46 protein-coding genes, 2 tRNA genes and 3 pseudogenes (1 of these 51 only partly in view) are annotated in these 57671 nt (G+C 38.8%); 29 read left to right on the top strand and 22 right to left on the bottom strand.

What is annotated here, in order from left to right; all coding sequences use genetic code 11:
- Positions 1-1370 carry the 5' portion of a phosphoenolpyruvate--protein phosphotransferase gene (ptsP, locus tag H4J54_RS05005; protein WP_182189831.1) on the bottom strand. The gene continues 907 nt to the left of window position 1, outside the view, so the window shows 1370 of its 2277 coding nt (coding positions 1-1370); it begins with the start codon at positions 1368-1370; the stop codon falls past the left edge of the window.
- Positions 1371-1579: 209 nt separating this feature from the next.
- Positions 1580-2086, bottom strand: coding sequence for an RNA pyrophosphohydrolase (rppH, locus tag H4J54_RS05010; RefSeq protein ID WP_182189832.1), 507 nt, complete (start codon positions 2084-2086; stop codon positions 1580-1582).
- Between the two features lie 216 nt (positions 2087-2302).
- Between rppH and mutH the strand changes: the two genes are divergently transcribed.
- Both mutH and H4J54_RS05020 read left to right on the top strand, forming a co-directional pair.
- Positions 2303-2980, top strand: coding sequence for a DNA mismatch repair endonuclease MutH (mutH, locus tag H4J54_RS05015; RefSeq protein ID WP_182189833.1), 678 nt, complete (start codon positions 2303-2305; stop codon positions 2978-2980).
- Positions 2981-3122: 142 nt separating this feature from the next.
- Complete coding sequence (locus H4J54_RS05020; protein WP_182189834.1) at positions 3123-4568, top strand: sensor domain-containing diguanylate cyclase; 1446 nt, start codon at positions 3123-3125, stop codon at positions 4566-4568.
- A 142-nt stretch (positions 4569-4710) separates the two neighbouring features.
- Here H4J54_RS05020 and H4J54_RS05025 read toward each other — a convergent pair whose 3' ends face one another.
- The 6 genes from H4J54_RS05025 to H4J54_RS05050 form a co-directional block, all read right to left on the bottom strand.
- Complete coding sequence (locus H4J54_RS05025; protein ID WP_182189835.1) at positions 4711-5601, bottom strand: D-hexose-6-phosphate mutarotase; 891 nt, start codon at positions 5599-5601, stop codon at positions 4711-4713.
- 427 nt (positions 5602-6028) lie between these two features.
- Positions 6029-7288: an amidohydrolase family protein gene (locus H4J54_RS05030; RefSeq protein ID WP_182189836.1), complete on the bottom strand. Its 1260-nt coding sequence runs from the start codon at positions 7286-7288 to the stop codon at positions 6029-6031.
- A gap of 1 nt (position 7289) precedes the next feature.
- Complete coding sequence (locus H4J54_RS05035) at positions 7290-8681, bottom strand: amidohydrolase (protein WP_182189837.1); 1392 nt, start codon at positions 8679-8681, stop codon at positions 7290-7292.
- A gap of 295 nt (positions 8682-8976) precedes the next feature.
- Complete coding sequence (locus H4J54_RS05040; protein WP_182189838.1) at positions 8977-9285, bottom strand: DUF1289 domain-containing protein; 309 nt, start codon at positions 9283-9285, stop codon at positions 8977-8979.
- A gap of 92 nt (positions 9286-9377) precedes the next feature.
- Complete coding sequence (locus H4J54_RS05045) at positions 9378-10934, bottom strand: SulP family inorganic anion transporter (RefSeq protein WP_182189839.1); 1557 nt, start codon at positions 10932-10934, stop codon at positions 9378-9380.
- 288 nt (positions 10935-11222) lie between these two features.
- Positions 11223-11894, bottom strand: coding sequence for a GntR family transcriptional regulator (locus H4J54_RS05050; RefSeq protein WP_182189840.1), 672 nt, complete (start codon positions 11892-11894; stop codon positions 11223-11225).
- A 324-nt stretch (positions 11895-12218) separates the two neighbouring features.
- On the opposite strand from H4J54_RS05050, the gene H4J54_RS05055 reads away from it, so the two are divergent.
- From H4J54_RS05055 to H4J54_RS05080, 6 genes are all read left to right on the top strand, one after another.
- Positions 12219-13958, top strand: coding sequence for a Na+/H+ antiporter NhaC family protein (locus H4J54_RS05055; protein ID WP_182189841.1), 1740 nt, complete (start codon positions 12219-12221; stop codon positions 13956-13958).
- 496 nt (positions 13959-14454) lie between these two features.
- Positions 14455-15192 (top strand): DUF1538 domain-containing protein, encoded by a 738-nt coding sequence (locus H4J54_RS05060; protein ID WP_182136551.1) that lies wholly within the window; start codon positions 14455-14457, stop codon positions 15190-15192.
- Between the two features lie 42 nt (positions 15193-15234).
- Positions 15235-16005 (top strand): DUF1538 domain-containing protein, encoded by a 771-nt coding sequence (locus H4J54_RS05065; protein ID WP_182136552.1) that lies wholly within the window; start codon positions 15235-15237, stop codon positions 16003-16005.
- Complete coding sequence (locus H4J54_RS05070) at positions 16005-16355, top strand: P-II family nitrogen regulator (protein ID WP_182136553.1); 351 nt, start codon at positions 16005-16007, stop codon at positions 16353-16355. Before H4J54_RS05065 ends, H4J54_RS05070 begins: the two co-directional genes overlap by 1 nt.
- Positions 16352-16753, top strand: a complete 402-nt coding sequence (locus H4J54_RS05075) for a CBS domain-containing protein (protein WP_182189842.1) — start codon at positions 16352-16354, stop codon at positions 16751-16753. The genes H4J54_RS05070 and H4J54_RS05075 overlap by 4 nt, the downstream gene beginning before the upstream one ends.
- Positions 16754-17132: 379 nt before the next feature.
- Positions 17133-17609: a methylated-DNA--[protein]-cysteine S-methyltransferase gene (locus H4J54_RS05080; protein WP_182189843.1), complete on the top strand. Its 477-nt coding sequence runs from the start codon at positions 17133-17135 to the stop codon at positions 17607-17609.
- A gap of 14 nt (positions 17610-17623) precedes the next feature.
- Here H4J54_RS05080 and H4J54_RS05085 read toward each other — a convergent pair whose 3' ends face one another.
- Positions 17624-18280 carry a GNAT family N-acetyltransferase gene (locus H4J54_RS05085; RefSeq protein ID WP_182189844.1) on the bottom strand — a complete coding sequence of 219 codons (657 nt, stop codon included), beginning with the start codon at positions 18278-18280 and terminating at the stop codon, positions 17624-17626.
- Positions 18281-18821: 541 nt separating this feature from the next.
- On the opposite strand from H4J54_RS05085, the gene H4J54_RS05090 reads away from it, so the two are divergent.
- Positions 18822-19166 carry a hypothetical protein gene (locus H4J54_RS05090; protein ID WP_182189845.1) on the top strand — a complete coding sequence of 115 codons (345 nt, stop codon included), beginning with the start codon at positions 18822-18824 and terminating at the stop codon, positions 19164-19166.
- A 279-nt stretch (positions 19167-19445) separates the two neighbouring features.
- Here the strand turns inward: H4J54_RS05090 and trmB are convergent, their stop codons facing one another.
- A complete protein-coding gene (trmB, locus tag H4J54_RS05095) occupies positions 19446-20171 on the bottom strand; it encodes a tRNA (guanosine(46)-N7)-methyltransferase TrmB (RefSeq protein WP_182189846.1) in 726 nt (241 codons plus the stop codon).
- A 157-nt stretch (positions 20172-20328) separates the two neighbouring features.
- Positions 20329-20667, bottom strand: coding sequence for a YggL family protein (locus H4J54_RS05100; protein ID WP_182189847.1), 339 nt, complete (start codon positions 20665-20667; stop codon positions 20329-20331).
- Positions 20668-20964: 297 nt separating this feature from the next.
- On the opposite strand from H4J54_RS05100, the gene mutY reads away from it, so the two are divergent.
- From mutY to H4J54_RS19380, 8 genes and pseudogenes are all read left to right on the top strand, one after another.
- Positions 20965-22047: an A/G-specific adenine glycosylase gene (gene mutY, locus H4J54_RS05105; RefSeq protein ID WP_182189848.1), complete on the top strand. Its 1083-nt coding sequence runs from the start codon at positions 20965-20967 to the stop codon at positions 22045-22047.
- 46 nt (positions 22048-22093) lie between these two features.
- Positions 22094-22366, top strand: a complete 273-nt coding sequence (locus H4J54_RS05110; RefSeq protein WP_182189849.1) for an oxidative damage protection protein — start codon at positions 22094-22096, stop codon at positions 22364-22366.
- A gap of 488 nt (positions 22367-22854) precedes the next feature.
- Positions 22855-22930 (top strand) — tRNA-Phe (locus H4J54_RS05115).
- Positions 22931-23044: 114 nt separating this feature from the next.
- Positions 23045-23120, top strand: a tRNA-Thr gene (locus H4J54_RS05120).
- Between the two features lie 785 nt (positions 23121-23905).
- Entirely contained in the window at positions 23906-24505 is a 600-nt protein-coding gene (locus H4J54_RS05125) for a hypothetical protein (RefSeq protein ID WP_182189850.1), read from the top strand.
- Between the two features lie 69 nt (positions 24506-24574).
- The gene (locus H4J54_RS05130; RefSeq protein ID WP_182189851.1) at positions 24575-25618 is read left to right on the top strand and encodes a sensor histidine kinase; all 1044 of its coding nucleotides are present in this window, start codon (positions 24575-24577) and stop codon (positions 25616-25618) included.
- Positions 25611-26336: a LytTR family DNA-binding domain-containing protein gene (locus H4J54_RS05135; protein WP_259367169.1), complete on the top strand. Its 726-nt coding sequence runs from the start codon at positions 25611-25613 to the stop codon at positions 26334-26336. Before H4J54_RS05130 ends, H4J54_RS05135 begins: the two co-directional genes overlap by 8 nt.
- Before the next feature lie 212 nt (positions 26337-26548).
- Positions 26549-26818 (top strand): annotated as a pseudogene (locus H4J54_RS19380) (transposase); the annotation flags it as partial.
- Between the two features lie 87 nt (positions 26819-26905).
- On the opposite strand, the gene H4J54_RS05145 reads toward H4J54_RS19380, so the two are convergent.
- Both H4J54_RS05145 and H4J54_RS05150 read right to left on the bottom strand, forming a co-directional pair.
- Positions 26906-27334 (bottom strand): hypothetical protein, encoded by a 429-nt coding sequence (locus H4J54_RS05145; RefSeq protein WP_182189854.1) that lies wholly within the window; start codon positions 27332-27334, stop codon positions 26906-26908.
- Between the two features lie 1368 nt (positions 27335-28702).
- Positions 28703-29368 (bottom strand): PEP-CTERM sorting domain-containing protein, encoded by a 666-nt coding sequence (locus tag H4J54_RS05150; protein ID WP_182189855.1) that lies wholly within the window; start codon positions 29366-29368, stop codon positions 28703-28705.
- A 1020-nt stretch (positions 29369-30388) separates the two neighbouring features.
- On the opposite strand from H4J54_RS05150, the gene H4J54_RS05155 reads away from it, so the two are divergent.
- Positions 30389-31915, top strand: coding sequence for a carbon-nitrogen hydrolase family protein (locus H4J54_RS05155; RefSeq protein WP_182189856.1), 1527 nt, complete (start codon positions 30389-30391; stop codon positions 31913-31915).
- A gap of 379 nt (positions 31916-32294) precedes the next feature.
- Here H4J54_RS05155 and H4J54_RS05160 read toward each other — a convergent pair whose 3' ends face one another.
- Positions 32295-33155, bottom strand: a complete 861-nt coding sequence (locus tag H4J54_RS05160) for an EamA family transporter (RefSeq protein WP_182189857.1) — start codon at positions 33153-33155, stop codon at positions 32295-32297.
- A 132-nt stretch (positions 33156-33287) separates the two neighbouring features.
- Positions 33288-35195, bottom strand: coding sequence for a TonB-dependent siderophore receptor (locus tag H4J54_RS05165; protein WP_182189858.1), 1908 nt, complete (start codon positions 35193-35195; stop codon positions 33288-33290).
- Between the two features lie 451 nt (positions 35196-35646).
- Here H4J54_RS05165 and H4J54_RS05170 point away from each other — a divergent pair, with 451 nt between their 5' ends.
- Positions 35647-36156 carry a peptide-methionine (S)-S-oxide reductase gene (locus H4J54_RS05170; RefSeq protein WP_310650183.1) on the top strand — a complete coding sequence of 170 codons (510 nt, stop codon included), beginning with the start codon at positions 35647-35649 and terminating at the stop codon, positions 36154-36156.
- A 582-nt stretch (positions 36157-36738) separates the two neighbouring features.
- Here the strand turns inward: H4J54_RS05170 and H4J54_RS19385 are convergent.
- The 7 genes and pseudogenes from H4J54_RS19385 to speA form a co-directional block, all read right to left on the bottom strand.
- On the bottom strand, positions 36739-37407 hold the full coding sequence (locus H4J54_RS19385) for a PEP-CTERM sorting domain-containing protein (protein WP_259367168.1): 669 nt from the start codon (positions 37405-37407) through the stop codon (positions 36739-36741).
- A 597-nt stretch (positions 37408-38004) separates the two neighbouring features.
- Positions 38005-38985: pseudogene (locus tag H4J54_RS05180) on the bottom strand (transposase).
- 91 nt (positions 38986-39076) lie between these two features.
- A pseudogene (locus tag H4J54_RS05185) lies at positions 39077-39235 on the bottom strand (transposase); the annotation flags it as partial.
- A 162-nt stretch (positions 39236-39397) separates the two neighbouring features.
- Positions 39398-39691, bottom strand: a complete 294-nt coding sequence (locus H4J54_RS05190; RefSeq protein WP_182189859.1) for a type II toxin-antitoxin system RelE/ParE family toxin — start codon at positions 39689-39691, stop codon at positions 39398-39400.
- Positions 39691-39930 (bottom strand): type II toxin-antitoxin system ParD family antitoxin, encoded by a 240-nt coding sequence (locus H4J54_RS05195; protein WP_182189860.1) that lies wholly within the window; start codon positions 39928-39930, stop codon positions 39691-39693. The genes H4J54_RS05190 and H4J54_RS05195 overlap by 1 nt, the downstream gene beginning before the upstream one ends.
- 142 nt (positions 39931-40072) lie before the next feature.
- Entirely contained in the window at positions 40073-40999 is a 927-nt protein-coding gene (speB, locus tag H4J54_RS05200) for an agmatinase (RefSeq protein ID WP_182189861.1), read from the bottom strand.
- A gap of 12 nt (positions 41000-41011) precedes the next feature.
- Entirely contained in the window at positions 41012-42922 is a 1911-nt protein-coding gene (gene speA / locus H4J54_RS05205) for a biosynthetic arginine decarboxylase (protein WP_182189862.1), read from the bottom strand.
- A gap of 373 nt (positions 42923-43295) precedes the next feature.
- On the opposite strand from speA, the gene H4J54_RS05210 reads away from it, so the two are divergent.
- The 10 genes from H4J54_RS05210 to nirD all read left to right on the top strand — a co-directional run bounded on the left by H4J54_RS05210 (position 43296) and on the right by nirD (position 57131).
- Positions 43296-43808, top strand: coding sequence for a fasciclin domain-containing protein (locus H4J54_RS05210; protein WP_182135009.1), 513 nt, complete (start codon positions 43296-43298; stop codon positions 43806-43808).
- A gap of 463 nt (positions 43809-44271) precedes the next feature.
- Positions 44272-45609, top strand: a complete 1338-nt coding sequence (gene astB / locus H4J54_RS05215) for an N-succinylarginine dihydrolase (protein ID WP_182189863.1) — start codon at positions 44272-44274, stop codon at positions 45607-45609.
- Between the two features lie 897 nt (positions 45610-46506).
- Positions 46507-47262 carry a LamG-like jellyroll fold domain-containing protein gene (locus tag H4J54_RS05220; RefSeq protein WP_182189864.1) on the top strand — a complete coding sequence of 252 codons (756 nt, stop codon included), beginning with the start codon at positions 46507-46509 and terminating at the stop codon, positions 47260-47262.
- Between the two features lie 197 nt (positions 47263-47459).
- Positions 47460-48440, top strand: coding sequence for a transposase (locus H4J54_RS05225; protein ID WP_182189865.1), 981 nt, complete (start codon positions 47460-47462; stop codon positions 48438-48440).
- Positions 48441-48971: 531 nt separating this feature from the next.
- Entirely contained in the window at positions 48972-49187 is a 216-nt protein-coding gene (locus H4J54_RS19765; protein ID WP_182190132.1) for a peptidase C39 family protein, read from the top strand.
- Positions 49188-49309: 122 nt separating this feature from the next.
- A complete protein-coding gene (locus tag H4J54_RS05235; RefSeq protein WP_182189866.1) occupies positions 49310-49522 on the top strand; it encodes a hypothetical protein in 213 nt (70 codons plus the stop codon).
- Positions 49523-50534: 1012 nt separating this feature from the next.
- Complete coding sequence (locus tag H4J54_RS05240) at positions 50535-52007, top strand: NarK family nitrate/nitrite MFS transporter (protein ID WP_182189867.1); 1473 nt, start codon at positions 50535-50537, stop codon at positions 52005-52007.
- A gap of 6 nt (positions 52008-52013) precedes the next feature.
- A complete protein-coding gene (locus H4J54_RS05245; RefSeq protein WP_182189868.1) occupies positions 52014-53786 on the top strand; it encodes a bifunctional protein-serine/threonine kinase/phosphatase in 1773 nt (590 codons plus the stop codon).
- A 436-nt stretch (positions 53787-54222) separates the two neighbouring features.
- Positions 54223-56766, top strand: a complete 2544-nt coding sequence (gene nirB, locus H4J54_RS05250) for a nitrite reductase large subunit NirB (RefSeq protein ID WP_182189869.1) — start codon at positions 54223-54225, stop codon at positions 56764-56766.
- Positions 56767-56795: 29 nt separating this feature from the next.
- Positions 56796-57131: a nitrite reductase small subunit NirD gene (gene nirD, locus H4J54_RS05255; RefSeq protein ID WP_182189870.1), complete on the top strand. Its 336-nt coding sequence runs from the start codon at positions 56796-56798 to the stop codon at positions 57129-57131.
- The last annotated feature ends 540 nt before the right edge of the window (positions 57132-57671 follow it).

Below are 57671 nucleotides of genomic sequence, written 5' to 3' on the forward strand. Positions count from 1 at the left end.
TTTTGTGAGTATTCAAACCCTGCCGATAAACCAGCATTAATCAACAAGCTGACATGATGACCATCTTGGGTCGATGCCGGTAAATGTTCTTCCTCTTTTACTTGCGCGTATAATTTATTTTCTGCCGCTACAATATGTCGATACTCATTAATCAGGGCATCTGCGGGAGTAACATACAGCTGGCAAGCATAACCGTCTAAAATAGCCTGTTTTTTATGCAGCTGACGAATAGCAAGATAATCAACGCCCATAATCGCTGGAATATTCAACGCTTTCGCTAAAATAGCCGTATGAGAATTATTTGAGCCTGTGATTGAAACAATGCCCAACAGCCCAAGATGTTGGTATTCAGCGAGCATGGCTGCACTAACATCTTCTGCAACCAGTATAAATTGCTCAGGTAATTGCTGATCCTGTTCTGCCAAGTTTTGAATATTATTTAATAATCGATTACCTAAATCTTTAATATCGTAGGCACGCTCTCGCAAGTACTCATCTTCCAAGCTTTCAAACTGCATAACATAGCTATCAACAACCAATTTCAAAGCACTTTGTGCATTCCAAGCCAGTTTAATTTTAGCAATAACTTCAGCTTTAAAATTATCACTTTCAAGCAACTGCTTATAAACATCAAAAATATCGAGACTGTTATCTGAAATTATCGCTTTTAATTTTTCACTCATTTGAGAAAACTCAGCAAATGTGCGACTTGCTGCATCATCAAAAATCATGAGTTGCTGCTGATTATCACTGACTTTGTTAAGCGCTATTTTAGATAAATCAGCTTTAGGGTGCACCACAATCATTTCACCAATAGCCACTCCTGGTGAGCCGCCTATACCAGCAAGGTTTTTAGCCATATTTTGGCTATAACTTAATTCAATCATACCTTGCGCTTCAACACTGGCTAATGCGGTGGCAAGCTGCGCCGATAACGTGACCAAAAATGCTTCTTCATTTTCGTTAAAAAAACGTGCCTGTTCTTGTTGTACGGTTAATATACCCAAGACTTTGCGCTGATGAATAATTGGCGTACCTAAAAAAGCTTTAAAATGCTCTTCTTCGACTTCTGGCGCATGAATAAAATCTGGATGTTGCTGAGCGTTGGCAATATTAATCGGCTCTTCACGTTGCCCGACTAAACCCACCAGTCCTTCAGTAAAACCGATACAAGTTCGGCCAAAAGCATTTTTGGCTAGACCATTAGAGGCCATTAAAATGAAATGCTGCTTTTCGTGATCCGCTAAATATACTGAGCAACATTGGGTGGAGAGTGCGTTTTTAACCTGACTAACTAAACGTAATAACGCTTGGTCAAGCTCTGAAGCCTGACTAAACTCTAGAACAATTCGACGCAAAATAGTAAGCATTACCATCCCTTTAGATAAGTTGTTTTGGACTCTTCAATGCTACAGAGATACAAAGCCGCGTGATTGAAGTAACCGATGCTAATTTAACAGCTATTAATGAAGTCTGTTATGTCATCCATAATCATAACTAATTCAATAATTTTAAACTAAATAGCTCACCGAAGTGAGCTATTTTACAAGACATAATAATAATCTAGGCTGAACAATAATCAAGCACGACGTCGACGACGCTCTTGACGATGACTAGGCATTGCCGCTAAAGCAAATTCTTTCATCACCTTGCGATAAACCTCGCGTTTAAATGACACAACTTGCCTAACTGGATACCAGTAAGAAACCCAACGCCAATCGTCAAACTCAGGATGATTTGAATGCAATAAATCAACCGCTGATTCTGGAGCGGTCAATTGCAATAAAAACCACTTCTGCTTTTGACCAATACATACGGGTAAACTTTCGTGCCTAATTAATCTTTTTGGTAATTTATATCTTAACCAATTCTTAGTGGTCGCTACAATTTTAACATGTTCAGGTTTTAAACCGACTTCTTCATCTAATTCCCGGTACATAGTTTGCTCTGCAGATTCACCCTCATCAACGCCACCTTGTGGATATTGCCAAGAATGCTGACCAAAACGCCTTGCCCAAAATACTTGTCCTCTGTCATTGATTATTACTATGCCAACGTTGGCTCGATAGCCTTCGGCATCTATCAAAGGAACTCCTGACAGCATTTAATAATGCTTTGATTCTTCCACATTCTGCACTTTTGGGCAAACACTTATTAACACAAAGCACCACAATATGCCGGTATTAACCCTTGTTTGTTCATAACATTTCACATGTTTAACATGTAACAAAAAATAATTGCCTTGCTCAAAGACTCAAAACTGAATGATAATGGGCTAAACAACCTTGATACAGAGCCAGCCTTGAATAGCAATAAAAGCCCTAAAAACGAAGCAGAGTTACTCATACGAGCACAAAACCTTGCTGGTATGTCGCTAGGGGAAATTGCAAAATTGATTAAGGTTGCAGTACCTAAAGACCTAAAGCGTGATAAAGGCTGGATAGGCTTATTGCTAGAGCAAGTATTAGGCGCTAGTGCCGGCTCTCGACCAGAGCCCGACTTTCCACATTTAGGCATTGAGCTAAAATCATTACCTATTAATTATCAAGGTAAGCCCTTAGAAACTACCTTTGTCTGCGTTGCCCCATTAACAGGTTTAGTTGGCGCCCAATGGCAAACAAGTCATATTCGTAATAAAATCGCGCGGGTGTTGTGGGTACCTGTTATCTCTGAACGTAACATAGCAATCGCTGATCGTATTGTTGGCACAGCTTTTATTTGGTCGCCTTCACCAGAAGAAGAACACCTGCTCGCCCTCGACTGGCAAGAACTCACTGATATGATAGTGCTAGGGGATGTAGAAAATATTCATGGTAAGCATGGGCAAGTTTTGCAATTGCGGCCAAAAGCGGCAAATAGCCAGGCGAAAACCCAAGCATTTAATCGCCTGGGTCAACCCTTTATGACCTTACCTCGTGGCTTCTATTTAAAAACGAGCTTTACACAGGCGCTACTAAATAAGTACTTACGTATTAACTAGCTATTTCATTAGGTATTCATTAGCCATAAGCTCATCGCTAACATGATTGAAATACTCAGTTAATTGTAAAAATTCGTAGCTAAAATTGACTAACCACGTTATAAACACTCAAACATTGACACTAGGTATTATTATCTCCCCAATGAAGTTCGGTAATAAATTTGATCGCTACATAGCTGTAATATTTTTCGTTACAATCGCTACCGCTATTGTCACCTCTTATTTCACCTTAAAAGACGTTATTAATAAGCACAATAAACAAGTGCAAAGTGCTATAACGCCACTATTTTCTTTAGTCGCTAGTGAAATACTTCGCCCTTTAAATGTGGCAAACTTTATGGCGAATAATCATTTTATTATTGATTATGCCAATCAAGAAAAAATAGAAAAAGACTACTTAGCTTCTTATCTAGAAAAAATTGCCAAGTCATATCATATGGTGGCATTTATTGCCTTGGAAAAACATAACTTGATGCTCGACTCTAATGGTCGAGAATCCATGTTAAACAGTAACAAAACTGAATGGTATAGTCGCCTCAAAGAATTACCAGGCGAGCAATTTACTGACATAGGTAATTCTGAAGATCCACATTTATACTTTGATAATAAAATTCGCAATATCGACGGTGAGTTTATCGGCTTTACCGGCGTAGCCATTGACCTAAATTATTTTTCCAGTAAATTTCAAGAATACAGTGATCGCTTCGGTTTTGAATTATTCTTTGTTGATAGTAATAATATTATTACCTTATCTTCCAATAAAATTTTGGAATCAAAAAGCCATCATCGCCAAAATTTAATCACGCGATTAAATGATTTGCCTTGGCACCAATCGCTACTTAAACATAATGCCACAGATATAAACTTAAGCTCAGATCTCATCTATACCACTGATGAAGGTTTGCTAATTTCTCAAATGCCGATAAAAGAGCTTAATTGGCGCATGTTTATTGTCTCGCCGCCGGCTGATCAGCAAAGCGAATATTGGGAAATATTTATCGGACGCTTTCTGCTATTCTTCCTGGTCGCCATGCTTTTTTATATGATGCTTTTATCTAGTATAAATTATTTAAAATCACGATTAATTAAGCAGGCAGAAACTGACCATCTAACCCAACTGCCGAACCGCAGCCATATTCATTGGCGCTTTAATCATATTGTTAAAACCAATGAAAACCTTTGCCTAGTGTTAGCTGACATTGACAATTTCAAAAATATTAATGACAGCTACGGACATTTAATTGGTGATGATGTATTGCGAATTATTGCTGAGCAATTATCCCAAACCATACGAAAGGTTGACGTGGTAGGTCGCTGGGGCGGCGAAGAGTTTGTGATGTTGTTACCTGAAACAACCGCCAAACAAGCACATATTATTGTTGAACGCATTAGGAAAAATATCGCTGATATTTCTTTTCCTATATCAACGACTGGCAGTTCATTTACCACCACAATTAGCTTCGGTATTTGTGAATTACCGGTGAAAAATAAAACCATCAAAGATTATATTGAAAGTGCCGATAAAGCGTTATACCAAGCTAAAAGTAATGGCAGAAATGAAAGTGTTATCTTTACTAACACAACTTAAACTAGGGTTAGATAAATCCTTTAATAACAATGCCTTACATAATAAAACATCAAGTGTAGTGGTTTAAAAAACACGGTTCAAAACATCAGCTTGAGTGCATCACACAGCGATATGATAGTGTAAAAAAAAGGTGTAGAAAAAGCTATCCTATCGCCTTTAATTTAATGATTTGGCTGATGCTGACACTCGTTTGACTAGCTATTGCTTGCCAGTGAGTATTTGCGGCTTCTAGGCAAATAAATTCATTTTCACCGTCAGCATGTAAATCAGCCATAGTTTTAGCCTCTTCGCCCGGATTCCATACTACCCACTGCTGACAACCTTGGCTCGATACTTCAATCTCTCGTTGCCACTTATGGTCAACAATAACCATGCGCTTGTTGCTGTGATAGATACGGTCAGTTGGGCCGAGACAATTTTTTAACCCTGATTGTTGGCCATTGCTGCCACTGAGTTTGTCATCATATAGCAGATCATTTAACGCTGGAATTTGTGTCTCCTGTGCATTGCCAACACAAAAATAGCTATGTAATGCACCGGTATATGCTAGCGTTTGCTCAGATAAATTTTTCATGGTTAAGGTTTGTACAAACGACTCATCAAACACCAGTGTTTGTGTTAATTCAAAAGCGCTCGGCCAATGGGGTGAAAGTTGCTCGCCGGTGAGTGATAATGTTATTTCAACGCCAGACACTAGCAGTTTAATATCAGCGATTTGCCATTGGCTTTGCCTAGCAAAGCCATGATTACTGACTTTATGTAACTCACCATTAGGTAATTTCACCTCTCCACCAAACCATGGCCAGCATAGTGGCACACCACCGCGAATGGCTTTGCCTGAATGATAGTGACTAGTCTCACTCAACCAAAACACCGGTTTTTGGCCCTGAGGTTGCCAACTTAGCACTTGGCCACCATACAAGCTTACCGAGCCTTGACCCTTTTGGTGAACAAACCGTAGCGCTTGTAGGCCTTTTGCCAACTCATACAACTCAATATGACCAAATTCATTTTCTAACAATACTTCTAGCATTTTTTATCTCTAAAATTTATATGTCTGTGGTTTATATGCCTGTGGTTTACATATCTATGGTTTACATGTTCGCCATTTACTTGGCTATAGCCTATATTTCTGTACTACTTGCACAGGGAAAGTGTCAGTTAACTCAAAACTGACGGCATAAAGACCCAACTACAACTGATCATTAGCTATTGAAACTCACTAACTGATACCAGTAATAAGCAAAAAAATTTATTATCGTAATGTAAATAATGGGTATTTTAGACAATTAAAAAGATGGATGAAAGCGTTAAAGTATTCCAATCGACTTTCAATGGCTTAGTTCAGTAGTGCAGTTCAACTGTTCAGTCGTTCAGTTCAGTTCAGTAGTAAAGCGTAAATTACACAAAAAAAAGCCACGTATTAACGCGGCTTTGATAGTTCACATTATATACTCAAATTACTTTAGGTAAGCTTTCGGCATATCGCTTGGCGTTGTATAGCGATCGCGCAACGCATCTTGGCGGCTTTGAGTCGAATATTCTTGCCCATCAATCCACATCTGACTAACCTTGGTGCTTAATTCAAATGGATCAGCACTCCATAAAACTAAATCAGCTGTTTTCCCAACCGCAATGGTACCACTGTCAAGATTAAAGGCCTTGGCAACATTAGCGGTTACCGACGCAAGAGCATTGTCACGTGATAAGCCATTGGCTATAGCATTGCCGACATGAAAGCGCAATTGATAAAGGTTGTGCGTATCACCATTTACGGTCAAGGCCACACTCACCCCTGCTTGCGTTAACTTAGCCGCATTTTCAAGTGACGCATGTAAAGCATCAAAACTGCCCGGTAAGTTATCTAACGCTGTCATCACAACAGGTACTTTAGCATCAGCAATTTTATCCGCAATTAATACGGCATCCGCTGCGCCCACTAGCACTAAATCTAGTGAAAATTGCTCTTTCATTTTTAATAAAGCCAAAAGATCAGTGGCACGGTCAGCATAAGCGACCAAGGCTTTTTCACCTGCGAGTAGGGCATTAATGACTTGCGCTTCACGACTTGGCTCTTTTGCTTCTTTTTCATCTTTCGCGTTTTTAGTTTTCTTGTTTGCTTTCGCTAATTCCTTAACCGCATCTTCAAATTTAAATTGTAGATTTTGTAAGCTTAATGCGCGCGAACCTTTACTTTTCGCGCCTAAGTCAATCACCACACTATTGTTATTCATCCGAACACTATCAAACTCTCCAGACAGGTCGGCAACAAAAGTTTGGCCTTTAAACATATCGTCACCGCCGCGAGGCGCAACAACATTACTAGTAATGCCACCTTTACGGCTATAAGGAATAACCGTAGAACGTGGGTTAAAGGCTAAACTTGCATCAAAGGTAATATTAGCTTTTTTATCGCTAGCGTCACGACTACGTGAAACCGCACTCACTTCTACTAAGCCTAATTGGTTCATTGAGCCAATTAAACCTGGAGTTAAAATTTTTCCTTTCGCGTCAATAATGCTATCAGCGTTAATTGTCTCAGGATTAATAGCAATCACTTTGCCATCTTCAACGACTACTGTGGCATTCTCAAGTACACCTTGCTCTGTTACCGTGTGTACTGTGGCATGAGTAATAGCAAAGCTTTGTGCAAAACTTGCGCTTGAACTCGCTAGTGCCAAAGCAATTAGCGATGATTTAAATAATGTTAACTGTTTCATTTTATTCACCTTCTCTTTGACCCAACATGAAATCACTTTTCGCTTGGTATTTTTCATCAAAGCGGTCATATACTTTTGCACCGTCAACAAATACCTGTTCGGCTTGTGCATAAACACTAAATGGATTTTGATTCCAAATTACTACATCAGCATTTTTACCCATTTCTAAGCTGCCGGTTTTATCCGCTAAACCCAAAGATTGTGCTGCATTTGCCGTGATCCAGGTTATCGCCAATTCTGGCGCTATATCAAAACCGTTTTCGTTGGCACGATACATAACCTTACCCGCTTCTTGGTTCAAACGTTGGATGGTACTAGCCGAGTCAGAATGTACTATTGCGCAAGAATTTTTTACAGCATCAACAATAGCTGCATTTTCGTGCACCATATCATAGGCTTCCATTTTAAAACCCCACCAATCTGGCCACATTGCTGCGCAGTTGCCATTTTCAGCCAGCGTATCCGCTATTTTATAAGCTTCAATAGCGTGATGAAAAGTACCTGACTGATAATTAAACTCTTTACCTAGATCTATCATCATCGCCATTTCTTCAGCTTTATAACAATGGTTATGAATTAAAATATCACCATCGAGTACACCTTTTAAGGTATCTAACTCAATATCACGCTTAGGGGCGGCAGGGTTTTTACCGGCAGCATAATCAGCGTCATATTTCTCCCACGCACGTTTGTATTCGGTTGCTTCTGCCCAAGCCATGCGGTAACCGGCCATATTACCCATACGCGTAGAAGGTAATTCTTTACGCACACCGTAAACCCGCTTAGGGTTCTCACCACAGGCCATTTTTAAGCCATAAGGTGCCGCTGGAAATTTCATACCTTGCATAGTCTCACTAGGTACATTGCGTAATGTAACACCGCGACCACCAAATAAATTGGCTGAACCTGGTAAAATTTGTAAGGTGGTAATGCCGCCAGCGCGCGCTTTTTGAAAGCCAGGGTCTTGTGGCCAAACGCTGTGCTCAGCCCATACTTCAGAAGTATTAGGCGAACTCATTTCATTCCCGTCAGAATGTGACTCAACCGAGGGGCTTGGATATACCCCTAAGTGTGAATGTACATCGATAATACCTGGGGTTATCCATTTGCCATTAGCGTCAATTTCAACCGCGCCCTCGGCAGATAAGTTGTTACCAATTTTATTAATTTTACCGTCTATCATTAAGACATCGGCATTTTCCATACGGCTACCTGTACCCGTTAATACCGTCGCGTTTTTAATCAGCGTAGTTTGTAACGGTAATACTTTATAGGTGCTTGGGTATGGGTTTTTATTAATAACAACTTTTTCGTCTTGCTGTTCGCTTTGCAAACAACCGGTCAAGGCAACAGAAAGTGCTGCCATCACTAACGATGGTAGAAATTTTTGCATAAATGTATCCTGTTTTGCTCCACACAGCATAGAAAAACATTATGTTATTCAGCCGAGTTTGTATGAGCTTATTATAATTGGGTCTAAGTGATTTAACGTAAATATGAGGTTAATACCAATCTCACTAATTACCTGATCATTTTTACTAGTGAAAATAACCAACTACTGCGCGTTAGCACAATATTAATAACTAGAATATGATGAATTGTCTTCGACAACAAGTCAGACATATGGGGGAGTTGAGCAATTGCGTTGAACTGCCAACTATCTGCGATAAATGGGCGCTAGTGGCTATTTAAAGCTCAAAATCGCTAAAGTCATCATCGCTGCTGTTGTTGTCAATCTGAGACTGGCTTGGGGGTTCAAATAGCGAGGTTTGCTTATTTTCAACAGTCACTTCAGCTACTTTAATTTTTGCTGGCTTGGTTTTACGATTTTTACGCTGCTGGCAACGTTTTATGACTTTTTGACGCTGATTGGCATCTAATGAAAGCCAATTTAAGCGTTCGTCCCGGGTACGAAAACAGCCCAAACATTGGCCTTTGTCATCAGACTGACAAACACCAATACAAGGGCTAGGGACATCAAAAAATTCTAACTGCATCTCATGATACTTTATGTAATATCCATTAAATTAAATTTGGCCATTGGGCAGATACCATTAAGTATCTACCCAATATAAACCTAAATGCTCATTTAACCCAGTTTGTCAGTAGCGATAAAATACTCAGGATCTTCAATCACGTTGATTTCTACTAAGCTACCGGCTTTAGTTAACAGTTGCGTACATTCTTTACTTAAATGTCTTAAATGCATTTGCTTGCCGTGACTAATATAACGATCGGCTAACGTATCAATGGCTTCAATGGCTGAATGGTCAGCAACACGTGAGTCTTTAAAATCAACAATAACGTCGTCACTATCACCTTGTAAGTCAAATTGCTCTAAAAAGCCAGAAACTGAACCGAAAAATAACGGCCCAGAAACGTCATAAACCGTTGAACCTTTGTCATTTATTGAACGATTAACAACGACATGCTTGGCGTGTTCCCAAGCAAATACTAAGGCGGAAACAATAACACCCACCACAACGGCTATCGCTAAATCAGTGGCAACAGTTACCCCAGACACTAAGATAATAATGAAAGCATCGGCTTTTGGCACTTTGCCTAAAATACGAATACTCGACCATTCAAAGGTACCAATGACGACAATAAACATAACACCAACAAGCGCTGCTAGTGGAATTTGTTCAATTAAACTCGAGCCAAATAAGATAAAGCCCAGTAGCGCAAGTGCCGCTGTAACACCTGACATACGACCACGGCCGCCTGAATTAACGTTGATCATAGATTGACCTATCATCGCACAACCACCCATGCCACCGAAAAAGCCAGTAACGGTATTTGCTGCGCCTTGTGCAATACATTCTTTATTACCATGGCCACGCGTACCGGTTAATTCATCAATTAGCGTTAACGTTAGTAATGATTCGATTAAACCAATAGCCGCTAAAATTAGGGCAAAAGGTAAAATTATTTGGAAAGTTTCAAAACTAAATGGCACGCTTGGAATACTAAATTGTGGTAGACCGCCGGCAATAGAAGCCGCAGGATCATTGGTCATATCACGAACAAAATCGACTACTGTACGAGCATCTAAATCAAGGCCTTGCGCTAAAAGTGTTACCACAACAATAGCAACCAATGATGACGGTATGGCTTTAGTCAACTTAGGCAGAAAGTGAATAATCGCCATAGTTAACAAGATTAGGCCAAACATAACAAGCAATTGGGTGCCTTGCATCCAGGCTAAAACGCCCGCATCGTTAGTGACCTTAAATTGCCCTAACTGAGCCAAAAAAATCACAATAGCTAAGCCATTAACAAAGCCAAGCATAACCGGATGCGGCACTAAACGAATAAACTTACCAAGCTTAAATAGGCCAGCGAGTATTTGCAGCACCCCGGTTAACACTACCGTGGCAAATAAATATTCGATACCATGAATAGCGACTAAGCTTACCATCACAACGGCCATTGCACCGGTAGCACCAGAGATCATCCCTGGACGACCACCGAATATAGCCGTGATTAAACCCACTATAAAGGCGGCATATAGACCAACAAGGGGTCCAACACCGGCAACAAAGGCAAATGCTACGGCTTCAGGTACTAACGCTAAAGATACCGTTAAACCTGATAAAACATCATTTTTTAAATTTGCCACTTTACTGGCGTGTAGTTCAAACATTATTTTCTCTACTTTGATTAGAACATCAAAAATACAAGCGTAATTTTACAATCGAGCTTGGTTTTCAAAATTAGCTTGTATTTAAATACTTTGGTTTCCCCAAAAAGCCTTAATGGTAGGCAATTCAAGCGAAAAATAAACGAAAATCGCTATTTTTTGGGGTTTGAAGGCGCGGGTATACTATAGATACATAGGTGAAAAGTCAATATTCGTTCAAAAATACATCAAAGTTAACGGGGCGATATCAAACTTAAAAGCGTTGTTTTATTAAGGATTTAACAGCGATAGTTAACCATTAATTATCGCTTCACGTTCATTTAAAAAAGCTTTGATCTCATCACGAGAACCGAGAATATGTTGCTTTAATAATGCCACCGCTTTTTCAACATCACGAGCTTTGCAGAGCGCTAAAATTTCATTATGTTCAGATTCTGCTTTAGAAATACCACCAGCCCAAAGCAAGTGCATACGAATATAACGGTCCGCATTTTTGTTCAGGGTACTGACCAAAGCTTGTGTTTGTGGGCGTTCAGCTCCAGAGTATAAGCAATGATGATAATCAGAATTGAGCTTACTCCAAGTATTAACCGCGTTTTCTTTACCTAGAGCCTTATTGAGTTTGTTCAATAACTGTGTCGCCTCTTCCAGCTTTTCATTGCTGATCTGTGGTAACGAATAGGCTAATAAATCAGCCTCTAACATGGCTCGTAATTCAAAAAGCTCATCTACTTGATCAGCATTGAGCTCAGTTGCGGTGGCACCTTTATGAGGCTCAAAATCAACTAAGCCTTCACCTTCTAGCTGCAGCAATGCTTCTCTAACAGGGATTCGACTCACATTTAACTCAGCGGCAAGCGCGGCTTGTCTTAAAGGCTGACCCGCTTTAATCTCGCCACTTAATATTTTTTCTCTGAGTGTTTCGACAATTAATTGAGTTCTAGTTTTATATACAATGCTCATATTGGGCTTCCTAAAAATATTACCGCTATTATAGGGCTCCACAGGTTAAAAACAAAATAATAGCGCAATATCTAGTCTATTAAATGCTTTTTTTTTTGCTTCAAACTTGCTTGTAGCGCATTAAATTGGCAGTCAATTAAATATCATGAGTGCTTTGATTCATTACTCGGTTAATTTTACGCTTAATTTTCTTTTATACCCTAAAAATTCTGTTATCGTAAACTTAAAATTATGACCCTTGGGCTCACTTGCTATTGCCTTTAACTAAGGTAAGTAAAACAAAAAGTCTCAAACAAATAACAATAAAAATAAAAGAGTACCTGTATGCCAAAAAACAATAGCATCGCCTTAGTGGCCTTTATTTTTGCCATTTTATCCGCCATTTATATTAAACAATTTATCTCGCCACAATGGGTAGAACAAAGTTATGTTTATGATGTCAGTACCAACAATAGCGCTGTTTCAAGTTATATTTATAAGGGTCAAAAAGTTATTATTGAACAGGTTGTTGACTATCAAAGTTCACCACTTAACCAAAGTAACCTAAGCAATCTAAGTAACCTGAGTAATTCAGCAAATTCACCCGCACTTGAACAACAATGGGTTCGAGATGAAAAACAGCAATTAAAACTACTCAAACCCGCCTTTCATTTTGGTGTTTGGTCACTCCTGCCCGCCTTTATAACCATTGCATTATGCTTATTAACCCGTGAGCCACTAACGGCATTACTCGGCGGCGTAGTCGTTGGTGCCATTATGTTAGGGCGCTACGACTTAACCGACAAAGTTATTATTCCTAATCTTGCTAAAGAAGGCACTGCCGCACTGCTATTACTGTATTTATGGCTGTTGGGTGGTTTATTAGGTATCTGGTCTAAAACGGGGGCAGCACAAGCTTTTGCCAATTACATGACCAAACATTTTGTTAAAGGCAAAAAGTCGGCAAAACTGGTTTCATGGTTATTGGGCATATTATTTTTCCAAGGTGGCACTATGAGTACTGTGTTAGTTGGCACTACCGTCAGACCTCTAGCAGACAAGGCGAAAGTGAGTCACGAAGAAATGAGTTACATTGTCGATTCAACCGCATCACCTATCGCCTCAATATTAGCCTTCAATGCATGGCCTGCCTATGTTCAAGCCTTGATATTTATTCCTGGTGTTTCTTTTTTAGCCACAGAAGCAGACCGGATCAGTTTTTTCTTTCAAAGCATTCCCTTTAGCTTTTACAGTATGTTTGCGGTTGCCGGGACTTTGCTTTTAAGTCTTGATATCACCACTTTTTCTGGTAAACGTATACGAGCAGCAAAGCTACGTGCTGAAACAACCCATCAATTAGATGCCCCTAGTGCCAAGCCTTTAAGTGCAAAAGAATTACAAAGTACTGATATACCTGAGGGTTATAAACCGCATGTGCTTGAATTTATTTTACCTTTAGTCACCTTAACAACAATTGCCATTGGCAGTTTTGTTATGCTGGGCTCACCTAAAATTAATTGGGCTTTTGGTGCCGCTTTAGTACTTTCTGCGGTTATTGCCTTAATAAAAGGGATGTCGTTAAATCATGTGGTTGATGGTTTTGGTAACGGATTAAAGGGCGTAGTGTTCGCGTCGGTCATTTTAATGTTAGCGGTGATTATTGGCAGTATCAGTAAAGAAACCGGTGGTGGCTTATTTTTGGTGTCTTTACTTGGCGAGCAACTGCCTTTTTGGATTTTACCCGTTATTTTGCAACTTATGACTATGATTATTGCTTTTTCTACTGGCACAAGTTGGGGCACTTATGCCATCGCATTTCCTTTAGCCATGCCATTAGCTTGGGCCATTTGTCAAAGCCAAGGGGTAGCTGATCCTGAGCTATTTATGATGCTCTGTTTTGCCTCCGTGCTCAATGGCAGTGTTTTTGGCGATCAATGCTCACCAATTTCTGATACCACTATTCTCAGTGCCATGACCACAGGCTGTGATTTAATGGACCATGTGAAGTCTCAATTAGTCCCCGCAACACTGGCGGCCTCATTAGCAGGAGTGCTATGGACCCTAACCGCTTACTTTTTCGCCTAGTTAATGTTCTAGGGATAAGGTATGGGTCATATGACATAGGTTATTGCTCATAGCTTAAGTTTATTGGCTATTGCAAAAAATAATCATCACGCAGTTTGCCTTAGCAAAAAAACTGTATGGGTTAGGTCACTCTTGATTTAAGCTGAACTGCAAATAAGCTATGTTATCTAACAACGCTTGCTTAGTGGATATCAGTCTTGTTAGTAGCAAGTAATCACTTATTATTACTTGCTACCCTTGCCTTTATACCCCAATACCTTAATACCTTAATACCTTAATACCCCAAAGCAATACTTTCATACCCAGAAAAATTTCGTCATTAAATTCTTCGTTATTAAAATCACCGTTTAATCAATATCATACCAATTCAGTTGTGCAAAACTGCTGATTTAAACCTCAGTAGATTAACAATAAGCTGCTAGCTTGTTTTGGATCAAACTTTGTTTCATCACGCTCAGTATAATAAAGTTTTACCTTGGTATTTTTCACTAGCGATATGAAACAACAGTTAATTATTTTCCTCAAAGCGCTTTTTGGTAGCTGTAAAGACTTACTGCCCATAGTGCTAGTGATCGCATTTTTTCAATTTGCCGTGTTACAACAACCTATGCCAAACCTTAGTGATATTTTTGTTGGTTTGATTTTAGTGATATTGGGTTTAACCTTTTTCATTTATGGTTTAGAGATGGGCTTATTTCCTATTGGTGAGTCTATGGCAAAAGCGTTTGCGCAAAAAGGCAGTACAACTTGGCTGCTAATATTTGCTTTTTGTTTAGGCTTTGGCACCACAGTTGCCGAGCCTGCCCTGATTGCGGTTGCCAGTGAAGCAGCGACTGTTGCGGCTAGTGGCGGTATTATTGGCGCAACAGACATTGCACAAAACGAATACGCTAATGGTTTGCGTTATACCGTAGCCTTTGCTGTTGGCTTAGCGATTGTTATTGGAGTTTTACGTATTCTTCGTGGTTGGCCAATACAGTATCTTATTTTAGGTGGCTATGTGTTAGTGGTTATCATGACGTCATTTGCACCAACTTGGATCATCGGCATTGCCTATGACTCAGGCGGTGTGACAACCTCAACCATTACCGTACCTTTAGTCACCGCACTGGGTGTCGGCTTAGCATCAGCAATTAAAGGCAGAAACCCTATGATAGACGGTTTTGGTTTAATTGCCTTTGCCTCACTTACCCCAATGATTTTTGTCATGTTATACGGCATGGTATTAAGCTAATGAGCGCCATAAATTTATTGCTTCAGCTCGGAGCACACTAGCTTGAATTTGCTAATAGAGTTCTTCGATATATTAAAATCAACCGTTATTGACGTATTACCTATTTTATCGATTATTGTTATTTTTCAATTATTGGTGATACGCCGCCCTATTCCCAACATAAAACAAGTTGGCTTTGGTTTTTTCTACGTCTTAATTGGCTTAGCGTTTTTCTTATTAGGTTTAGAAAAAGCCTTGTTTCCACTAGGAAAAATAATGGCTGAGCAATTAACCGCTAGCGAATTTATTAACGCGGGCGCTGTCATCAGTTGGACTGACTATACTTGGGTATACATTTTTGCCGCTGCCATAGGTTTTAGTACCACCATTGCCGAGCCCTCACTTATTGCCGTGGCATTAAAAGCAGAAGAAGTCTCTGGTGGCGGTATTCGGGCTAACAGCTTACGCATTGCGGTAGCTATAGGTGTTGCCATTGGTATCGCTTTAGGTAGCTATCGCATTGTTGTTGGCCACCCCATACATTACTACATTATATCGGGTTATATCGTGGTGGTTATTCAAACATTTTTCTGTCCAAAAATGATTGTACCCTTGGCATATGACTCGGGTGGTGTCACTACATCAACCGTTACCGTGCCACTAGTCGCGGCTTTAGGCTTAGGTTTAGCGAGTACCATACCCGGCAGAAGCCCTTTAATAGATGGTTTTGGCCTGATTGCCTTTGCCAGCTTATTTCCAATAATTGCAGTCATGGCCTATGCACAAATTAGCCAACTACAAACCAAAAAACTAACTGAAAGTGAGAATAAGTAATGCACTTTAAATTGATCATTGCATTCATTGAAGATGAGGTTACCGAAAAGGTAATGAAAGAAGCTCGTATGGCCGGTGCTACGGGTGCCACAATAATTAATCATGCCCGTGGAGAAGGTATTAACCGCCAAAGAACATTTTTTGGCCTGCAACTAGAGTCCCAACGCGATGTATTATTATTTGTTGTTGAAGAGCATTTGTCTCGAAAAATTTTAGAACGTATCGCTAAAATCGCAGGTTTTGATGAAGAACCCGGTAAAGGTATTGCCATACAAATTGATATTGAAGATGCCGTAGGGGTTGCCCACCAAGTTGAGCGTTTAAAAGGTAAAATTGAGGAAGAACTATGAACGCTAAATTAGTGCAAGTAAAAGACGCGATGACCACTGACAGCTATCACTTTACCGATGGCATGGTCACAGTAGCCGAAGGGATAAAACTGGCAAAAAAACATCATGTTTCCGCGTTAATCATTAACAAACGCCATGAGAATGACGAATATGGCTTAGTGTTATTGTCAGATATTGCTAAGCAAGTTATCGCAAAAGATAGGTCACCTGAGCGGGTAAATTTATACGAAATTATGGCTAAGCCATTACTGTCAGTTTCACCCGATATGGACGTGCGTTATTGTGCACGCTTATTTGAGCAGTTTGGTATTAATACCGCCCCTGTCGTTAAAGACCAGAAAATACTAGGCTTAGTCAATTATACCAACATGGTACTGACTTTATTAGGTGAAGACTAATGAGCTAGCCTTTGGCATTAAAAGCAGCTTAAACCTGAGCTAATTAAGTTGCTTTAAGCTGAACTCATAACGTTAAATTATTTGCGCTATTGCCAAGCTATTTTAAAATAAGCAGCCAAGTTTATCGCTACTTTATACTTTAGGTCTTGTCCGATTACCGCCAGTGATTTACCTTAGCTAGCGTATGATCAAAAAATATCACCCACCAGAGTAATAAGACAAATATGTTAAGTGTTGAGGTATGTGAAAGTGCGCGCTTATGCGGCAATATATTTATGGCAGTCGCTGGCAACTCAAAGCTAATGACACCATTTCATTACTCAATATCATGACTAAATATTAGCCCTAAATGTCAGCACTAACACTGAGGAAGCTTTAAATGTATTACTGTACTTATCAATCACCCTTAGGTGAAATTGCCTTAACGGCAAACGACAATGGCTTAAGCGCACTGGCTTTTCAAACCGGAAAGTCACCAATTACACTGGCCGGTTTGACTGAAGATAAAACTAAGTTCAAGCAAGTCATCCAACAATTAACTGAATATTTTGACGGTGACAGAAAACACTTTGATCTACCGCTAGCGCCTACTGGTACCAATTTTCAACAGCAAGTTTGGCAAGCCTTAATGCAAATACCTTGTGGCAAAACCAAAAGTTATGGCTGGATTGCCAAGCGTATTAATAATGAAAAAGCGGTTCGCGCGGTCGGTAGCGCAAATGGCGCAAATCCCATTGCGTTAATCGTGCCCTGCCATCGTGTTATTGGTAGCAACGGAAAGTTGACCGGTTATGCCGGTGGTTTGGCATTAAAGGCAAAATTATTAATGCATGAAGGGGCGCAATTTAGGGTTTGATACAGATTAGCAATTTAATCTTTTTTACGATACATATACAAAGGAATCTCGGCTTCAAATCCTAACTTTTCATATAAAGGTAAACCCGCCTGAGAAGCTTGTAAGCTGAAAAAGTGCGCACCACTTTGCTTAGCATAGGCAATTAAGTGCTGCATCATCTCCTTCGCTAAACCTTGAGCACGAAAAGCAGGTAACGTCGTCATTTGGTGCAAACCCATGGTATCACCGGTTTTATGTAGAATGGCAGTCACGGCAATGTCTTGACCAATTTTTAGCGACAGTAGGGTATTATTTACATTTTTAGCCAATGTTTTGATCACATTAGCATCAATTTCATAATCAAAACCTAATCCACAAGCAAAAGCCCAGCGAGTAAAATCAGTTTCAAGCGCTACCCGTGGCGATAAATTAGCAGTTAAGATAGTCTCTAGCTTTAAATTCATCAATGTTAGGTGGGAACGAGTAAACTGCTCTGTTTTAATAGCATCAATACTGAGCCATACTTTTTTACCTAGCTGATTAAGAGTAGGCTCAGCAGTAGCACTAAAGCCAGCTTGCCAATATTTATTAGGCCAACGGGTATGACAAACATAGTCACCCTCAATGTTATAAGGCATGGTTAACAAAAAACTATCTAGATTCGCAATGTTTGCGCTAATTAAGGCCTTCATTTTGCTTCCTTATTAATTAAAATTAAACCAGCAATCATCATTATAATCCCAAGTAATTTTTGCTAATCAACTTGCTTGACTAGACGTTCAAAAAAACCAAAGTGGCTGATAGTAATAAAGGTGTTCAGTTAATTAAAGCTATGGCTGATAAAGCGCTAAGTAAAATAGTAAAATAGTAAAATAGTAAAAGCCGAAGATAAAACATCTCCCCCTGCAAATCAATTAAATACGGCAACTGATGCTTTGATTAAAGCAATAGCACAGCACCAATAGCATTAGAGTAAGCTCTAACGGTTAGCAAATTGCGGCTCCTTCACATCCATCTAATCGCGACATAACCGACATACTCTAGATAAAAATAGAAAGCTTAACCGTTTGCTATTTTTATTTTTTCATATTGAAAACGCTAAAATCGTCAGGGCAATTTATAGTCATTTTGTTAAATAAACAGCGGAAGAAATAGCGCTATTAAAAATTTAACCGCGAGCCAATTTACTGTTATGATGTCGCTGATATTTAACAAAGATACTAGAGTATAGTTTTGGAAATAATTGCACTTATCGCGGTTTTATTTTTAGCTTGGCTAATTTGGCAGCTTCGGCGGGCTAAGCATTTCACCAAATTTAAACGTCAAATAATACAAGAGCTAAAACCAAAAGTTATTGCCAATATTATTGAGGAAATGGCCGAAACACGTTCAGAGCTACATCCCAATACCACAGCCCATCAAGCAGCAACTATTAGTTATTGGAGCGCTTCTGCCGGCAGAGTATTACAAGCGGCATTAATGCGAGAAATTATTAACCAGCAATGGTTAAAAGAAACCGGTAATTTGCGTAACAGTCAGCATTTATTTCATATTGAACAAGATAAACTACACCGCTAGAACATAGCTTTCAGTTAAAAAACACCTGTCTGTTTATCTTGTGAACATCACGTTATGCGTGTGCTGTGCGGTTGTCGGACTGAAGTCCGACCTACAAAACAATCGCCTAAATCTACATTATCACACGTAAGCTCGATGTAGGATGGACTTTAGTCCATCAACTTTTAAAATTCAGCCAAACTGAACTTTATAGATCACCCACAAAAAAAGAGCGTATTCGCTCTTTTTTTTCACTGACAGTGTTATCACTAACTCAGTGTAATAACCAACTCATCAAAATTAATCAAGTTTGGTAAATTGTAGATCCCAAACACCATGGCCCAGGTCTTGACCGCGGTTTTCAAACTTAGTTAACGGACGAGAGTCTGGTCTTGGTACATAATCATTGTTCACTGATAAGTTTTTAAAACCAGGCGATGATGTCATATCTTCTAACATGCACTGGGCATAATTTTCCCAGTCAGTTGCCATGTGAAACACACCACCGACTTTCAGCTTTTGACGAATAGCTTCAACAAAACTTGCTTGAACAATACGGCGTTTGTGATGCTTTTTCTTATGCCAAGGATCAGGGAAAAATAATTGCACGGTCGTTAACGACTCAATAGGAATACAATCGGCTAAAACCTCGATAGCATCGTGCTCGTAAACTTTTAGGTTATTAACACCCTCTTCTTGGGCTAAGCCAATACAAGCGCCAACACCTGGACGGTGAACTTCAACACCAATAAAGTTAAGCTCAGGGGCATTTTTAGCCATTTCAACTAAAGATTTACCCATGCCAAAACCAATTTCTAGCACAATAGGGTTGTCATTACCAAACAAAACTTGAGGATCGATCAATCCGTCTTGATGTTTCAATCCCATCGTATCCCAAAACTGCTCTAACGCTTTTGCTTGGCCATTAGTCAGGCGGCCTTCGCGCTTAACAAAGCTACGTACTTTTCTAATGTACTTGCCTTCTTGTTCTGCTTGTTCAACGGTTTTATGGCTTCTGTCTATCATAATGCTATCTATTATTTACTTACGTCATCAAAATTGGGGCGCTTATTATCCTTGTTTAATGACTAAAACTCAATCACCGCATAATGCCTATCAAGATCTAATTGTACGCCCGTAAAGTTATTTAACCTTAGCTCGGGTTAATATCGTTTGTTAAGGACTACTCTGCCCACCAAACGTCGTATAATGGGCCAACAGTCACTGAGCTTGCGCCATTATCTGTTAACCACTTTTCTACTAATTGGCGATGTGCTTCAGTACATTTACCCAGTTTTTGAGTACAAATTAAACCATGCCACAAAGTATCACCTTCGCCGCCAAAACCTAAGCCGTTTGGATCTATAGTTTCATCGAAAAATTTAGTTAAAAATGCATCAACTGCTTCATTGTCAGCGCCTTCATCTAGTTGCCAAGCAATATCAAAACCTAGTTCTTGGTACTCATCAACACGTAATTTTTTACGTAAACGATCACTACGATTTTTTGCATCTATTTTCATCTTTTATTCCTTACAGTTAGGTTTAAAGCAAACACGATAGCCGTTTCGCTTTAAGGTGCAGTTTCAGAGCTAAACTCTCTACAGGCAAGCCGATAAAGGGTAGTGTCCGGCGATGTGGGTTTCGACAATAGCACCACTATTCTCTTCAATACATGCCAGGTAGCTAACCCTTTCTCAATTTGCTGAAATCTACAGCTTGAAGTGGAGCGGGTATATATTAACTAACTGCGAGAGGATAGAGGCAATAGAAATTTTTGCAATGAAAATTTCAGCTTTATTCGCTACACTGTCGCCAATATGACAAATAAAACTACTATCTCAGCCAAATCTGCGCAACAATTTAGCGACCAAGTACTATCATGGTTTCAGTTGCAAGGCAGAAAACACTTGCCGTGGCAGCAAGACAAAACACCTTATCGAGTTTGGATTTCAGAAATTATGCTGCAGCAAACGCAAGTAGCAACCGTGATCCCATACTATTTAAGATTTATGGAAAGCTTTCCTAACATTATTGATTTAGCCAATGCCGATGAAGATAGCGTGCTACATCACTGGACCGGGCTTGGCTACTATGCACGAGCACGAAACTTACACAAAACAGCAAAAAAAATTCGTGATGACTATCAAGGCAATTTTCCTGAAAATATTGACGAAGTAATAGCGCTTCCTGGTATTGGACGCTCTACGGCAGGCGCAGTATTAAGCTTATCCTTAAACAAACATCACGCCATTTTAGACGGCAATGTAAAACGGGTTTTAGCCCGCTGCTATAAAGTACAAGGACATACTGGCCAAGCCATTTATGAAAAAACCTTATGGCCCATTACCGATGCATTAACACCAAAACTTGGCGTGGCGCAGTTTAACCAAGCCATGATGGATTTAGGCGCTATGGTTTGCACACGCTCTAAGCCCAAGTGTGACATTTGTCCGCTAAAAAGCAGTTGTTTAGCTCAAGCTAGCGATGAACAAGCAAATTATCCACAAAAGAAACCGAAAAAAACCATACCAGAAAAACACACTATTATGGTGATACCACGTGTTGACCAACAAGTATTGATGGAAAAACGCCCTCCAGCAGGAATTTGGGGCGGCTTATGGTGCTTCTTAGAGTTATCGGACCTTGACCAGTTACCGCATTTATTAGCAGAGTTAAACCTAAAACAAACAGCAACATTTGCCTTAGATAAGTTTCGCCATACCTTTAGCCACTTTCATCTCGACATAGAAGCCATAGTGATAGATTGTGAAATGTTACCGGCAAAAGAAATTAGCGAAAATAGCACATTGCAATGGTACAATTTAGCCACAGTCGCATCAGTTGGTTTAGCCGCATCGACACAAAAATTAATTAAACAGCTTGAACAACTTCCTGTTTAATTTTTATATGCATTTATTCATCCCTTAGACAAAAAGAGACCTTATTATGAGCCGTACCGTTTTTTGCCAAAATTTACAAAAAGAAGCCGAAGGCCTTGGCTTTCAACTTTATCCGGGCGAAATAGGCAAACGTATTTTTGATAACATTTGTAAAGAAGCATGGGGTCACTGGCAAAAAAAGCAAACCATGCTGATAAACGAAAAGAAAATGAATATGATGGACCCTGATGACCGCGCATTTTTAGAATCAGCCATGGTCGCCTATCTCTTTGAAGGTAAAGAGCCTGAAATCGAAGGCTTCACACCAGAAAAAAAATAATTACCTAAAAATAATGATCTAATAAGGGGATAAGTTAAAATATATCCCCTTTTCTTTCTGCCGTTTTTAGTTAACACCTGACTGATAAGTTTTTTAATACCTGCTTTCGCCACAAAGTTAATGGTTACCGCCACTGTTAATGTATTTTTTTCATTTATTTCTTATATTTTTTGCTTTACTGCTTAAGAGTCCCTAGCCTATTTTACCTACAGATATTAATAAACAACTTTTTTATCGCGCCTGAACAGCATTTATCCTGATTACCCATGACACTGCATAAACAAATTAATGACGATATTATCGGTTATAAATAGAAAAACTCAGCCTAAATTGCTCCATAAAAGCACAATACGTTGAAAAAAACGGCAAACAAACATTTATTTAAAAAAAAGGGTTGACGGGGTAAACGAAAAACAGTTTAATACGCCCCGTCTTCAAGGCACAGCCAAGAAGACAATGTACAGAGCAATCATTATGATTGTTAATGTGCCTCGATAGCTCAGTCGGTAGAGCAGAGGATTGAAAATCCTCGTGTCCCTGGTTCGATTCCGGGTCGAGGCACCATTTACACTTTTAGCTTTTTATTAAGTTAAATGTAGAATCAACAAGTTCCGATGTTGATTCGGTGCCAAGATAGTTAGTTCAATAGAATATAATTATCGCACACGTTCTTCGTGTGCCGACTTAGCTCAGTTGGTAGAGCAACTGACTTGTAATCAGTAGGTCGCCAGTTCGACTCCGGCAGTCGGCACCATTTATTCTCTTCGGAGAAGAAACGAAACCTTAACAGCAATGTTAAGGTTTTTTTTCGTCTGCAATTTGTCGTTTGATTAAATTCTCTAATACTTTCAATGACACCAATAAACGCCCCCTATTCTATTCTGCCCTCTATACGTAATTGCCCCCCTTTTCGAAGTACACACCATTTGGCATATCCTAACTAAGTCACTAATATCTCTGAGAATAAGAAAGCTTACTTTGATTGGTTTATCTATCCGAAAATAAATAGGTCTAAATACCAAACAAGATTAATTAATTGCCCAAGCTCATCCAAGCTATTGCGCATAGACTCGTTACTCTTTTTATGTCACTTATAAAGCTGTTCCTACTCTACTACATTGCTCAATAATATATTCATAGCCCGAAAAACATCTATTCGCTAATTAATTTTTTTTAACCATTACAACACTTGTCCGATAGGCTTTAGCTCTGGAAAATAGGAGCAAGTTTGATTGTTGTTACGTATACAACTATTTAACAACTTGCAGCTTATGTAAGCCAGCTCCACCCTGAAGAACAAGAGCACCGCGACCTTATTGGAGTTCGTTACGAAAGAACGTAATGCTCCCTCATGGCTTCATATTCCTCAAGGGACTAATGAGAGCTTCAGTTGCAGGGCATACAGCGTCAAAGAGCACTTCTTTTTTCGCCGTTCATCATTTTCTGTAACCGTTTATCACTTTTAACAACTTTACTTAGTCATCACTCTATAACCTACGGCCATCTAAAACAGTTTGTTAAAACGACGTAGGAAACTATATGAAAAACTTTACTAAATTATTAATCATTAGCTCTCTTTCAATTAATGCATCGGCATACGCTGATCAAGCCAATAAGAGCAAGTTGAAAGCACAAGTAAACCTTGGCAGTGTTTATACCCGCTTAAACAATTATAATGGTGCGGGATATAAAGTTTCAGCACAAGTTGCTTTTCCATTGAGTCAAGACAACTCATTGAGCAAAAGTAAGTTTGATTTTTATGGCAAAGTTTCTCATCAATCTAGCAAAAAAAAGAAACAAGGAAATAATTTTTACTTTGATGAAAATGAGCTTTCTCTTGGAATTAATTATCACATCAACAATAAACACAGAGTCTTTTTAGAAGGTGGTGATATCCAACAAACCTTCGACCAAAATGAAAAAGGACTTTGGAAAGATTATTTTTATGTTGCTCGATTAGGTACACAAATTAAGCAAGGTGATTACAACGTCCAGTTTGCCATAGTTCACAGAAACGGAATAGACAGCGCTACTGGCTATAACTCCAATATTGGATTCTTTAATAACGCCATACATATTAGTTATACCGAGGTAGGTAAATACAAATCTCTTGTATTTAGCTTTCAAGCAAACTTTTAATTTATAAATATTCACTCCGCACTAATAGGGCTATAATCCTGCGCTTATCGCCCTACTTATAGGTATTGTATGAATCAATCTATTAAATCCAATCGTCTTTATTATTTTTGCCAACTTGTCGGAACAATATTGTTTTGGGGTGTAATTATACTGATTGGCTCATCACAAAAATCATTTGAAGATATTCCAATATTTGGCTTTATTGAAAGTATTATACTTACTATATTGTTGAGTCATTTTATACTCAGAAAAAGAATAAAAGCTAATTCAAGCCATAATTACTTCAATATTAAGGCATATGCGCTAGCGATTTTAATCGCATCTATCGTTTTTTTTAGTATTGTAAAAATGAACGATATACTCTTTAGCTTTTTAGATGAGACTGACAGTTCTGTGAAAGATGTTGGATTATTAGCTGAATTTGGCTCTCAAGTATCAGCTTCTATATTAATTTTTACTGTGTGGTGTGTTCTATATATTGCCATTACCTCTATCAGAGACAAAAAAACGTTAGCGCAACAGTTAAAAGAACAACAATTGTCTAGCTTAATGAACCAAGTTAATCCGCATTTTTTGTTTAATTCATTAAATACTATTCGTGGCATGATCTATGAAGATCAAGACAAAGCAGCAGAACTGGTCACTCATTTAGCTAATTTATTTCGTTATAATTTGTCACTCGATACTAAAGCAACGACGAATTTGGTTGATGAATTACACATCTGCCAACAATATTTGGCCATAGAGTCTATTCGACTAGGTAGTCGCTTGGAGCTAGATATTAACATTGCCCCAGAATGCCATACCGCAAAAATCCCCAGTATGGGCTTATTAACCTTAGTTGAAAATGCCATAAAACATGGCATATCCCACTTACAACAAGGTGGTATTTTAACGATAAAGGCTGTCGATAGCGGCGAAGGGACAGTGATTGATGTTATTAACCCTTTTGATAAAAGTTTGGTTAGGTCTGGCACGCAAGTCGGCCTAGCTAATTTGCAGCAGCGCATGGCTTTGCTCTTTTCAGAACAGGCTAGCTTAAGTCATCATGCTTGCAATAACATATTTCATGTCACTTTGAATTTACCTTATGAGTCAACTAACCATGACTAAAACTATTAATGCCATCATCATTGATGATGAACGTATGGCAAGACAAGAATTGCTACGTTTATTCAAGCAACACCCATGTATTCAAGTGGTAGCGCAAGCGGAAAATATTGATCAGGGGCTTGAGCAAATTGAACTACAGCAAGTAGATGTCATTTTTTTAGACATAGAGATGCCAGGTGGTACAGGGTTACAATTAGCGGAGCAATTACAAGGTAAATATCCTATTGTTTTTTGTACCGCCTATGATGAATTTGCCGTAGATGCTTTTGGCTTAAATGCTATTGATTATTTAGTAAAACCTATAATACCGGAACGGCTAAGCCAAGCGATTGGTCGATTAACAAAAGTAGAACAAGCTATCAGCCAAGAACCATTAGACGATGACTTTAAGCTGATGGTTAAATTTGCTGAAAATATGAGAATTATTCGTTTAGGTGACATAGTGCGCTTTGAAAGTATTGGTAACCATGCGGCTATTTATACTGCACATGGTAAAGCTTACTTACACAGCTCGTTAAATAAAATAGAAGCGCGTTTAAACAGCAATAGTTACTTCCGTGCTAGCCGTGTTGATATTTTACGCATAGACGCGATTGAAAAGCTCGAACAGAATATTAACTATGGTTTTACCGCTCAGCTTATAAACAAAAGTGAAGTAGAGATATCACGTCGACAAGCAACTAAGTTAAAAGCACAATTAGGCTTTCCTGTTATTTAAAGTTTACTTAGAGAATATTTAATTTAAAACCCTTAGAGCATTATTGTATTTCAACATATTATTCATCTAATTAATCCACATAAATAGTGACTTTAGCTATACCAAGTCGATACCTTGTAATCAGTGGGTCACCAATTCGACTCCGGCAGTCGGCGCCATCGATTCCAACAAGTTATTATGGCTGGCCTAATAAGTGTTGCCTGATAAGTGATATAGTTTTTGATGGTGCCGCTTGGCATCAAGCCCACTTGTCCGAAAAGTTTAATAATGTATCAATCATAAAGTTACCCCCTTATTCACCTGAGCTAAATCCTATTGAACAAGTATGGCAATGGTTAAGACAAAATGAATTAGCGAACCGATGCTTTAGTTGATATAAAAATATTGTTGATGAATATAGTCGAGCTTGGAATGTTTTTATTTCAGACGTATCTAGGGTGATAAAACTTTGCTCTAGAGACTGGATAAAAGTGGGAAGTTAATTAATGGAATAGGTATTATTTTGTCATTGTACTAATTTGTAGTAGCTCAAACCTGAGCTACTACAAATTACCAACACATTAACTAAATTAATTAGCTGTCGTTGAAGTAGACTCTGAAGTAGTAGCTAAAGGAGTTGTTGTGCTTTTATTCGATTGCTTAGCTAAACAATTTCTATCCTCTAAAACTTTTCCTTCTGCAATTATTTTTCGCTGCCCGTAAATATAAGGAATATACCATGAATGACTCGTTAGAGTCACATCCTTCAAGGCAATACCACACGGTTTTGTCTCGATTGCATTATCAAGAGCCTCCTTCATATCTGGACGTCCTGTCGGTATGAAAACAATAATTTGTTTCATATCTTCACCTGTAACTCTAACATTATCAGTCGAAGCCGTTGATATCTGCTCTTGATTTACAGCTTTTGTTGAAATGTAAGTTACATCCGCCATGCGATGAGTACAACCACCTAAAGTTAATCCGGCGAATACTGCCATTAGTAAAGATTTATTCATTAAAAAGTCCCTTATTAGATAATATTTTATTTGCAAGCGCTTTATAACTTATACACTTTTAAAAGTCCATTTTTTCACTAACAAATTGGCCATTAATATATATTTTTCAATATTATGCATGCGTATGCCTAACTCTGTATAAGCATTACAACCTAGTAGGTTTTTGTGATAACTGCAGTTTTTGATGCGAAATTTAGTAACTTCTTAGTCACATTGCCACTCAACCCAACTTTCACTTGTCACGAACCTTTATTCCATACTCATTTTACTTTCACTTCGCGCCTGATTTTAGGGCGCGCGAACTGAATGCAAACTGAGCATGTTTTTGTGGGTAGGCTGTCACCTGTCAAGTGGATTTTCCGGATTCGTGCTTGAGTGACGATTTCGTATTGGCTGTTGGGCTTTACTTCTGACCAATACCAATGGCTGCTCTAGGCTATTTTCTGTTTGCTTCAGCATTGGCGATTACTTACTTGCAGTTTGACCATTCTATGACCTGACAGGTTTTCCGGTCTTTCTCCGGTACTTTAGTTTTATTGTTACGTTTTATAGTGATTTGATGATTTTAGTGCAAATGTGGAGTTGCCACATTTTCAGCATTCCCTTAGGTTTAGTCACTATTGCATCATTTATTCCTTACTTGTAATCAGTAGGTCGCCAGTTCGACTCCGGGAGTCGGTACCATTCATAAAATAAACTGACACTGATTGAATCAGTAGCTCAAATAAGCTCAATAGCCCAACTAAAGAAAAGACACCGCTCCTATATCTGAAGTATTAAGCCTTAATCTTGCCTAGAGGTTTCTTATCTATCCCTAGGGGAAATACTTACCCAAATACCGAAAATATAATTCATTGAAAATCACCACATATATGACCCCTACCACACGATTAACAACTTAAATTGAAGTTATTCATAGCACTTAAATCCTGTCAATTTTGAAGAATACCAATAATGCATATTCATCATCATTTGACGATATATTTCAAGCTGTACTCCGCCTAATTGAGCACCTTTAACCTTGAAGTAGCCAGATACTAAATAATGTAAAAATATTGCCTTAAACGCCATTTAAAAGGCATTAAACAATACTATTTTTAATGCTCTCGGCTCGATACAGTTACTTATCCTAATTGGGCATACAAGCATATATTTATCTTTAAAAATGAAATTATGACGTGTAGTTGTGTTGGTGACTGGTGCAACTATATTTTCAAGTTACTGAAATGGTAAGATAACAAGGATTAAGGAACCTAGGATAATGATTTAACAGTGAAGTAAGCTATCACCAACCACTAGAAACAAAAAAAACACCAATCATTACAATCGATGTTTTCTAGAATTTGCTACGAAGAAACTAAATTAAGATTATTTCTTAAATCGACGTGATGCTAAACCCATCATGCCTAATGCAAAAATAGCAAGTGTAGATGGTTCTGGTACATCAGCAGTTGCACTGGGTACAAAACTAACAACTACGTTATCTAAGCCAAAAGCTTCATCATCCATTCCTGAGTCCGTATTAGCCATAAAACCAAAACTAATTGACGGATCAACATGCGCCAAAGTTATTGAATAATGGTAGGTACTAACCCCTCCATAAAAATGCCCATAACCAAAATCTGATGAATCATGTGAAATTAATCTCCCTGTTGTTGGACCCACAATGACGCCCCCAGAATGGCCATAAAAATCTACAAACTGTGACAAATCATTGATGAAAAATTCAAAGTTATCGCCAGAGTCAGTACCATCAAGACTACGTATACCATATATATCAAAGTCAATAGTTATTGATGAATGCAGTGCAAGGCTATTAAGGTTCAATGTTGGTGTCGCACCATTGTTCAAAGTTCCAATAAAGCTTTGACCATTAGGTGCAGAAACTACACTATTATAATTGGAAAATTCGACTGCAATTGAGCCTGATTCAAAATCATTAGAATATATTATCCCCGCATTAGCCACACTTACTAAACAACTAGCAGCGATTACCAATCCAGCTATAGTCTTATTCAAAAATTTTAAACTCATTTGATATTCCTTTTAATTCCTTCATACACTATTATTCGAAGGTAAATGCTAAAAGTGAAACGTCATCACTTTATGATGTTTAATTTAAAGCAAAAGATATGCCAAACTTATAATATCCAATGATTTCAATATAATAAAAAAAAAGGTTCAACATACATATCTTAACTGTAAAATAACCTGACACAATCAACTCATCAATCACTTAATTTAATTGCATAATATTAACAAGCTCATATTTAATTAGTTTACGGTAACAATAGTATTAGATGAGTGAGTTACACATAAAACTACAAATTAATTATCTAAAAATCAGATTAAACCACTTTAAACAGACAATAAGGTAGTGTAATTGATTAAAACTCAGTAGTGCTAATTACCAACTAAACACCACTACAGAGCAGTATATTTAACACATAACCACCACCTAGCAACTGACTTGTAATCAGTAGGTCGCCAGTTCGACTCCGGCAGTCGGCACCATTCCTGCGCAGTAAGCGTCAAACCCTAAGCTCGGTTAGGGCTTTTTTGTCTCTATAGCATAGTCGAATTCTATAGTGTTTCATTAGTACCAATAAATGCCTCTATCCCATCTATTCTGCGTCCTATTTATGATTTAACCCTAACAGTAGCAAGATGTTAGAAAGTATCTAATACACACCCTTTAGCATGCTCCTGACTAAGGCCGTCATTTTAATCTAGCAGTAATAACCTGCTAGTTGGTGTCTTGCTGATCTATTAAAATAGCCCTTTATTAATAAAGGGCTCCTAGCTAGACGTTTTCCACCCTACTTACCAAGCCGTTGAATTTTAGTTGAGTTTATTGCGGGAAATATGCACAAGTTATTATGGTTGGCCTGATAAGTTCCTAAGCGCTATCTGGGCTGATGTTTGGCTGTGCGACATTTTTTTAAATATGCTTGTATAAGTTGATTTTTTGGTATACAAATCACAATAATCGTCTTTTTGCACTCTACGATGAGAGAAAGGAATGATTATTACCAATATCGATTAGGAATATAAATGGAAGCAAATAGCGTTACCGTCCGTCATTTAACTTTACAAGATATGACAGAGCTTCGACAAGCGAGTGAATCAGTTTACCTTAATAAAGAATTAGCCACCTGGAATGAATCTACGGTAAAAGCTTTATTAACTAAATTTCCAGATGGGCAAATCTGTGTGGTGGTTGATGGTGTTGTAGTCGGCTGTGCCTTTTCATTAATAATCGAATATGCTGATTTTGGTGATGAACATACTTATGCTGAAATCACGAGCGACATGACCTTTGATAATCATGATCCCAAAGGTGATTCTTTGTATGGTATTGAGGTTTTTATCCATCCTAATTATCGTGGTTTACGTTTGGCTAGACGTTTGTACGATGCGCGTAAAGAACTTTGCGAAAACTTGAATTTACGCGCCATTGTAGCGGGCGGGCGTATGCCTAACTATGCACAGCATGCTGACAAAATGAGTGCAAAGCAGTACATTGAAAAAGTTAAAATTAAAGAATTATATGATCCGGTATTAAGTTTTCAACTTGCCAATGATTTTTATGTCCGCAAGTTACTGACCGGTTACTTATCGGGTGATAAGGAATCAATGGAATATGCCACGTTACTTGAATGGCCCAATATTTTTTATACTAAATCGGTAAAACTGATCAATGCCCCACGCTCAGAAGTGCGTTTAGGTTTAGTGCAATGGCAAATGCGTTCCATGAAAAGCATTGATGATTTATTTGAACAAATGGAATTTTATGTCGATGCCGTCTCAGATTACAAAAGTGACTTTGTCTTGTTTCCTGAATTGTTTAATGCCCCCTTAATGGCCGAATTTAATCACTTACGTTTAACTGAAAGTATTCGCCGGTTAGCAGAATATACTGAACAAATTCGCGATAAATTTATCGAATTTGCCATTAGTTACAATATTAATATTATTACCGGTAGTATGCCGTTTTTTGTTGATGGCAATCTTTATAACTCGGGTTTTTTGTGTCGTCGTGATGGCTCATGGGAACGTTACGATAAAATTCATTTAACACCAGCAGAAGTGCGTAGCTGGTCTATGGTGGGTGGTAAAAACCTCAAGGTGTTTGATACTGACTGTGGCAAAATTGGTATCATGATTTGTTATGATGTCGAATTTCCAGAGTACTCCAGAATACTGGCCGATCAAGGGATGAATATTTTGTTTGTGCCCTTCTTAACCGACACCCAAAATGGTTACACTCGAGTACGTCACTGTGCGATGGCAAGAGCGATTGAAAATGAGTGCTATGTCGCTATTGCTGGCGCAGTAGGTAATTTGCCAAAAGTGAATAATATGGATATTCAATATGCGCAATCTGCCGTCTTTACGCCGTCTGACTTTGCTTTCCCGACTACAGGTATTAAAGCGGAAGCAACACCCAATTCAGAAATGACCGTTATCGTAGACGTAAATATAGATTTATTAAAGCAGTTACATAGCCATGGCTCTGTACATACTATGCGAGATAGACGTCATGATTTGTATAGCATTACCGAGCATGACAAAGCTTAGCCGGTCAGTGGGTTATCGGTAGATACATTAGCTACTTGAAAATCTGTCGGTTCAAAGCACCTGAAATTAAATCTAACGCTTCAGGTGCTGATTTGAAATATAGCAACTATTTTGTTGGCAAATTTTTCGACAAAATAGCCGAATTTAGTCTGACGCCTAGATGGGCGATAGTTGAAAGTTTACTCTGACACTGACCTTAAATTTGCGCAAACAACCTAGCTGTTTTTATCAGTGAGTGTCGGCTTGATTTCATACTTAATTCCATGCTTATTTTCGCACGACTCATATCACTTACCCCCCAATAATAGAAGGATGCACGGATATTCAAGCAGCTTAGCGATAAATATTCCACAAACACCTAGCATCTAGCACTTAGAATTTATTTTCGTTTTGCGATCAAGAGTGCTGCCACAATTAACAGTGATCCTATGGCAAGCCTGAGCAGTTCTTCTGGTGATCCGCCCTTGGCTTCACCAAAAATAAATAAGGAGGCAAACATAGCCAGTGGCACAACTGCATTGTTAAACGTGGCTAATACCCCGACACTGGTTTGGGTTGCGCCTTTATTCCAAAAGAAGAAACCAAGCCCTGAGGCAATGAAGCCCATATAAACTAAAACCAACCACTGCGTTGGTGTTGCGTCTAAAGGAATTGGAGGCTGCGAAGAAATTAACAGTGTCGCTATGCTAGTAAAAATCGCCGCACCTAGGTATAAAAAACCAAATACAGAGCTGTCACTAATATCTGGTCTGTCTTGTTTCCAGTCGCGATAATAAACTTGCCCAAAAGCAAAAGCCATATTGGCTATTTGCATCAGGAAAAACCCTAACCAAATTTCGCTTGAGTCTATATCGTCCATTTTTATAACCGCGGCGCCAAAAACAGACAGTAGTGTCGCCACTAAATACCAAGGTGTAAAACAACGCTGTCGAAGATCGTTGATAATAACGATATAAAGTGGCGTAAACACGCTAAATAGCGCCACTAAATGTGATGGTATATAACGAAAAGCGGAAAGATAACAGGTATACATGACACCGTATTGCAATGCGCCAAGCAGTATCAGTTGCCATTTTTCCTGCCGGTTGGTGTTAGCCAGTTTTATAAAGGGCAGAAAAGCAATCAGCGCAAATAATAGTCGGGTATCTGCTATTTGAAGTGGGTCAAGACCTTTGAGCGTGTTGCCTATAAGACCAAAAGAAAAAGCCCAAATTAGCGTAGGTATCACGAGATAAATCATTCAAGGTCTCTAATAATTAAGGTTAGTTTATTCAATAACTTTTTGTAATAATTAACTATTATTCAAATGCTACTGAGTAATAATTTGACCCCAGCCAATTAGCTGGGGCCGATGCAAGTACATTTAACCATGTTACCAGTGGTAAGTAGCACTAAGCGTGTATTGTTCTCCGCGTCCAGGCGTACCTGGTACTTCTTCAAAAGCTTCATCCCAAAGATTATCTGCTGCAAGCACAATATCCAAACCGTCAAACTGCGTAGGAGAAATCTTTACCGTAAGGTGGGTAAATAAAGCGTCGTCGTCACCGTTTCTAAGAATATTTTCTTCTTGTTTACGCCACTCGTTATCAACACGAACTTCAACGATGTTAGTTGGGTGCCAAATAAGCCCTAAGGTTACGCGGTGATCTGGGTAGTTCAAGGCATAAAAGCTAGCATCGATATCCGCAGCACCATAATTTTCAGACTTATCAAAGAAGGTATAGCTAGTGATAATTTCTGCATGCTCAAAACGCTTTACCGCCAGTAGCTCTAGACCTAGTGTATCGATATCGACCGGATTTGCAGAACGCGCAGAGCTTGAACTCAAGCTATAAGTCCAGTCGGTTAAATCATCATCTTGTCGATAAAAAATAGCCGCATCAAGACGCCAAGTTTCTCGATCTAATGCCAAACCTAATTCAATATTTTTAGTGGTTTCTCGCTCAAGATCATAGTTACTTCTAAATAATCCACCTTTATTACTGCCCCCTATAGCGGTATAACCTGCCACTTGACTCGCTTCTGCATAAGAGAAGTAAAGTGTTTGTGAGCTGTCATCAGCATTGATGATATTCCAGGTTATATCACCAATTAGTGACACTTGTGAGTCGTCGCGGTTAGTGTCGTCAAAAGCAGCGCCAAGACGAAAAGTTAACTCTTGATCCTCTTGTAGATCCATTCGATATTCAGGCAAAACACTGAGTTTGTAATAATGGCGAGAGGTAAAGTTATTTTCAAGCGTGGTTGACTCAATTTTGTCTGCTATAAACTGGCTTGAGTAATTCAGGGCAAATGATGCTGTTTGTGCATGGCGACCAGAAACGGCTATCGATTTAACCTCAGTTTCATGAAAGGCTTGAAATACATCAGGATTTTCACGCGAAAAAACATAATGGTCATTGTTACGACGAAAATAAGTGGATATTTCAAAGCTGCTGTCTTGTGCATACTGCTGTTGATGATTAAGTATTAATAATCGCGTTTTAATGTCTTCAGTTTCATTAACATTAAATGGCGTGTACATATTTGGCCAGCCAAAGAACTTTTCTTGAGAGCCAAAAAACAGATCCGTCTGTGATGAGGGCCCAACTAACTGAATACGACCAGAAGCACGTTGAAAGTCGTGGTCGCCATTCTCTATTGTACCGTCACTTTCAGAGCGAGAATATTCAGCTTCAGCACCGATAGTCCAATCGGTATAATCAGCCAATGCCATACTAACGCCACTGTGTACGCGTTGTAGATTAAAGTTATTATTACCTGCGCCAATTGAAGCACTACCTGCGGTTTTTATGACTGTCCAGTCGCGAGAAACCGTGCCTACCGAGCTGTTAACACCGAGTAGAGCATTGTCTGCACCGGTCAGTATATTAGCCTTAGATAACATTTCCTGAGCAATAGGAATTTCGGCAAAGTAATGTCCGGTTTGCGGATCAAGTAAGGTCGCGCTGCCGACCCTAAAGCCAGTATTTTCGAAAATACCACCACGAATAGTTACATCGGCTTGAGCTTCTGCCATATTGCGCGACTGTAGGTCAACGCGCGGATCATATTCTAGATTTGAAACTGGCGAACCAAAGGTGCCCACAGGTTTAGTATTAGCCGTGGTTGAAGCCTCAATCGTAATTCGCTCAATATTATGACTAACTTTTTTACTTACATCCTTACTTACATCATGAGTTAAATCATTACTTACATCATGAGTATCGTCGGCTGCCGATGAAAAGCTTGATAGGCTAAATAGTAAAACGGGCAAAGCAATTGGTACAACTCGAATCATGTTAATCTTCTCTATTTACACTGTTTGATCTTTAAGTAAAAACGATTTTATGTATTTCCCAACTCACCCAAACATATAACCCAGTAGCATAAAGAGCCATTGCTCATCTTTGTGCTAACAATGGGATTAAACATATGGGAACAACCAAACGAAAATATCGTAAGATAAAGCTGAAGTTTATTTGAAAGGTAGTAATCGTTACGTGAATCAGTATTATATCTTAGCGGGTAAAATATTACACATGGTAACCATGCCCAATCAATAAAGGTTTACAACTGGGTGCATAACAAACACATTTAGAACAAGCAGGGCCGTAAAAAATAGAGTAGTAAAAACATATTACTCAAAAGCATATGAGTAAAAAACAGAGCAATAAAAGTTTACTCGCTTTACCATAATCAATAACATAACGCATAAAACTTTATTCACCTCTTATAAAGGCTAACAATTGATACAAACACAACAACATAATAAGCAGGCTAACAGTATTCAAGAAATTATTTATTTCGCCGGCGGTTGCCTTTGGGGTGTGCAAGAATTTATGAAGCACCTACCTGGCATTTTTGCCACAGAAGCAGGTCGAGCTAATGGCTTAACCGATTGCACCAAAAGTCGTTATGATGGCTATGCAGAGTGTGTGAAAGTAACCTTCTCCCCAAGTGCTGTTAATCTTGATGAGTTAATAGGTTACTTTTTTGAAATTATTGACCCTTACAGCGTCAATAAGCAAGGCGAAGATATTGGCAAAAAATACCGCACCGGCATATACAGTCAACACACTAGTCACCTAAAAACGGCTATCGAGTATATTGCCCGCCACGACGATGGCGATAAGATGGTGGTTGAAGTTTTACCACTGCTTAATTATGTGAAAAGCGATGAAGAACACCAAGAAAGATTAACTCGCTTTCCCAATGATTATTGTCATATTCCTAAGCAGATATTACATAAATACAAGTAGCGTTAAAAAACGACCTTATGCCAATATTTAGCTACCCAAACAAAGTGCTACATTAATTTAAAACATCATGTATAAACCTAACAAATGATGGACATTTATTTCAAGGTTCATCAGGTTTAGCCTGCGTTAGTGACAAATTTAAAATCGTCACTAGCCCTAAGAATGCAAAATTAAGTTAATTCGATAGTCGACTCATAAGCCCGATAATATATCCGAAAAAAAGTGGCTAGCTTTAAGGGCTATCCACTTAGCCCAAATGACCACTAGATGTTGTGTTTACTAGATTTAACCTCTTCGATCACTTATGCCACTTTGCTGACTGTAAAAAATTCTGACACTTGAACCTGTTTATTTCCGCTTTAGCGCACCAAGAGGACATTAGCAGCAACAAATATTAGTGCTAAAAACTAAACTGATTGGGAATTTGGTTTAACCGTCACTTATGTCACATAGCCAACCCAAATTAGCCTTCAATTCACCACAAAAAATAGGCCGCTTTACCACCAGCACCAGAGTGTGTAAATACTAAAAAACACTGACCATTACGACCAGTGTTATTCAGAATAAAATACGTTTATGTGATTAAGCTTGTTTCTTAAAGCGACGTGATGCTAATCCCATTAGACCTAAACCCAAAATAGCAAGTGTTGATGGTTCTGGAACTGAAGCTGCACTTACTTGTACACCTACGTCCACCGCATCGAAACTAAACAAGTGTGCATTGAGGTCAGAAAATGCGAACCCAGAACCGAAACCAGCACTTTGAATTACTGTTTGAGTCGTATTTATGTGTGAGGCTGCATCAGACCATGATACATTTGAGAACGCATTTTGCACATCCGCTAGACTAGCGTTGTATGTTCCTGCTGCTACCGCTGAAGCGTTGTAACCACTAAGGTAGGATGCGAGGTTAGAGCTCATTGAAACTGATACGGATGTCATATTCACACCGTTAACTAAACCACTAATGTCTTCTTGACCACCTCCTCCCATGCCCAAAACATAGAATTTGTTATCACCAGCAGCAAGAGTAAAACTGAGAGAGGATAAATTTCCGATTTGGTCACTCCAACCAACGTTGTTTTGATACAAAAGGTTGTTGATACCTGTACTATTTCCACTAAATAATGCAAAGTCGTTGTCAGCCACCATTTCGATTTGAAATGGGATAAGGGAGGCATTTGCAGATCCAATCGCAATAAGTCCGGTAAACAAAGTAACTATAGTCACTTTTAAAAATTTAAATTTCATTTGATATTCCTTTAATCCCTTCACAACACTATTATTCGAAGGTTAATGCTAAAAGTGACATGTCATCACTTATTTTTTCTTAGACAATGCAAAAAACATGCCAATAAAAAATCAATATCAATTTCAATAACATAAAAACATGACTGATATATGTCAGTTAGAAGTGTAAAATAACCTGACACTCAAAAAGTTTTGATTTTGTCATTAGTTAGGTTCCATTTACCATTTGAAATCATACCTTTGATAGTCGTTCGTTAGCTAAGTTGAAGTATAACAACCATGATGACAATCCTCATTTCATCCATCAAAACCTAAATCGTCTACACTAACCGAGCAGCAATCAGAGTAAATTTTTCAATACCTCCAAAAAGGATTAACTATGCAAGATTAACTATGCCACCCATGATAATTCTACGCAATAATAATGCTCTGAAACACGGCTATCCATTGGTCAACAACAATGCATGTACTTCATATGGTAAGCCTTTTCATATCGATTTTTATATATTTTGATTAAATGAGTGAATGTCAGGCAAGCTGTACTTGCTACTCTAAAGGTAGCCGTATTTTTCTTGCTGTCTTAGCATGTAGTTAAGTTTAAGCGCTATTCAAACAAGCTTGGGCATTGGCTTTACCGTGTGCTCGCTTTAAACCCACGTGTTCAGTGAATTCACACAAATGCTCTGCGGTGCCCACCGCGCCAGTGAAAATCCCTTCAAAGTTTGTGGTGAGTTTTAGCCAACTTTCATCGCTGATGTGCAGTCTTGACAGTATCTGTGCGGTTTTAGTATCGATAGCGCCTCGTTTGTCTTATCTTATTACGCGACCTGTTTCATCTACTAGGGTTAAATAATCCTTCAAGTTAAAGCTGATACCTGAGGTTTTCTCTTGATGTTCATGGCCAGTAAAAGGTAATAACGTTGTCGGTTGCTCTCCCATCATAGCTGCTTTGATACGAAGTTGAATACTGGTAAAACTCGATTGCTCAGGTGTTGGCGCAATGCCCGCACGGACTGGATTTAAATCTACATAAGCCATACAAGCGAGTAATGCACCTTCATCGAGCAGGGCTTGTGATGTAAAGCGTCCTTCCCAAAAGTGGCCAGTACATTTGTCTTCTTTATTCGCTTGACGAGCAATAGGCTCATTTAAAGCGCGCATAAACCAACTGATATCGATTAAGCGTTGCTTATAGACCTGCGCTGTTTCTTCAACCATTTTCAATTCGAATTTAGTTAATAGTTGTCCTCGCTGATATTTTCTGGTCAACAAGGTGCCTTTAAACAACTTATGCCAACGGGACAGTACATCTAGCGTAGACCAACTTTTCACCTGTTCACTATCAACATGAAGTACTAAATGTAAGTGATTATTCATGACAGCGTGAGCACAAATATCAATAGCAAACACCTGAGATAATTGAAAAATACGTTTTTCAATCCAACTACGCCTATGCTCATAGCTGACACCCGTTGCTTTATCAACACCACATAAAAAGGCTTTGCGGACGGTTCGACTGCAAATATGATAATACGGCGTATCAGATAAACTGATTTGTTGTGAACGAGGCTTAGGCATAACAATCACCACACTTAAAAAGGGTAAATTAAGTGTAGTTTGTTGTTTAAAAAACAAACAAGTTATTATGGGTGGCTTAATTAGTGGCTTATTGAAAAATACGTTTTTCAATCCAACTACGTCTATGCTCATAGCTAACACCCGTTGCTTTATCAACACCACATAAAAAGGCTTTGCGGACGGTTCGACTGCAAATATGATAATACGGCGTATCAGATAAACTGATTTGTTGTGAACGAGGCTTAGGCATAACAATCACCACACTTAAAAAGGGTAAATTAAGTGTAGTTTATTGTTGAAAAAACAAACAAGTTATTATGGGTGGCTTAATTAGTGGCTTTAGAGCAATGTAAAGAAGGCAATCAAACGGAAAATCTAGCACATCGTGGGGAGTCTTTATGTCTAGATTTTTCTAGAGTGCGGAGTTCACATCGATACTTTTATGTAATATACGCACTATAAATATTTGGCTGTTTTTATACTCTTTGTAATAAATTACATGGCTAGCTTGTGGGTATTTGCTGTAACCTTCTCTAATGTAATCGCAATTGAGTCCTAATTCTGGCTCATTAGCTAACAACTGAAATGTATTATCTAATATTTTTAGGTAGTCGTTCCGTTGAGGTATGCCCCAAGTTAATTGGGTATATTTAGCTATTTTAATTAAATCTGATTTGGCTTTCGAAGATAGCAAAAAATCATTCATTAATGGTTATCTTTATCTAGCTCAGTCAACAAACTTTCAAAGCTGTAATCGGCAATACCGCTTTGTTCGCCTTGAATTAGCATATTGCGTAAGTTTAAAAGTTTAGTTTCTTGATCTTCTAATGCTCTTAATCCTGCTCTAACAATTTCACTTGCTGAGCCATAACGACCAGTTTTAAGTTGTTGGTGGATAAACTGATCAAAATGATCTCCCAATGTTACGCTTGTATTTTTAGCCATGATATAAAATCCGATAAATACCTATATATAATATATTATGGTATAAGAAATATTACAAGTCACTCAAAAGGACAAATAACAGTTGGTTTTTGCTCCTTGTTCGCTTATTTTAACCAACCATTATTTGCCTCTTAATGGTCTATTATCTCAGCTTATGTTTAGCCGTCCAAATATGGGCTAACTCTACAGCTATTGTTGCCGCGGCTAATGCGGTAACTTCACTGTTATCATAGGCCGGAGCTACTTCAACCACATCCATACCAACCAGGTTAATACCCACTAAAGCTCGCAAAATTCTTAATACTTTATCTGTAGTTAAACCGCCACATACGGGTGTACCTGTACCTGGGGCAAAGGCGGGATCTAAGCAGTCAATATCAAAGGTTAGGTAAACAGGCGTATTGCCCACCCTAGCTTTAATTAATGCGCTGATCTCCTCTACACTCATATCATTGGCTTGCATGGCATTAATCACAGAAAAACCATGGTCTTTCTCTTTGTAATTAGTGCGAATACCCACTTGAATAGATTTGTCTTTATCTATGAGTTTTTCTTTTGGCGCATGATAAAACATAGTGCCGTGATCATAACAGCTGCCATTGTTATAAGTATCGGTATGGGCATCAAAATGAATCAGTGCCATAGTGCCAAATTTTTTCGCATAAGCGCGTAGTATGGGCAAAGTAACAAAGTGATCTCCTCCTAACGATAAAACCGTTTTACCCGAGTCAAGTAACTGGCCTATAGCGCTTTCAACTTGCGCACAGAAGTGCGCAGAATCTCCAGGAGAGAACACCAAGTCGCCAGCATCCACTATGTTACAGTGTTTTAATAAGCTAAAAGGCCAAGGAAATCGCTGACCTTCCCAAGCCAAATTAACCGACGCTTGTCTAATGGCAGTAGGGCCCATTCGAGCGCCTGAACGCCCGGTGGTAGCCATGTCATAGGGTAAGCCTAGAACAACAATATCAGCAGCTGACTCGACTGGGTTTTGCACTAAAGGCTGACGTAAAAATGTCATGGCATTTGAATAAATAGACTCATCTACTTGATTGAAAATATTTTTCATTGCACTGACTCTCTATAAATCTTCAAGATAGGTATAACCCTGTAAGCCGGCTTCTAATTCATTAAAAATTTGTTCACCTTCAGTTGTTGATAATCTAGCCTCGATAAGCTCAGAATAAGTTCGTTTAAATAATTCTGGGTCTAAATGGACATAACGCAACATATCTTCAACCGTATCACCTTCATTAATTTCAGTAATTTCTGCTTCACCCTCGTCATTAATGAAGACAACAGCACTGTGTGTGTCACCAAATAGATTATGCATATCACCTAAAATTTCTTGATAAGCACCCACTAAGAAGAAACCCAGTAAATAAGGTTCGTCTTCTGTCCATGCCGGTACAGGTAATGTGCTTTCAATACCTTGGCCGTCAACATAATGGTCAATAGCGCCATCTGAATCACAAGTAATGTCTAATAACACGGCTCGTTTTTCATGTGATTTTTCTAAGTTATTTAACGGTAAAACAGGAAAAACCTGATCTATGCCCCACGCATCGGGTAATGATTGAAATAAAGAAAAGTTAACAAAAAATTTATCTGCAAGCTTTTCAGTTAAGCCATCAATTATCGGGCGATGGAAACGGTTTTTAGCATCCATTAATTTATTTAATTCATAACAAACACGCAAGTTAATTTGTTCTGCCCAAGCTCGCTGGGTTAAGTTTAATAATCCCATAGAAAATTGGCTGTGTACTTCCGCTAAATCACTTTGCGTGTCGTGATAAATCTCAATCAGTGCGCGATCATCATTACGGTCATTTAATTGCTTTAACGAACGCCACATATTATTTAACAAGACAGACTCGTCAAGCATGGGCGCTTTTATCTCTTCTGGTTCATAAGATTCTGCGCCAATAACATTAGAAATTAATACCGCATGATGCGCGGTTAATGCTCTGCCCGATTCTGAAATAATCATCGGCATGGGTTGCTCATAACTCTTACAAATATCGCCAATAGTATGGACAATATTATTAGCGTATTCCGCAACACTATAGTTCATTGAGTTATGTGATTGGCTGCGTGTACCATCATAGTCAATGGCCAAACCACCACCCACATCCATGCATAAAAGCCCGGCACCAAGATGGCGAAGCTCACAATAAAAACGCGCCGCTTCACTAACACCTAATCTAACATCTCTTATATTGGCTATTTGTGAGCCTAAGTGAAAGTGCACCAGTTTTAACGCATCAAGCATGTTTTCTGCTTTAAGTATTTTAACCACGTTAAGGACTTGTGAAGCTGACAAACCAAACTTTGATTTTTCACCGCCACTGGCTTGCCATTTACCTTTACCTTGAGACGCTAAGCGTACGCGTATGCCTAATCTAGGTTCTACATTCAGTTTTTTTGCTTCGGCTAAAATCATCTCCAGTTCAGACATTTTCTCTAAAACAATATGAACTTGATGGCCTAACTTTTCGCCGATTAATGCCAAACGCACATACTCTCGGTCTTTGTAACCATTACAAACAATAACCGAAGAAACTTTTTGAGCCATGGCCAAAACAGCCAACAATTCTGCTTTACTACCTGCTTCAAGTCCTAATTGTGTGAATTCTTTGTTATTTTGGCTAGCCAAAATTTCATCAACAACTTCACGCTGTTGATTAACTTTAATAGGATAAACTAATAAATATTTTTGCTGATAATCATAGTCTTCTATGGCTTTATTAAAGGCTTCACACAAGCTGTGAATACGATGATGGATTATTTGTGGAAATCGCACTAAAGCAGGTAGGGTTAAGCCCTTACTTTCAATCATCTTGGCAATAGTACTTAATTCTACCGTATGATCTTGATGGTCAACTTTAGGTGCAACATATACATTTCCCGCATCATTTATACCGAAATAGCCCTGACTCCAATGACGTACATTATAGTGTGCACGTGCGTGATCAAGATTATCTTTATTCATTCGTTTTCCTTTAGCCATTTTATTTAATAATAAAATGGTAATTCATCATAAGTAATTTGCGCGAATTAGAGTTTATGAGCAGTTTAATGTCCAACAAAAAAAATCGTTACAGATGAAAAATATTATTGATTAGTGACTTTGAGCTAGATTTTAAAGGCTATTCGAAGCATTAGCGCTATAAAGTTAAGCTATGATTTAGTCGATTTAAACTCAGTGTTTTAGTATGCGTAGCCAATAGTCTAGCCATGTTAAGGGTAGCTTATAATATTTTATTGCCAATAATTTAATCAAACTGATCTTATTTTATTAACCATACGTAACTTTAATTTAACAAACACGTAGTCAAACCAGTAATCACTAAATAGGAAATATCATGTTAAATAAATTTATTGCAGTATTATCACTTATGGTTGCCAGCTTAGCTTTTATGCCTGCCGCTTTTGCAGGTCATCATAATGAGGGTGATCACGGTATGAAAAAAGACATTGTCGATGTCGCAGCTGAAAATGGTTCTTTCAACACCCTAGTTGCAGCAATTAAAGCGGCGGGGCTAGTTGACACGCTTAAAGGTGAAGGGCCTTTTACCGTATTTGCACCAACAGATGAAGCTTTTGCAAAGTTACCTGAAGGTACCGTTGAAATGCTGCTAGAACCAGAAAACAAAGATAAACTTGCTTCAATTTTAACCTACCACGTAGTTTCTGGAAAAGTGATGTCAACAGATGTTGTGAAAATAGACAGTGCCACTAGTGTTCAAGGTGAAATGTTAATGGTTGAAGTTGTTGATGGAAATGTAATGATAAACAACGCAAAAGTTATCATGGCAGATGTAAAAGCAAGTAATGGCGTGATACACGTTATTGACACAGTATTAATGCCTAAGTAAGCATAATCCTGCAGAGTATTAGTTAATTTTTATATCTTGATACTCTGCGACCTCGCATAAGTTTTCGCTATGATCACTTTAATTTTTTAAGGTGATCATGATACAACAAGTCTAGAACAATCGCTGACAGAGCTTAAAAATCAAGATTACACTAAACTTTCACTAACCAGTGACTTATCAGTTAAAGCCCTATGTTTTGAATAGGCTTTTTAATCACCCTTATTTATAAACACCACCTGTTATTGAGCAATAACTGAACCCCTTGGTATTACAGGATTAAAGCGCTAGGGTGCCTTGTATTGGTGCGTCGATGTAGTCATGCCCGTGTTACTCTGCTTTACTCTGTTGCAAAGTTTAATGTAAGCAGGTAACTAATTTCACAAGCTATTGATAACTAAGGTTAGTATTTTAGTGGTACATACTTTGCTCTGTTCTAATAAATAATGGTATTCGAGACAAAATAATGAAAAATATTGAAGTGAATTTTGATGGTTTAGTTGGTCCTACGCACAATTATGCTGGCTTATCTGAGGGCAATGTAGCTTCTTTATCGAATGCTACTGAGAGTTCAAATCCTAAAAGTGCCGCATTACAGGGTTTGAAAAAGATGAAAGCCTTGCATGATATGGGACTACATCAAGGGGTATTTGCCCCGCAAGAACGCCCTGATATTTACACCTTAAAAAGACTAGGTTTTCAGGGCACAGACGCCCAAATATTGGCAGCAGCATACAAGGCATCACCTACGCTACTCGCTGCTTGTTGCTCAGCATCAAGCATGTGGACGGCGAATGCGGCAACCGTATCTCCTTCGGCAGATACCTTGGATCAAAAACTACATTTTACCGCCGCTAATTTAGCCAATAAATTTCATCGCTCGTTAGAGCCCGAAACAACCAGTAATATCCTCAAAGCCATGTTCGTTGATGATAAGTACTTTCAGCATCACCAACACCTAAATGACAATGAACATTTTGGTGATGAAGGCGCCGCTAATCATACGCGTTTATGTCAGGGCTATGGTGAACAAGGCGTCGAAATATTTACCTATGGCCGTACAGCCTTTAATCGTAACAAACCGGCACCGACAAAGTTTCCTGCACGGCAAACCTTAGAAGCTAGTCAAGCAATAGCCAGATTACATGGCTTGTCGGCCGAAAATACAGTTTTTGTGCAGCAAAATCCTGAGGTAATCGATCAGGGCGTTTTTCATAATGATGTGATTGCAGTAGGTAATCAAAACGTTTTTCTTTACCATGAGCAAGCCTATCTCAATACCGCATTATTTAAAGAAGAGGTCATGGGGAAATTTGCCGGTAATAAGCTGCATTTCTTGGAAGTTTCTACAGAACAAGTTTCGATTAAAGACGCGGTAAATAGCTATCTTTTTAATACGCAAATAGTGACCTTAAAAGATAATTCAATGGCTATTATTGCGCCAACACATTGCCGAGATAATGCCAGTGTTTATGATTATTTACAGTCTTTAACTACCGGTGATAATCCGGTTAATCATGTTGAGTTTTTTGACGTTAATGAAAGTATGAAAAATGGCGGTGGCCCAGCATGTTTACGTTTGAGAGTTGCCATGACAGAGCAAGAATTACTTGCGGTTAACCCTGATTGTTTGTTAACTAATGCCTTGTATACGAAGCTAGTTGCTTGGGTCAATACTCATTATCGCGATAAATTGCTGATAGATGATTTAAGAGACCCACAATTGCTTATTGAGTCACGGACGGCATTAGACGAGCTTTCTCAGATACTATCGCTAGGATCAGTTTATCGTTTTCAGCAATAAATAATGCCTGACAAAGTAAAGGTGATAAAGCCAAAAGGGCTATCCACTTAGCCCGACTAACCACTAAATGTTGTGGTGTCTTTCTTTTGTCATTTAGGTCTTGTTGGTGCGCTTAGAAGACATTAGCAACTCGTTAACCCTAACTTCCGCTTCAGGCCTTGCATTCACCATTTGAACTCAAGCCTCATAAGAGACGTTCGCAGTAAATGGTGACTGAGTCAGTCGAGCGTTTTAGTCTTTTAGCCCCATGTCCTGGCTTATAGCGGTCATCGGACTGATCATCACTTGGGTACATACAGCACAACAAGTAGGCTTATTTCCTTGCAGAGCCGCGAAGATTCACAGAAAAAGTGGGCAAGTAACATCGACTTTACCCCATTTGTTCGTTTGTTTGGGGGCATGGGGTGCAGTGTCAGCTTTTTTTACACCTAACACAGGGTGAGCGAGCCTAGCTTTTTAAAGTGGTTTGCCCTTGGTAATGGCTTTGGCATTGGCAAATCGCTATCACCCATTACCGTCACGGCCGCTGCCCAATGGGCCTGCAAGCACCATAATTCCTGCCTTTTAGGGTAAGGTGAACTGAGTCCTGTGCACATCTCAATCGCCACAATCTCCTTCAATATCATGTCTTTTTTCATGTGTCAGTGTTGTGTAAAACTGATATTTACGTGATTAATAACTGCATTTCGAAATATCACTGTCAGTAATTTTTACAATGTTAAAACACCAAATTATATTTATTTTTAACTGATTGAAATAATTATATATTATTTTTTGGCACATTTCGTGCTTAACCTTAATTACAATTAGGTTAATTATAAACCAACAATCAACTTATAGAAGTCTCAGGCACATGATGGGTGAGGGGCATTGCAATCGATGATGAGGAAAGTATTTATGTTTAAGAAGTTACTACCGCTATTGTTTTTATTTGCTGGGTTTCAAGTTAATGCAGCCCTTATTGCGAATTGGAGTTTTGATGAAGGAACGGGAGGTGTTGCTGTTGATTCTTCAGGTTCACTTTTAAATCATGATTTAACATTAGTTGGTGGCTATTCTTGGAATACTTCAGGTAAGTTTGGCAACGCATTAAACACACCTATTGGCTCTTATGGGGTTATGAATATCGATAATATCGATATTGGTTCTAATTGGACTATTTCTGGTTGGTTTAAGGATTATCACCTAACGGGGGATTGGAATACTTTAACGCGTGGTACGGCTGATCATCAAATTCTAGGTGAAGCAGGTTCTGAAATTTTAGGTGCTTATGATAATTATTCTGGGTCAGCTATGCATGGAAATGATAATAATTTTGCGATGACTTCACTTGCTTCAAGTGTATGGCACAATATTGTTGCTGTTGGCGCTGGTGGAGATACTGATTATTATATTAACGGCCTATTGGTTGGGACATCAAATTTTCAATCATTAACTGATGTTCATTGGATCGGTGGTCTGGGCAGTGGGCAAACGTTTGCTGGTTCGATCGACGATGTAGGGTTATGGGATGAAGCGTTGAGTAGCGCAGATATTCTAACTTTGCAAAGTATTGAGGCCAACAACATTCATGCGGTTCCGGAACCGTCTCTCATTGTCCTATTTGGATTAGGACTCGTTGGTATCGGACTTGCTCGTCGACGTCAATCTTAAACCCCCTCAGTCCTGTGGCAGCGAATCGCTGCCAACGTTTTACATACAAACCTAAAAACTTATCAAACTAAAACTTATTAAGCCACCCATAAACTTATTAAGCCACCCATAAACTTATTAAGCCACCCATAATAACTTGTTTGTTTTTTCAACAATAAACTACACTTAATTTACCTTTTTTAAGTGTGGTGATTGTTATGCCTAAGCCTCGTTCACAACAAATCAGTTTATCTGATACGCCGTATTATCATATTTGCAGTCGAACCGTTCGAAAAGCCTTTTTATGTGGTGTTGATAAAGCAACGGGTGTCAGCTATGAGCATAGACGTAGTTGGATTGAAAAACGTATTTTTCAATTATCTCAGGTATTTGCTATTGATATTTGTGCTCACGCTGTCATGCATAATCACTTACATTTAGTCCTTCATGTTGATAGTGAACACGTTAAAAACTGGACTACGCTAGATGTACTTTCCCGTTGGCATAAGTTGTTTAAAGGCACCCTTTTGACCCGTCAATATCAGCGAGAGCAATCATTAACTACATTCGAAATAAAAATGGTTGAAGAAACAGCACAGGTCTATAAACAGCGTTTAATCGATATCAGTTGGTTTATGCGGGCATTAAATGAGCCTATTGCTCGACAAGCCAATAAAGAAGACAAATGTACAGGGCACTTTTGGGAAGGACGCTTTACATCACAAGCACTGCTCGATGAAGGCGCATTACTCGCTTGTATGGCTTATGTAGATTTAAATCCAGTCCGTGCAGGTATTGCGCCAACACCTGAACAATCGAGTTTTACCAGTATCCAGCTACGTATCAAAGCGGCGATAAAGAGCAAGCAGCCTACAACGTTATTAGCCTTTACTGGCCATGAACATCAAGATAAAGCCTCAGGTATCAGCTTTAACTTGAAGGACTATTTAACCCTGGTAGATGAAACAGGTCGCGTAATAAGAGAAGACAAACGAGGCGCTATCGATACTAAAACCGCACAGATACTGTCAAGGCTGCACATCAACGATGAGAGTTGGTTAAAGCTCACCACAAACTTTGAAGGTATATTCACTGGCGCGGTGGGCACCGCAGAGCATTTGTGTGAATTTACTGAACACGTGGGTTTAAAGCGAGCACACGGTAAAGCCAATGCCCAAACTTGTTTGAATAGCGCTTAAACTTAACTAGATGCTAAGACAGCAAGAAAAATACGGCTACCTTTAGAGTAGCAAGTACAGCTTGCCTGACATTCACTCATTTAATCAAAATATATAAAAATCGATATGAAAAGGCTTACCATATGAAGTACATGCATTGTTGTTGACCAATGGATAGCCGTGTTTCAGAGCATTATTATTGCGTAGAATTATCATGGGTGGCATAGTTAAGATCCTTACGTAGAATTATCATGGGTGGCATAGTTAAGATCGGTTAAGATCTTGTCAGTCTTGATCAAAACCTATACAGCCAAAGTGAGAGTGATAGTTCAAGTTTGAGCTAATACATATTTGCAGTAGGTAAGGTTTCAACACTGCCTGAAGCGACTTTATTTTTATTATGCTGATATATTTGCCAATGGTTATTAACCCTATAATAACGACAAGAAAATATTGCTTTGCCATTTAAAACACCCATACGCCCATCAAACTCTGTCTACCAATATTCTTGTGCAATCACTAACAACGAGCGGGTAAATATCATGAGTACTTATTAGCACATATCGATTAGATAGAACAAAAGCCCCTCATGGGCTGGTGTTCAGTGGTTATGATAAGCAGTACTTTTATCTAGATGAACCTGATCCAGATGAAAAGTTTCAAGATTATAATGATTGCCAATATCTGCCGATTCGATTTGATGACTTTGAACGAATGTCAGTATTTGCTGCAAGCAGAATAATAACTTCTATACAAATCAATAAGTAATGATTTGTATATCCACTAACAAAATTATGTAATCAGACTGACAAAAATATTTAACTATCAATTATTAATAAAAATAGCGAGTATTCCCACAATAGTATTTATTAATAACAAAAGAGAACATCATGAATAATTACTCAACTTCACCATCGAGTAATAAAAACACATTGAATAACGAATTAACTGAGTTTGATTTATCTCATCAAAGTCAATTTGCTAATTCAAAACATTTTAGAGACAGAACAAATGCATCTGGCCATCAGAAACAAGCCAGTAAAAAAGTGCATAAAAAGTTACGTGATGTTTTTGATGATGATGACTATGAAGTTGAAGAGTGAAGTTGAGAGTGAAATTGCAGCGATAATATCAAGATAAAAAAGCGCCTCGCTAGGGGTATTTCATCACCTGACATTGTTCAATGACAGTATGTCTTCTTGTAAGATCGGTGAAGCCCTGATGATTTAGGCGTTAAAATAGCCATTTATTTCATGTTAACTTTTGATGGTTTGGCTCAATTCATCAGTATCTATCCTTAACCCTCCCCTGTTCTAAAGCCAAAGCGTGATGTAAATCTTTCAAGCTAGGCACAAAGACCACTCCCTTTTTAATGACTCTGATCAGGGCACTAATGTTACCTAAGGTCAGCAAATTTTATTCATATCATTGTGCTAAAGCAGCTAAAAATTAGCCTATAATTTATTGGATTAGATCATGCTTGTTTACTGTATATTTTAAAGTTTTTGCAAAATATATAACGATAAAAAAGATCAATATAAGGTCAGGGATTAGCAAATGAGTTCGTTATAAGTGACCTCATTCGTAACCTTGTCTATTACATACTAAAAAATAGATCCTTTGTATAAGTTACTTTTTTATAAAACTATGCAGATAACTTTATGTAGACTAAATAGCTGTAATGTTTTTCATCTATCACGCCATACCTTCCTTCTAAGTTATCTATGGTTATTTTTTTGCTATTAACTGAATAATATTGGTCTTCGTGTTGGTATTGATAAGACTCGCCTAAATTAAGCTCACCTAACAATTACAGTGATTATTTATACTTTTGTTGTGCACCTAATGTGTGCGTCATAGTGATTGTGTTGTGCATGCAAACCTAAGTTATAGACCCCCTTCTCTACAAAAATAAATTAAAAGCAACAAAAACAATAGGATAATTAAAATATCAGTGGTGGCATTACATTTGCAATTACCTTTACAGTTGAAGAATGTTCTTCGTATTGTGTAAGCCCGCCAGCTCAGTTAATAACCAAACCATTTTTATGATTAACAGGGCAATGGCGTCTTGCATTAATAAAAACACACATGTTAATTTTTAGGAGTTGTGGTATGAGTGGTCAAGGTAGTCTCAATATTTTTTCTTTCAAAGGTAAGATGAAAGCCTTACATATGAGTTGGATAGCGTTTTTCATTACGTTTGCTGTTTGGTTTAACTTTGCCCCCTTAGTATCGGTAATTGCAGACTCATTAGGCTTAACGAAAGCTGAAATAAAAACCTTAATGCTATTAAACGTAGCCTTAACCATCCCAGCGCGCGTTGTCATTGGCATGCTTACCGACAAATATGGCCCTCGCTTAACCTTTGCCGTATTACTTGCGGTATGTAGCCTTCCTTGTTTTATGTTTGCTTTTTCAAGCACCTTTGAGCAAGCGGCCTTATCTCGCTTTTTATTAGGTTTTATTGGTGCCGGTTTTGTTATCGGTATTCGTATGGTGTCTGAATGGTTCCCGGCTAATGAACTTGGCACGGCTGAAGGTATTTATGGTGGCTGGGGTAACTTTGGTTCAGCTGCAGCAGCCATGTCACTACCAACACTTGCCTTGGCATTTGGTGGTGAAGACGGTTGGAGATACGCGGTTGCCTTTACCGGTGCATTAAGCTTAATTTTCAGTGTTATCTGGTATCAAAACGTCACTGACACGCCTAAAGGTTCAACCTACTTTAAACCTAAACACACAGGTGCGATGGAAGTAACCTCAACCGGTGACTTCTTCTTATTATTATTAATGAAAATTCCTATGTACGGTGCTTTAGCCTTACTGACATGGAAATTATCACCTGCCGGTGTAAGTTTATTGTCAGCACAAAGTGCACTTATTGCCTACATTAGCTTAGTGGTTTTATTTGCCATTGAAGTAAAACAAACTATTAAAGTTAACGGCCATTTATTTTCAAAGCCCGTTGAAGAAATTCACCGTTATAAGTTCAAGCAAGTGGCCGTATTAAACATTCTATACTTTGCTACTTTTGGTTCAGAATTAGCTGTTGTCTCTATGTTACCGTTATTTTTCGCTGAAACCTTCGAATTAAGTATGGTTTACGCAGCTATGTTAGCCTCTACTTATGCCTTTATGAACTTAATGTCTCGCCCTGGTGGTGGTTGGTTATCAGACCGATTTGGTCGTAAAAAAACCTTATTAATTTTAACGGCTGGCTTAGCACTGGGTTATTTAGGCATGTCGGAAATTACCGGTGAATGGCCTTTAGCCTTAGCCGTAGCAACCGCGATGGCTTGTTCATTCTTCGTGCAAGCAGGTGAAGGTGCTGTATTTGCTGCCGTGCCTTTAATTAAACGTCGTTTAACCGGACAAATTGCTGGTATGACCGGCGCTTATGGTAACGTGGGTGCAGTGGTTTATTTAACGGTATTAACCATGGTTGATTATTCAACCTTCTTTTTGGTGATAGCAGCGACTGCTGTGGTCGGCTTTGTTACCTTATTCTTTATGCAAGAGCCTAAGGGTACTATTACCGAAGTACGTGCAGATGGCACGGTAGAATTAATTAAAGTGGGTCACTAACAAAACATGAACAGTGAAAAACAAAATCGCCAAAGTATGGTGGCTGATTTACAGCTGTGCTTCGGCGGTTTTTCTGCTAAAGGTTTGAAAGCGGAAAACCAAGATGCTTTCGCGGCCATTGTGCCTAAAAAACTTGAATTACGTGCTAAAGGCGCGGTTGCTGCCATTGCTGATGGGGTATCAAGCGCCAGTAAAGCCGCTGATGCCTCACAACTTGCCGTGACTCAATTTATTACAGAGTATCTTGCAACCCCACAAACATGGTCAACAGAAAAGTCTGCGGCTAAGGTATTAACTAGCTTAAATAACTGGTTGTATTCACAAAGTGGCTTTATTGATGATTTAGCCGATCCAAACGCCCCACAGTGGCTAACCACTTTTTCAGCGCTTATTGCTAAATCAACCACAGGTTATATCTTTCATGTTGGCGATACCCGCATAACAAAATATCGTCATCAACAATTAGAAGTTATTACCCGTGATCATAATCGCAAGCAAATTGGCCAACAGGATTTATTAACACGCGCATTAGGTGGCGATAATCGTTTAGAAGTTGATGTACACCAAATAGATTTACAGCCGCGTGATTTATACATGCTAAGTTGCGATGGCATTCACGATTATATGTCCAAAGCTGTTTTTAAAGCCCTGTTTGATTCATTGCCGTTAGCCCCAGAAAAATCAGACTTAGAAGCGCTGGCAAAAAAAATTGTTGCAACCGCACTTGAGCGCGGTAGTGATGACAATGTCACTTGTTTACTGGTCTATATTAACGCCGTACCCAATCGTAAACTGGCCGAAATTGAACGTGATTTAAGCTCAAAAGCCATCCCACCAGCATTAAAGGTTGGCCAGAAACTTGATGGTTACCTAGTTAAAAAAGTGATCCACGCCAGCATTCGCTCACATTTGTATTTAGTCATAGATATTAAAACAGATAAACCTTATGTGTTAAAAGCACCATCAGCTAATTTTTCAGACGACGCGCTTTATTTGCAAGGCTTTATGCGTGAAGCTTGGGTTGGTGAACGCATTAAGCACGCTAACGTCATGCGGGTGATACAAGGTAATCAAGACAGTCCTTTTTTATACCATGTCTGTGAGTATATTAAAGGGCAAACCTTAAGTGAGTGGTTACATGACAATCCTAAACCTAGCATTGCACAAGTTCGTGATGTAATGAAACAAGTGATCAGCGCATTACGATCGTTTCAACGTTTAGATCTTGTACATCGCGACTTAAAACCCGACAACATAATGATCGATGAATATGGTCAGATTAAATTGATTGATTACGGCACCGTATTTGTCGCTTCACTTGATGAAAACCAAGAAACCATCAAAGAAGAAGTACCGCAAGGCTCGTTAAATTATATTGCGCCTGAAACCTTATTACACCTGCAAGCAGATAATCAAAGTGATCTATTTTCATTGGGTGTTATTTGTTATGAAATGCTGTCAGGCGAACTGCCTTACAAACCTATGCAACGTGCTGAAGTCACCATTAAGGCTTATAGCGATATGCAATATCGCAGCATTAAACAATTTCGACCTGAACTGCCCTTGTGGTTAGATCTCAGCTTACAAAAAGCAACGGCGGCCGATCCGAGACTGCGCTATCAAGCCTTTTCAGAATTCTTTACTGATTTAAGTAAACCCAGTTCATCTGCTGTTGAAGCATACAAAAAACAACCTTTGCTAGCGCGTAATCCTTTATTATTTTGGCAATCAGTATCCGCCTTGTTATTTATTGGCTTGATGATATCTTTGCTTAATTAACCTACTGATGGATCTAGGTTAATTAAGCTTTGACAGACCATTATAAATCGCTTTGATTTATAATGGCTAATATAATCTCTTAATATAATGGCTAAGGCTGGCTAAAAAACACCTAAAGTGTAAACCGTCTTTTTCAGCTTAGTATGATATAAGCGCGACACCTAACCCAGTGCCATTTTCAGTGATCCGCTTAAGTACACAGTCACTTATCTTGCACGCCAACTTGCTGCACATCATGATCGCGCACACCATTACCGCACATCATTGGTGCGCTAACCTCTTCACCATAGTGCAAAAACGCTATCTCGACCCACCACTTAAATACTATCTACCTGAATTTATTAATAAAAATCAACTGGTTCATTTATTGCAGATAACAAACCATTACCTAGTTCCGCTAGTGCAGCGGTAATTTAAAGAAGTAGGATTGTAATAAATGAACACACAAGCTCAAAAAATCGTCGTCGTTGGCAATGGCATGGTTGGCCATCACTTTGTTGATGAAATGGCGAAACATGCAGGCTATGAAATTACCGTATTATCAGCTGAAGACCGTTTAGCTTATGACCGTGTTCACTTATCTGAGTATTTTTCTGGAAAAACCGCTGATGACTTAGCCATGACAACGCCAGCATACTACAACGAAATCGGTGTTAAATTTTTCACCAATGCGAAAGTCACTCACATTGATAAAGCCGCGAAAGTGGTAACCACTGAAGCAGGCGAAACTTACGCTTACGACAAGTTAGTCATGGCAACGGGCTCATACCCTTTTGTTCCTCCTATTCCAGGTAAAGAGCGTGAGCATTGTCTGGTTTATCGTACTATTCAAGATTTAGAAGACATTCAAGCGTCAGCCAAAACCGGTAAAGTTGGGGTTGTGGTCGGTGGTGGTTTATTAGGTTTAGAGGCCGCTAACGCACTTAAAGAGTTAGGCTTAGAAACACATGTGGTTGAATTTGCGCCACAATTGATGGGTGTGCAATTAGACAAAGACGGCGGCGCTTTACTGCGTTCAATGATCGAAGGCATTGGCGTACAAGTACATACCCAAAAAGCCACCAGCGAAATTGTTGACGGCGAAGAATGCGTTCACCGGATGAATTTTGCTGACGGGTCGCATTTAGAAACTGACGTTATCTTATTCTCAGCAGGTATTCGCCCCTATGATAACTTAGCCCGTGAATTTGATTTAGCGGTTGGCGAACGTGGCGGTATTGTGGTTGATAACTACTGTAAAACCTCTGACGAAAGCATTTACGCTATTGGCGAGTGTGCTTTATGGAATAACTTTATCTTCGGTTTAGTCGCGCCGGGTTACACCATGGCTAAGGTGACTGCCGATAACATTATTAACGGTGAGCAACAATTTACCGGTGCTGACATGAGCACTAAGTTGAAGTTAATGGGCATGGACGTAGGGTCAATTGGCGATGCCCATGCGCGTACTCAAGGTTGTAAAAGCTATGTTTATTCAAACCAACCCGATCAAATTTATAAAAAAATAGTCGTCAGTGCCGATGGTAAAGAATTATTAGGCGCGGTGTTAGTCGGTGATACCAGCGAATACGATGCATTATTGCAATACGCCCTCAATGGTATTGAGTTACCTGAAAACCCCGACGGATTAATTTTACCCAGCTCAGGCGAAAAACCCACATTAGGTGTTGATGCCCTACCCGATACAGCAACCATATGTTCATGTTTGAATGTCACTAAAGGCGACATTATTGCCGCTCTTGATTGTGGTGCCATTGATGTTGGTGAAGTTAAGTCTTCAACAAAAGCCGGCAGCGGTTGTGGCGGTTGTGCGGCATTATTGAAAAAAGTAACAGATCACGAACTAGCAAAACGTGGGGTAGAAATCAGCACTGATCTTTGTGAACACTTTGCTTATAGCCGGGTTGAGTTATTTCACATTGTGCAAGCAGAACAAATTAAAACCTTTGACCTGTTAATAGAAAAACACGGTTCAGGTTTAGGCTGTGAAATTTGTAAACCAGCAGCCGGGTCTATTCTCGCTTCGGTCTGGAACGACTATATATTAAAACCCGACCATGTATCACTGCAAGACACCAACGATGTCTTTCTAGGTAATATGCAAAAAGATGGGACTTATTCTGTTGTTCCCCGTATGCCAGGCGGTGAAGTAACCCCAGATAAGTTAATTGTTATTGGTGAAGTCGCTAAAGAATATAACCTATATACCAAAGTAACTGGCGGCCAACGTATCGATTTATTCGGCGCACGTGTTGACCAATTACCGGCGATATGGAAACGCTTAATTGATGCGGGTATGGAAACAGGCCACGCCTACGGTAAATCGTTACGAACAGTTAAATCTTGTGTCGGCAGCACTTGGTGTCGTTACGGCCAACAAGACAGCATGGCAATGGCCATTTTCTTAGAAGATCGCTATAAAGGTTTACGTTCTCCTCATAAAATTAAGTTTGCGGTCTCAGGCTGTACACGCGAGTGTGCAGAAGCGCAAAGTAAAGACATTGGTATTATCGCCACGGAAAACGGCTGGAACTTATACGTCAGTGGTAATGGCGGCATGAAGCCTCGCCATGGCGACTTATTCGCCATTGATTTAGATGATGAAACCTTAGTGAAATATATTGATCGATACTTAATGTTTTATGTCCGTACCGCGGATCGTTTAACCCGTACTTCTGTCTGGTTAGAAAACCTAGAAGGTGGTTTAGCCTACATGGAAAAAATAGTTAAAGACGATCACTTAGGGATTAATGCTGAATTAGAAAAACAAATGCAAAATGTCGTTGATACCTACCAATGTGAGTGGAAAACAACGATTGAAAGTGAAGAACAATTAAAACGTTTCCGTCAGTTTGTTAACTCTGACACCGTCGATAACAACATAGAATTCGTTACTGAGCGTGATCAAATTCGCCCCGCTCAAGGTGATGAGAAAAAATATGGCGTTCAAATTCAAGCCGTTGATTTAACACCTGCATAAACAAGCTTTACGAATAAGGAAAGAAAAAAATGATAACAGAAAATAGCTGGCAAACCATCTGCCCCACCAGTGATTTAATTAAAAATTCAGGTGTTTGTGCCTTATTGGCAAACGAAGAGCAAGTGGCTTTATTCCAAGTAGGTAACGACAAAATTTATGCGGTTTCTAACTTTGACCCCTTTGGTAAAGCCAACGTTTTATATCGCGGTTTAATTGGCGAAACTAAGGGCGAGGTTTACGTTGCTTCACCCTTATTAAAACAGCGTTTTATTTTAAATTCTGGTGCCTGTTTAGATAATGACACCTTGGCAATTAAAACCTATGAAACACGGGTTACCGATGGCAAATTAGAAATATTTGGTTAAGCCGTTAATTTTATTCTTGCTTGAAAAAATCCCAGCTTAAGTGATTAAGCTGGGATTTTCATTTTTAGTAATTGCATGATAAGTGTATTAACTAATTAGCAGGAGAATTATTAACGCTAATAGCGTAACAAGTAGACGGTTCGCTATGAGATAAGTACAGGCCATCCAGGTAATTTCTTGCATCATTAATTAGTTCTAGGTCAATCACATCTTTAGTAACAGGGTCAGAGTGACTAGCGCCGCAAGCAGAAAAATGACTTTGCTCAATATTGGCAGGCCAAAGGTTATGACTCTGTTCATCCTTATACGCTTTATTTATTTTGGTGCAGGCTTGCATCAGAAACTAACAAAATGCAGATAAAAAAAACCATTAAAAAACTAACCAGTTGATATTAAACAGTTTATTTTACTGGCATAAAACCTGCTGTATTACTTAATAATATAACCTCTTATTTTCTCTACTTTACTTAAATTGCCAAAAAACAGCTTATCTTTACTGAACAAACATCTGATGTTGCTCAATCTAGATAACAATATTTA

The organism is Colwellia sp. MB3u-8 (genome assembly GCF_014076985.1).
Lineage (GTDB): Bacteria > Pseudomonadota > Gammaproteobacteria > Enterobacterales > Alteromonadaceae > Cognaticolwellia.

Bases quoted from the DNA above. Each gene is read 5' to 3' on its own strand.
- H4J54_RS05020 (WP_182189834.1), top strand. From the start codon at position 3,123: ATGAAGTTCGGTAATAAATTTGATCGCTACATAGCTGTAATATTTTTC.
- H4J54_RS05025 (WP_182189835.1), bottom strand. From the start codon at position 5,601: ATGCTAGAAGTATTGTTAGAAAATGAATTTGGTCATATTGAGTTGTAT.
- H4J54_RS05030 (WP_182189836.1), bottom strand. From the start codon at position 7,288: ATGAAACAGTTAACATTATTTAAATCATCGCTAATTGCTTTGGCACTA.
- H4J54_RS05035 (WP_182189837.1), bottom strand. From the start codon at position 8,681: ATGCAAAAATTTCTACCATCGTTAGTGATGGCAGCACTTTCTGTTGCC.
- H4J54_RS05040 (WP_182189838.1), bottom strand. From the start codon at position 9,285: ATGCAGTTAGAATTTTTTGATGTCCCTAGCCCTTGTATTGGTGTTTGT.
- H4J54_RS05045 (WP_182189839.1), bottom strand. From the start codon at position 10,934: ATGTTTGAACTACACGCCAGTAAAGTGGCAAATTTAAAAAATGATGTT.
- H4J54_RS05050 (WP_182189840.1), bottom strand. From the start codon at position 11,894: ATGAGCATTGTATATAAAACTAGAACTCAATTAATTGTCGAAACACTC.
- H4J54_RS05055 (WP_182189841.1), top strand. From the start codon at position 12,219: ATGCCAAAAAACAATAGCATCGCCTTAGTGGCCTTTATTTTTGCCATT.
- H4J54_RS05060 (WP_182136551.1), top strand. From the start codon at position 14,455: ATGAAACAACAGTTAATTATTTTCCTCAAAGCGCTTTTTGGTAGCTGT.
- H4J54_RS05070 (WP_182136553.1), top strand. From the start codon at position 16,005: ATGCACTTTAAATTGATCATTGCATTCATTGAAGATGAGGTTACCGAA.
- H4J54_RS05075 (WP_182189842.1), top strand. From the start codon at position 16,352: ATGAACGCTAAATTAGTGCAAGTAAAAGACGCGATGACCACTGACAGC.
- H4J54_RS05080 (WP_182189843.1), top strand. From the start codon at position 17,133: ATGTATTACTGTACTTATCAATCACCCTTAGGTGAAATTGCCTTAACG.
- H4J54_RS05085 (WP_182189844.1), bottom strand. From the start codon at position 18,280: ATGAAGGCCTTAATTAGCGCAAACATTGCGAATCTAGATAGTTTTTTG.
- trmB (WP_182189846.1), bottom strand. From the start codon at position 20,171: ATGATAGACAGAAGCCATAAAACCGTTGAACAAGCAGAACAAGAAGGC.
- H4J54_RS05100 (WP_182189847.1), bottom strand. From the start codon at position 20,667: ATGAAAATAGATGCAAAAAATCGTAGTGATCGTTTACGTAAAAAATTA.
- mutY (WP_182189848.1), top strand. From the start codon at position 20,965: ATGACAAATAAAACTACTATCTCAGCCAAATCTGCGCAACAATTTAGC.
- H4J54_RS05110 (WP_182189849.1), top strand. From the start codon at position 22,094: ATGAGCCGTACCGTTTTTTGCCAAAATTTACAAAAAGAAGCCGAAGGC.
- H4J54_RS05125 (WP_182189850.1), top strand. From the start codon at position 23,906: ATGAAAAACTTTACTAAATTATTAATCATTAGCTCTCTTTCAATTAAT.
- H4J54_RS05130 (WP_182189851.1), top strand. From the start codon at position 24,575: ATGAATCAATCTATTAAATCCAATCGTCTTTATTATTTTTGCCAACTT.
- H4J54_RS05135 (WP_259367169.1), top strand. From the start codon at position 25,611: ATGACTAAAACTATTAATGCCATCATCATTGATGATGAACGTATGGCA.
- H4J54_RS05145 (WP_182189854.1), bottom strand. From the start codon at position 27,334: ATGAATAAATCTTTACTAATGGCAGTATTCGCCGGATTAACTTTAGGT.
- H4J54_RS05150 (WP_182189855.1), bottom strand. From the start codon at position 29,368: ATGAGTTTAAAATTTTTGAATAAGACTATAGCTGGATTGGTAATCGCT.
- H4J54_RS05155 (WP_182189856.1), top strand. From the start codon at position 30,389: ATGGAAGCAAATAGCGTTACCGTCCGTCATTTAACTTTACAAGATATG.
- H4J54_RS05160 (WP_182189857.1), bottom strand. From the start codon at position 33,155: ATGATTTATCTCGTGATACCTACGCTAATTTGGGCTTTTTCTTTTGGT.
- H4J54_RS05165 (WP_182189858.1), bottom strand. From the start codon at position 35,195: ATGATTCGAGTTGTACCAATTGCTTTGCCCGTTTTACTATTTAGCCTA.
- H4J54_RS19385 (WP_259367168.1), bottom strand. From the start codon at position 37,407: ATGAAATTTAAATTTTTAAAAGTGACTATAGTTACTTTGTTTACCGGA.
- H4J54_RS05190 (WP_182189859.1), bottom strand. From the start codon at position 39,691: ATGAATGATTTTTTGCTATCTTCGAAAGCCAAATCAGATTTAATTAAA.
- H4J54_RS05195 (WP_182189860.1), bottom strand. From the start codon at position 39,930: ATGGCTAAAAATACAAGCGTAACATTGGGAGATCATTTTGATCAGTTT.
- speB (WP_182189861.1), bottom strand. From the start codon at position 40,999: ATGAAAAATATTTTCAATCAAGTAGATGAGTCTATTTATTCAAATGCC.
- speA (WP_182189862.1), bottom strand. From the start codon at position 42,922: ATGAATAAAGATAATCTTGATCACGCACGTGCACACTATAATGTACGT.
- H4J54_RS05210 (WP_182135009.1), top strand. From the start codon at position 43,296: ATGTTAAATAAATTTATTGCAGTATTATCACTTATGGTTGCCAGCTTA.
- astB (WP_182189863.1), top strand. From the start codon at position 44,272: ATGAAAAATATTGAAGTGAATTTTGATGGTTTAGTTGGTCCTACGCAC.
- H4J54_RS05220 (WP_182189864.1), top strand. From the start codon at position 46,507: ATGTTTAAGAAGTTACTACCGCTATTGTTTTTATTTGCTGGGTTTCAA.
- H4J54_RS05225 (WP_182189865.1), top strand. From the start codon at position 47,460: ATGCCTAAGCCTCGTTCACAACAAATCAGTTTATCTGATACGCCGTAT.
- H4J54_RS05235 (WP_182189866.1), top strand. From the start codon at position 49,310: ATGAATAATTACTCAACTTCACCATCGAGTAATAAAAACACATTGAAT.
- H4J54_RS05240 (WP_182189867.1), top strand. From the start codon at position 50,535: ATGAGTGGTCAAGGTAGTCTCAATATTTTTTCTTTCAAAGGTAAGATG.
- H4J54_RS05245 (WP_182189868.1), top strand. From the start codon at position 52,014: ATGAACAGTGAAAAACAAAATCGCCAAAGTATGGTGGCTGATTTACAG.
- nirB (WP_182189869.1), top strand. From the start codon at position 54,223: ATGAACACACAAGCTCAAAAAATCGTCGTCGTTGGCAATGGCATGGTT.
- nirD (WP_182189870.1), top strand. From the start codon at position 56,796: ATGATAACAGAAAATAGCTGGCAAACCATCTGCCCCACCAGTGATTTA.